Genomic DNA, 57,356 nt, shown 5'->3' with positions numbered 1-57,356 from the left:
AACATCTACCCGGCGCACAAGGTCGACGCCGCGCTGTCCAACTACTTCCGGCCCGGCAACCTGACCGCGCTGCGCGAGCTGGCCCTGCTGTGGGTGGCCGACCAGGTCGACGTCGCCCTGCAGCGCTACCGCGCCGACCACCAGATCACCGACACCTGGGAGGCCCGGGAGCGGGTCGTCGTCGCCATCACCGGCGGTTCGGAGAGCGAGACCCTCATCCGGCGGGCCCGCCGGATCGCGGCCCGCGCCGGGGCGGAGCTGCTCGTGCTGCACGTCCTGCGCGGCGACGGCCTGGCCGGCGCCTCCCCGCAGGCGCTGGCCCGCTTCCGCCGGCTCGCCGAGGACGTCGGCGCCACCTACCACACCGTCGTCGGCGACGACGTGCCTCGGGCGCTGCTCGACTTCGCGCGCGGGGTGAACGCCACCCAACTCGTCGTCGGCACCTCCCGCCGCTCCCGGTTCGCGCGCCTGTTCGACCAGGGCATCGGCGCCACGGTCCTGCAGGAGTCCGGGCCGATCGACGTGCACATGGTCACCCACGCCGAGGCCGGCCGCGGCACCCGGCTGCGGCTGGCCGCGAGCGCGTTGACCCCGGCCCGCAAGCTGCTGGGCTGGCTGCTGGCCGTGCTGCTGCCCGCGGTCGTGACCGCCATCGGCGCGCTGCGCAGCGAGGAGCTCAACTTCTCCACCAACGTCGTCTTCTACTTCCTGACCACCGTGCTGGTGGCGCTGGTGGGCGGGCTGGGGCCGGCCCTGCTCGCCGGTGTGCTCAGCGGGCTGCTGCTGAACTTCTTCTTCACCGACCCCCGCTACACCCTGACCGTCGACGCCCAGGAGAACGTGATCACCCTGGTGTCGATGGTCCTGGTCGCGGTGATGGTGGCGATCGTGGTGGACCGGGCCGCGCGCCGGGCCGAGCAGGCCGCCGGGGCCCGTACCGAGGCGGCGCTGCTGGCCTCCTACGCCCGCACTGTGCTCACCAACCCGCACCCACTGGCCCGGCTGCTGGAGAAGGTGCGGGAGAACTTCAACCTGACCTCGGTGGCCCTGTTGGAGAAGCGCGACTCGCGCTGGCAGCGGGTGGCCTGCGCCGGCCCGGACGGCTGCGACAGCCCGGAAGAGGCCGACGTGGACGTCCCGGTCACCAGCGACGTGCACCTGGCGCTGCGCGGCCGCGCGCTGCCCGCCACCGACCGGCGGGTGCTGGAGGCCGCGGCCGGGCAGGCGTTGCTCGCCCTGCGGCAGCAGCGCATGGCCGCCGAGACCGCCGAGGCGCAGCGCAAGGCCGCCACCACCGAGCTGCGCACCGCGCTGCTGTCCGCCGTCGGCCACGACCTGCGCACCCCGCTGACCTCGATCAAGGCCGCCATCGGCAGTCTGCGCGACCCCGACCTGCGGCTGCCGGAGTCCGACACCGCCGAGCTGCTGGCCACCGTCGAGGAGTCCGCCGACCGGCTGCGCGGACTGGTCGACAACCTCTTGGACTCCTCCCGGCTGGCCACCGGCGCGGTCCGGCCGCAGCTGAAGGCCGTGGGCTACTACGAGGTGGTCGCCCGCGCGCTGGCCGGCCTGGACGGCCGCCGCTGGGTGAAGGTCGAGGTGGACGAGCACCTGCCGCTGGTGTGGGCCGACGTCGGTCTGCTGGAGCGGGTGGTGGCGAACGTGATCGACAACGCGCTGCGTTACGGCCGCCGCCCCGACCAGCTCGGGCCCGAGGTGGCGGTGCGGGCCAGCGTGTACGGCAGGCACGCCGAGCTGCGTGTGGTCGACCGGGGGCCCGGCCTGCCCAAGGGCGCGGCCGAGTCGGTGTTCGCCCCGTTCCAGCGGCTCGGCGACCGGGACTCCACCAGCGGGGTGGGGCTCGGGCTGAACGTGGCGAAGGGTTTCGTGGAGGCGATGGACGGCACGATCCGTACCGAGGACACCCCGGGTGGCGGGCTCACCGTCGTCATCTCCCTGCCGCTCGCGGCCGAGCGGGCACGGGAGCCGGAGCGCGAGGAGGTTGGCCGGCGATGACCAAGGTGCTGGTGGTGGACGACGAGCCGCAGATCGTTCGCGCGATGCGGATCAACCTCACCGCCCGCGGCTACCAGGTGCTGACCGCGCACGACGGCACGGCGGCGCTGAAGGCGGCGGCCGAGGGCAGGCCGGACGTGGTCGTGCTCGACCTGGGGCTGCCGGACGTGGACGGAACCGAGGTGATCGCCGGCCTGCGTGGCTGGACCTCGGTGCCGATCATCGTGCTCTCGGCGCGCACCGACTCCGTGGACAAGGTGGAGGCGCTCGACGCCGGTGCCGACGACTACGTGACCAAGCCGTTCGGCATGGACGAGCTGCTGGCGCGGCTGCGCGCGGCGGTGCGGCGGGCGGCGAGCGTGCCCGGCGACGGGGAGCCGGTGGTGAGGACCGACGACTTCACCGTGGACCTCGCGGCCAAGAAGGTGCTGCGCCAGGACGGCCAGGAGGTGCACCTGACGCCGACCGAGTGGGGGATCCTGGAGGTGCTGGTCCGCAACAGCGGGCGGCTCGTCGCGCAGCGGCAGCTCCTGCAGGAGGTGTGGGGCCCGGCGTACGCGACCGAGACCCACTACCTGCGGGTGTATCTGGCGCAGTTGCGGCGGAAGCTGGAGCCGCAGCCGTCCCGGCCGCGTCACCTGATCACCGAGCCGGGCATGGGGTACCGCTTCGAGCCCTGACGGGCTCGTTGGTGCGCTGTCCTGGAACCTGCTGGCAAGGCCGCAATGATCCGGCGCGGCTCAGCGTGACCTGGCTTACGGGCGGTCGCTGCACGCAGGTGACGCTCGCCATGTCCGGTGCGGACGGGCCCACCTCCCGGCGGCGTTCGCCAGCGGCGTCTTTCCGGTCGAGGCACTTTCTGCAGAAGCAACAAGAGGTTCGCCGGCGATCGGTCCAGGAGGTCCGGTCGCGGCCGAGGCCGTTACCCCCGGATTGCTGGCGTAATGACGCTCCGGAGCGGGTTCGGCACGCGGAGATCAATCTTGTGGACGTGATGGTTCGGGACATACTTTATGTCGCAATGACAAGCTTCTTGGTTTGGTGAGCGTGACCGGCGGGTCTCGTCCCGGGTGGTCCGGGACGAGGCAGACCGTTGTCACTCATGGCTGGGGGAATGGTGCTCCGTGACGATCAGGCTGTGCTTCACCTGCGTAGCTGGTTGACAATCGGTAGGTTTTATTGCCTCTGCTTATCAGCAAGACGTTGCTGATCCGCCCGGCTTAGTATCCACTAGTTGCACGAAAAGTTTCCGGCATCGATCAACCCCTGCAACCTTTCCCGGAAGGACAACGATGCGCTGGATGAGGTCCGTGGCCGTTCTCGTCGCCACAGCGGCCACAACGATCTCGCTGGTGGGCCCGGCTTCGGCGGAGCCGGCACCGGTTCGGATTCCCGACGGTGTGACCGCCGGTTACCTGGTCCTGGACCGGACGACCGGCCAGGCCAGGGCCAAGCTCAACGAGCAGTTCCAGTTTCGCTCGGCATCGCTGGTGAAACTGCTGATCGCCATCGACTACCTGGAGCGGCTGGGGCCCGACGCCCAGGTGCCGGAGGAGGATCTCGGCCGGCTGCAGCGGATGTTGCGCAGCAGCGACGACTACGCGGCCAGCGAGCTGTGGGTGCTCAACGGCTGGAACAAGATTATCGAGAGGTCGGTGCCCAGGATCGGCCTACGGGACACCGAGCCTCCGGTGGACCGCCGTTTCTGGGGCTACACCGCCATCAGCGCGCGTGACGTGGCCAGGACCTACCAGTTCATCCTGGACAAGGCACAGCCGCGGACCCGCGACGTCATCATGACCAACCTGCGACAGGCCACCAAGTGCGCCGCCGACGGGTTCGACCAGCACTTCGGTATTCCGCGCGTCCTCGGTGGCCGGTGGGCCATCAAGCAGGGCTGGTCCGGTTTCGGTGAGGCCCCGGAGGTACGGTGCGTTGACCAGAAGCGGGCCGTGTCGCGGAGCAGGGCGCTCAGCGGCGAAGCGCAGGACGCCGAGAAGGACGCGCCGAGTAGGCTCCAGGCCCCGTTCGTCGAGGAAGGGCTCGACACCAAGCGGCGTGCGATGCACACCTCGGGCACACACGGCAAGGGCGACCAGGACATCATTGTCATCCTGAGTCTGCAGCCGGAGGGCACGTCCTACGACGAGTCGGCGAACCGGTTGACCGCGCTCACCAAGGCGGTACACCTGGCGAGCCAGCCGGCCTGACGATTCGCCGATGGCCCCGTAGGGTCACGAGTCCTCTGTGGATCTTCGCCCGTGGCGGGTGCAGGCCCTCGGGTGTACGCCCGAGATCGGCACGGCGAGACGCCCGGAGCCCCCCGACGCCCGGGCGTCTCGCCATTTCCCCGGCCCACCTCCGCCGGGTCGGCTCAGGCCGCCAGATAGCCGATCCCGTGCGCGCCCTGGTTCGTCACGGGACCCGACCCGGTCTCGATCTCCAGGGTGCGCAGGTGGCGGCCACTCTCCAGGTCGATCACGTCGAGCGTGCCGGACCGCATGTTGGTCACGAAGGCGCGGCGGGCGTCCGGCGTGCTTCGGATCGTCAACGGGAACATGCCGACCTCGATCGTGCCGCGGATCGTCAGATCCTCCGGCGCGAGCAACGACAGCGTGCCGTTGACCGTGGCTCGCGTGTTGGGCGACCCGTTGCCGGCCGCGAACCGCACCCCGCCGACGAGAACCCGGCCGTCCGTCGCGACATGCACCGGGCTGGCCGGATCGTCGAGTGGACGTTGTTCGGCGACCTCGTCGGTCTCGGTGTCGATGACGACGAGCGTGGCGGGTGCCTGGCCCTCCCATAGCCGGTTGATCATCACGCCCGCCGCGTAGACCCGGCTCCCGTCGGGCGCAACGGCGAGTTCCTCGGTGCCGTCCGGCATCGGCACCTTCGTCACCAGCTTTCCCGTGCGCAGGTCGATCACCGACACGAACGGCGCCTCTTTGTTGGCGACATAGGCCTTTCGGCCGTCGGGCGTCACCACGCACCAGTGCGAACCCGCGGCACCGGTCGGGATGAAGTCGACCAACCGGTGGGTGTCCAGGTCGATGACGGCAAGCGCGCCAACGGGATGCTCGACCGTTGCGTAGAGCGCGCTCGCGTCGGGCGCGACGGCGAGGCCGTGCGGGGCGCGCACCGGCGAGATGTCGATGACGTCGACGACGGTGCGTTGGAATGGATCGACCACGCTGATCTCGTGGCCATGCTCAGAAAACGCCTGGTATGCGCCGGAGCGGTAGGTGTGGCTGACGTGGAGCAGTGAGCGCGTCGTGTCCACCGCGATCTCGTGCGGCTCGGCGAGCATGGGCAGGTCGCCTAGCGGCTCGAGGCTCTCGCCATCGAAGAAGCGCAGTTTGCGTCCGGTGGAGCTAGCCACCGCCAGCACGGACTGCTTCATGATTTGCCCCCGATTACAATGCAGCGTCAGGTCATTGCGCGAAGTCATCGCGCTGGATGAACTCGAGGACCTCACCGTCGAGGCCACGGACGAAGGCGATCCGGATGGTGCCGTCGCCGAAGTCACCCCGACCGAACTGGCGGAGGTCGCCGGGCGGCTGCATCGGTCGTGCGCCGTGCTCGACCGCGCGGGCGTATGCGGCGTCGACGTCGTCGGTGCGCAGGGCGATGTGCAGCACGGCGTTGTGCTCGGCCCGCTCCTCGTCGGTCGGGATCGGCAGTTCTGTGGCCGGACGCGCGGGTCCGCCCGGTACCGCCGTGGCGGCGTCGAACAGCTCGAGATAGCTGCCGTCCCCGGCGTCCAGGAACGCGCTGCGACTCACCACGCCCGGTGAGTCCCACTCGTAGGCGAGGTGGAACCCCAGGCCCTCGACGTAGAAGCGGACGGTCGCGTCGAAGTCGTGGGCACGAATCGCGAAGTGGTCGAAGCCGCGGTTGAGCGAGTGGGCATTGGCCATGTCCTGATTACCTCCTGGATTCGACCGTAGGGACGACCCAGGTATGAGTCAAAGACATGGTTCTCATTGATTCGATAGAATCACGTTATGGCGACGCTGCGCCAGCTCGAGTACCTGATCGCGGTCGTCGAGCACGGCTCCTTCACCGAGGCCGCGGCAGCCCTGCACGTCAGCCAGCCGGCGCTGTCCCACCAGGTCAAGGCCCTGGAACGCGCCACGGGCACGCCCCTGCTCGAGCGACTGCCCCGCGGGGTGGTGCTGACCCCGGCCGGGCGGGCCTACCTGGGCCACGCGCGGGCGGCGGTGGCCGCGGCCGCGCTGGCGCGCAGGTCGGCGCGGGCGGTCGCCGGGGCGGAGGACGGGGAGCTGTACCTGGCGTCGGTGTTGTCGGTGGCGTTGGGGGTCGTGCCCTCGGTGCTCCGCGCGTGGTACCAGCGGTATCCGGGCGTGGACGTCGTGCTCCAGGAGTTCGGCCAGCTGGCCCCGTTCCATGAGGCCATCGCGTCCGGGGCGGCTGATGTGGCGATCGGGCCGCTGGCGCCGGGCTGGCAGGGGCCCGTCCATGAGCTCGGCCGCGAGCACTTCGTGGTCATCACGGGGGCTGATGACTCACTGGTTGGGCGCGAGACGGTCGGGCTGGCCGAGCTCGCTGACCGGCGCTGGGTGCACTACGCCTCCTCGCACGGCTTCGCGCCGCTCGTGGAGGATGCCTGCGCGGCGGCCGGTTTCACCCCGCACGCGGCGATCCGGACAACCCAGACCGGGGCCGTGCCGCGGCTGGTCAGTACGGGGCTGGGTGTCGGGCTGGTGCCCGCGAACATCGTCGACCCCGAGTTTCCCGGCGGGGTGCTCCGCCCCGACCCGCCGATCCGGAGGATGCTGGCGGCCTACAGCAGGCCGGGCCCCGACCCGCTCATGACCGAGTTCCTGCAAGTGGCCCGGGAGTCCGCCGAAGTGACACCGGAGCATTTGAAACCCCTGCTCCCGGACTCGTGACGCGTCAGGGCGACCAGGTTGGGGGCGAGAACCCGGTGCTTCTGAGACGTCCCGTGGCAGGGATCAGTCGCGGCCACTGGTTCCCGCGCCTGGCGAGCCATTTCCGCGTTGCCACCAGCGCGATCCGGGGCTTCCCGACCCGCGCCGTCACGGCGCAGACGTACCGGGTGGTGAATTCGAAGCCAAGAACCGGTTTGTCCTCGACCATCAGGTCCACGGTGCTCAGCGAGTCGGGATAGAAGACGACCGGGTGTGGCTCACTCGGCAGATAGTTCTCGGCATGGCGGACGAGTAGCGATACGAAAGGTCGGTGCACGAACGGATCTCGTTGCATGGTGACGACCAGGGGATCGTCCCGATTTCCGGCTGTTATTTCCAGGTACTCCAGACGCCCGTTGACGTGATGGTGTCCCCAGGCGATGACGGGGAGCTCGACGGGGAAGAGGAAAGGACCACCAAGTTGTTCGGCGATGTCCGATAAATTGATCTCGTCAAGAGCCAGTGCCGCCGCTACCTCGGGTGGTACCTTCTTTGGTTCCACAAACTGAACCTTCCGCTCATTCTGAATAAATGTTCCAACAAGTCTAGCTGTGGTCCTGTCCAACCCGTGCGGTTGGACAGGACCACAACTCGAATGGCGTATCAGGAGATCCAGGTGTCGGTCCACGGGCCTGCGGAGCTGCAGATCACTCCGCTGCCGAGCAACGCGTAGCTCCGGTCCTTCAGTACGTGCGCTTGGGCGGGTCCACGAGTCAGGTGGAGGGTCTCCTCCCTGGAGCTCCACCGTCGCTCAAGGCCCAGTAGATGGCGGAAGGAGCGGTAGGACGTACCACCGTTGTCACTTATCTCGACGAGCCACTTGAAGCTGATTGCCGGGCTGAAGTTGTTCGAGATGACGAAGCCTGTGCGATGCCATGCTTCGGCGTTGTAGCCCTTACCGTTGAACTCGATCCAGGACATCCCGCACGTACCGTATGCCTCGTCCCGCCCCAGCGGTGGAATCCTGCCGGTGCGCACGGCATCGGCCTGGTCCCGTGGCACCGATGCCTCGCGGCCGTCCGGCAGCGTCACCACCTCGTAGCCGTTGGCCCTGGCCACATCCCGGTCGAACCCGACGACCACCATCCCACTCTCGACGCGTCTTGTGCCGTCTGTGGCTTCCTCGGTCTGGGCCGTGGCGGAGCCGCTGAACGTGAGTGTGGTGACGACTGCCAACAACGCGGCGGCAAGCGCCTTGAAACCCAATCTGGGCATGCGAAAATGACTCCCTTGATTCTCGCTGACTGTGAAGAGGGGAATTCGTGGTTCTCCCCGCCGCTTGAACCTACTGCCTCGGAGCTTCGGGCCAACCGCCGTGGGAGTGAAGTTGAGCGCGTCGGAATGAACAGATGTTTAGCTCGGTAGCGAATGTTCAGGAACCTGGACGTCCGAGCAGTTGTCGTTGGTAGCATCCGGTCCGTGGGGGGAGAGATGGACAAGAAAGTTGAGAGGTGCCTGGCGCGAGCGGTCATCGAGCTCATGCAGGACGTGGGGATCGATGCCACCGAAAGCGTTCTGTTGAACCTGTGGGCGGTCGGTCAGATACAGCAGGCCGCGGATCGGATGGCTGCCCGTCTGATGGCCGAGGCCCGTCAGCCCGTTCAGCGTCTTTGGGGTGCGGTCCACCCCGCGCACACCTGGGAAGAGATTAGGAACAGCGCTCGGACTGTCCGCGCAGGGGGCGCGGCAAAGAATGCTCCGCCGAGTCAAGGGGGTGAAGGGCGGCCACGGCTGACTCGTTCCGGCTTCCCGATCTGGCAGGAAGTGGGCGGTCGGCGGTGGTAAGAACCGGGCCCGTCGCGACATGTCTTCGGGTGAGAGCGTCGTCATCCGGAGGCCGGCGCGGCAGGAAGGGACCCGATGGAGTGGACCAGGCCCGTTTCACCCGCCTCTACCAGGACACGTACGGAACGGTGTTCGCGTACGCCTACCGCAGGATGCCACCCAGCGACGTCCCCGACCTCGTCGCCGAGACGTTCCTGACCGCATGGCGCCGCCGCACCGACTTACCCGATCCGCCACTGCCGTGGCTGCTGACCGTCACTCGCAACCTCATTCGCAACCGGCGCAGACGCGTCAGCATCCAGGACGCAGTCACCGTGGAACTGCGCAGATACCGCATCGAAAGTCAGGGATCGGTCGAGGGTGAGGTGGTCGAACGCATCACGGTGCTCAGCGCGTTGGCAGCCCTGGACGAAGGTGACCGCGAGGTCCTCCTACTGACCTGCTGGGACGGTCTGTCCGCCCGGGAGGCCGCGACCGTGCTGCGGTGCTCGACCCCGGCCTTCGCCGTGCGGCTGCACCGCGCCCGGCGTCGGGTCACCGCCCTACTCGACCAGCTCGACACCAACCGTCACCGCCCAAGGGGGAGGACCCATGAGTCAGCGCGGACATGACGCCTTGCGCCGCGTCAGCGGCCAACGCCTCGACCCGCCCCCGGTCGTTCCTCCCGACCTGAACCTCGCCGACACCGACGAGGACACCGACCCAGCCACGGTCCGTCCCGGAAACCTGTGGTGGAAACGCCCCCGGACGGCACTGGTCACCGCAGCGGCGGCCACAGTCCTGGTCGCGGGTGGCGCGGTGTTCGTGGCGGGCGACAACACCAGACCAGCCGGACCGGTGGCGACCCCGCCGCCCATGACCTTCCAGCCTGCCTCCGAACGCAATCCCGCGAAGTTGTTGCACGGTCTGGCAGACCGCGCGGTACAGCAGCCCGCACCGCGGGGCGAGGGCAATTACTACTACGTCAACAAGCGGCAGTGGCGGTTCTCCACCTCGATGGGAACCGACGGGGAGATCCTGTCGTCCGGCCTGGTGGAAGAAACGGAGGAACTGTGGCGTCACCCAGATGGCACGGGTCGGATGCTGCGGAGGTGGACCGGGCAGGTCGACGGCGAGGACACCACGATGGACGTGCCGCTGTCAGCGATCAGACGCACACCGGACGAGACCTACCACCCACAGCCGGGGCCGAAGCCCCCGGTCGGGCGGGACGACGCCGAGACCCTGCGGGAGCGCTGGTTGCGTGAGGGGGCCGGTCGGACCACGTCCCAGTGGTTCACCTCGGCCACGGAGTTGTGGGACGCCAGGGTGAAAGATCCCGCGACCGCCGCCGCCCTGCTCCGCATCCTCGCCGACCAGCCCGACATCACCGTCGACGGCACTACGACCGATCGTGCCGGACGTCGCGGCATCTCCGTCAGCACCCTGGTCCACAACAACGGTCCCCGCGACGGCTACGCGAAGACCGAGCGCCTCCACCTGGTCCTCGACATGGATACCGGGTTTCCGCTCGCCACCGAGCAGGTCGTCCTGGAGGAGCCGCATCTGCCCGTCACGCCGCCGGCCACGGTCTCCTACACCCTGTGGCTCGCCGGCGCCCACGTCCCCGACACCCAGCAGCGTCCGCAGTAAGGGGATTCGCCGCTGGCCGGTCGAATTGACTGGCGCAGACCAGCCGTAGGTACGTCTGGCCGGACCCCACTCGTTGGTTTCCTTGCGCTAGCTGGGGTAACAGACATCGAGGTTCCTTGAGTTCCGGGTGAAGCCTCCGGGAGGTGTGCCAGGCTCGTGTGGTAGGGCGGTTCGGCTGCGGGAGCACCGGCAGCGCTCACGGATGCGAAGGTTGCAAGGCCGGCGCCGAGACGGAGACGCGTCGGACCCCTTGGCGGAGGGGCCGCTCGCGAGTGAACTGCTGCGGGGCGGTGATTCGCTGGTGGCGACCGCTGGCGGTGCGGACGCACCCGGCTCGGTGGTGGGCAACGCTGTCGTGGTCCGCTCGGTTTTGGCGGCCGGCGGTCGTATCGGCTGGTGTCGTGGTGCGGCCCGCTCACCGGAGCGTCGAAGTCACCTCCAGGAATCTCGGTCCCAATACTCCGGTCAGGGGTTTTCTCCCGGCAGCTCGACCGATACCGAGGTTTGGTACCGGTCGGAGGGTGTGTGGGGGCGACATGCCGAGTGACACGCACGACGCGGAAGCCGTGGGAAGGGAGGCCAGTGCCTGACACGTTGACGTTCCACCGACGCTTCCAGGAGCTGACTGGCAATATCGAGCAGTTCATCCGGGGAAAACCAGAGGTGGTGCGACTGGCGCTGGTGTGCCTGCTCGCGCAGGGCCACCTGTTGATCGAGGACGTTCCGGGGGTGGCGAAGACGTCGCTGGCCAAGGCGATCGCCCAGTCCATCGCCGGTGCCACGGTGCGGCGGATCCAGTTCACCCCCGACCTGCTGCCCTCGGACGTGACCGGGGTCCAGGTCTACGACCAGGTCAGTGCGACGTTCGTGTTCCGGAAGGGCCCGGTCTTCACCAACATCCTGCTCGGCGACGAGATCAACCGAGCCTCGCCGAAGACCCAGTCGGCGCTGTTGGAGGTGATGGCGGAACGCCAGGTCACGGTGGACGGGGTGCGCAACGCGGTACCCGATCCGTTCCTGTGCATCGCGACGCAGAACCCCGTGGAGCACCAGGGTACCTATGCTCTGCCGGAGGCCCAGCTTGATCGTTTCCTGATGCGGATCGCCATTGGTTATCCGGAGGACATGACCGACGAGAAGACGATCATCGCGGATGGTCTTTCCCGGCGCACGCCTGAGGAACTGCAGCCGGTCGTCGAACTGGACGACCTCCGTCTCATGATCGAGACGGCGCGCAAGCTCCACGTTTCGGTAGAACTGCGGGAATACGTTGCGACGATCACCAGGGCGACCCGCTCGCACCCCGATGTCAGACTGGGTATCAGCCCCCGGGGCAGTATCGCGCTCGCCGTTGCTGCCCAGGCATATGCGGTGTCGATGGGCCGGGAGTTCGTCACGGCCGATGACGTGAAGGCCGTCGCGGTACCGGTGTTGAACCACCGGTTGCTGCTCACCCCGGATGCCCGGATCCAGCGAAGGTCCTCCGAGGCGGTCGTGTCGGACATCCTGGCCGACGCTCCGGTTCCCCGACCGATGCGGTCCCGGTGAGCTTGTCGTGATCACCAGGAATGGAATCGTGGTCGTGATGTCGGCGGTGGTGCTGCTGTTGGCCGGAACCTGGGCCGACTACCCCGAGCTGATCGCACTCGGCTTGGCGGGTGTGGCGACCCTGCTGGTGGCTGCCGGGTGGATGTTGGTGCGCCCACGGTTACGAGCGGTGCGGGAGACGAGCCCACAGCGCGTGGCGGAGGGAGCCCGTGCCTACGGGGTGGTGACCGTGACGAACACGGCAGGTCGTCGTAGCCCACCGGTGGTGGCAACCGAAACAGTGGGGAATGACCGGATCAACGTGCCGTTGCCGAGCCTGGAGGCAGGGGGCAGTGTGCGGATGATGTATGCCCTGCCGACTGGTCGACGAGGCCGGTACGTGATTCCTCCTTTTGAGGTCGATCACACTGATCCGTTGCGGCTGTTACGCAGCGGCGGAAGCTGCGGCGGTCATTCGATCCTGTATGTGCACCCCCGAGTTCACACCGTTGTCCCCATGTCGTTCGGAGGCCCACGGGAGATGGAAGGCCCCACGTCGAGCAGCTCGCCGCAAGGCGGAGTGACCTTCCACAGCCTGCGTGACTACCACCCCGGGGACAACTGGCGGCGCATCCACTGGAAGTCCAGCGCACGGGTCGGAAAGCTGCTGGTTCGGCACAATGTCGTTCCCGACGAACCACGACACCTGATCATCCTCGACACCAGCGACGGGCCGTACGACGACGCGTCCTTCGAGCATGCGGTGCGGGTGGCCGCGTCCTTGTGCGTGGCGGCGGACCGCGCGGGCTACCCGGTCACCCTCCGCAGGACCAGCGACTGGGCAGTGGCACCGGAGCCGCCGGACAGCCAGTGGGACAACGGGGCGACAGCGACACTGGATCTCTTGTCCAGCCTGGAGCGGTCCTCGCAGGATCGCGGTTTACTCACCCTGACCGACCTTGTTCGCGACGTGGCTTCTCCGGACTCCGGAGTCGCGCTCAGCGTCGTGACGGGAGAAGTCGAGCCCGAGCATCTGGAACTCCTCACGACGATGAGGAGCTGTTTCCTCACCGTCAGCCTGATCCGCATCGGGGAAAAGATTTCCAGGTCCGTAACCACCCCGGCCGGTGTGCTCGCCGTAAATGCGCGTACCAGCAGTGATTTCGCAGCTCAGTGGAATCTGGTGGTGCCGCCGTGACACGAGACCGCGGAAGTCGGGTACTCGCCCTTATCGAGGTCACCCTGTGCGGGGTGGCAACGACCGCCTCAGGTCTGGTGTACGGCAGATTCTTCGCTACCGGAGAATACCTGGTACCAGTGTCCGCTGCGGCACTGGGCAGCGTCGTGGCCGCTGCGGTGGTCGGGTTACGGGGTTGGCGGAGCGTTCGAACCCTGGTTGTGGCGGTGGCGGGCTTTTGCGTACTGGTGACCTACTTCGTGTTCGGTGACACCCTCGTCCAAGGGATTCCCACTCGACAGACCGGCGTGGAACTTGGTCAGGGCGTACTCGGGGGCTGGGCCCGGATGCTTACCGTGGCCCTACCCGCCGACGTGCGGGGCAGCCTCGTCATCACACCGGTGTTGATCACCTGGGTCACGGGTTTCGCCACAACCTTGCTCGCCCTGCGCACCCGGTCGGTGTTCGCGCCTGTGGCACCGGCGCTACTCGCGTTTGTTGTCGCTTTGCTGTTCGTAGGCAAGCAACCTGGCATCCAGGTATCCGCAACTGCTGTGTTCCTCGGCGCCGCACTGTCCCTCGCGTTGCTGCGCGCCAACTGGATCGCTACGGCGAACCCCCCTGGTCACCCCGCTACACCCGTCCCTGACACCGCTGGTCGCCGCGGACGGGGGACAGCGGGCCGCATTGCTCTCGGACTACCGGTGATCATGACCGCCACGGTGGTGGGCATTGCTGGCGGGCACGTCGTGCCGCTGGCGTCCGGCGCGCCCCGCTTCGATCCACGGGTCCTGCGCCCCCCACCCCTGCGGGTCGCCGAGTCGCTCTCGCCGTTGGTCGAACTCAAGGCTCAGTTGCGGGAGGAGCCACCCCGACAGTTGTTCACCGTCAGGATCCACGGCGGAAGCAAGCCGATCGATCGAATCAGAACCGCCGCCCTGGACGAGTTCGACGGCGTGCTGTGGACATCGTCGGACCGATTCCTGGTGGCCGGACAGCACCTTGCCACGGACCCCGCCGTGATCAACTCCGGGTCGGTGGCCGCCAATATCGAGCTGAACGACCTCAGCGGTCCCTTCCTGCCGGTGCTCGGCTGGCCCTCCCGCCTTGATGTTGTCACCGGTGACATCAGCCAGATCGGGTTCAGCGACACCTCAGGAATACTCGTCACCGCCCAGCAAGACCTGCGTGGGATCGAGTACGATCTCGTCGCCACGGTCAGCGACCGTGACGACGACCTGACACAAGCGGCGCCCAGCAACACGACGGAATACGCACGCTATACCACCCTGCGGGATCTGCCCTCCCAGCTGCGCGGAGTGGCGCAGCAGCTCGTCGCGAGCGAGCCGACACCGTACGGGAAGCTGGTCGCGATCGAACGCCACCTGCGCGGCCTGCCGTACCAGCTCGACGCCCAACCCGGCCATTCCTACGCGGCATTGACCAGGTTACTGGTCACCGCCAGCCCGGATGAAGCCAAAGGTTATGCAGAGCAGCACGCCTCGGCGTTCGCGGTGCTCGCCCGTGCCGCGGGATTCCCGGCACGAGTCGCCGTCGGCTACCGACTGCGTGACAGCTCCGCCGGCACATACACCGTGACCACACGTGATGCACATGCCTGGGCGGAGGTGCACTTCACCGGCTACGGATGGGTGGCGTTCGAACCCACCGATCTCGGCCGGACCACGGCCTCGTCACGCTCGGACCCCGAGGATTCGGTCCTGGGCCGATCGCAACCCAACCCACCTTTGGTAGCGCCACCGAGGCCGGAACTGCAGCCGGACACAACGGGCAGCTCCGAGACCGGTTGGGCGAGAATGCAGCTCGGCCCGCTACTGGTCGCGATACTCGTGCTGTCCGTCGCCGTGCTCACTGCGGCCATGGTCGTAGCAGAGAAGGCACGCCGACGATGGCGACGCCGTCACGCACGTGACAACGCGGCACGGGCGCTCGGAGCCTGGCACGAAGCAATCGAGCGACTGGTCGAACGTGGCATCACCATCCCCGTGACAATGACAGCTCGGGAGATCGCCGAGCGCGCCACCAGCGTGTTGGGCAGTGAAGCCGACGCCGTGGTGGCCATGGCGCCGTTGGCTACCGCGGCGGAGTTCGCAGCGGACGCACCGGACGAACATGACGTCCAACGAGCCTGGCAGCTGGAGAACCAACTGCGCCGACAGATGTCCGCTCGACGTTCTTGGCTGAGTTGGCTGCGGGCCCAGCTGAACCCGCGACCCCTGTTCACCGATTGGCAACAGGACCGACAGCGACGGAAGTCGTTGCAGCGGCTGGGAGTCAGGTGATCGGATGAAACTGCGCATGCTGCGCCGTCTCGCCCCGAGATGGACCCGGATCACGGCCGGAACCAGCGCCGTGACCACGCTGCTGGCCGCGATCATTGTCATCGGAGCCGACCACGGCTATCGAGCGCCCCAGATCCGACTGCACGCCGGGATCGCATGGCTGGCCTCGAACAAGGTAGGGCAGCTGACGCTACTCGACGGTGCCTCAGCCGAGGTCATGGCCCGCGTGCCGGTGGCGGCGCCCAACAGTTCCCTGCACGCCATGCAGCAGGGGACGACCGGATACGCGCTCAATCGGTCGGACGGATCTGTGGTCCGCGTCGACGGCGCAACGCTGGAGCCCACCAAGTCGGCGGCCTTGGTGATCGGCTCCCCCGATCAACTCGCCGTGTTCCCGACTCCCGACGCGCTCTACGCGGTGGACACGCAGCGCGGTTTGCTCGCCAAGACCGACCCCCGTGATCTGGTGCCCCAGGGCACCCCGTACCCGCTCAACGCCCAGATCGCTGCCGAGGGAACGGTGACGGATCCGGACGGCCGGCTGTGGCTGCTGGATAGACGCACCGGTGACCTTGTCTGGCTATCCGGTGGCACCCGGCATGCGCGCGCCGGGGCGGCCACACCCGGCGGGAGTCGGCTCACCCTGACCAAGGGCCAACCGGCGCTGCTGGATCCCACGCGCCGTACGGTGGAACTGCTCGATGTGGTCACCGGTGCGGTGCAAGAGTCGCTGACACTGGATATACGGCCGGATGACAGCGTTGCGGTGAGCGGCTCACCGGGGCAGCGCAGGCTACTTGTGGCCGTCGGTTCACGGGGGTTGCTCATAGTCTGTGCCTTCACTGCTGCTTCCTGCGCTGACCCGATTGCGCTTGGTACCGGCGGCGGGGACTTCGGTGCGGCCGTCGAGGCGAAGAACCACGCTGTGGTTCCGGACCATGCGACCGGTCGGGTGTGGATCGTCGACCTGGGGCAGATGCGGGTGGTGGCCGACCGACAACTGTTCAGCCCCAACGTACGTTTCGAGCTGGTGTCCCGCGACGGGGTGATCTTCTACAACGACCCCAACGGCGAGCGGGCCGGCGTACTGGAGCTCGACGGCCGGATCAGGCCCGTCACCAAGTACGACCCGGGACGCTCCGACAACGGGACCATTCAGGTTCCCGGCGGCAACACACCGGAACCGGGTCCGGCCGGGCCACCCAATCCCGTTCCCACCGGCCCGCCCGACAAGGTTCCTCCCGTGGTCGGAAGCGGTGCCACCGAAACACAACCGGAGCCGCCGGAGAGTACCCCGGTGTCCATTGTCGTCCGGCCACGAGATCACGGCGTTGTCGGTGAGGAGTTCGAGTTCACTGTTGTCCCCGAGGGTGCCGCAGGTGTCACCAGCGCTCGGTGGAACTTCGGGGATGGGACGGAGACCGTGGGCACCACGGTGCGCCATCGATGGGAGCACGCGGGCAACTACCTGGTCAGTGTCGCTGCCCAGTTGACGACGGGACGACTCGCGTATGCCGCGGCTCGGGTCGGCATCGACTCACCGGCCGCGCCGCCACGTATCGCCCGGCTCCACGTGCAGCCCGCGACACCCCAGGTCGGCCAGAAGGTGCGTTTCAGTGCTGAACTGGTGGGAGGGCGACCGCAAACCTGGGACTGGACCGTGGTGGGCGAGCGAGGCACGGAAACCACATCGAACGAGTCCGTGTTCCAACACGTCTTCACCGGCCCGGGCAGCTACACGGTCACGCTCACCGTCACTGCCGGCACCAGCTCCCACCAGAAGTCGAAAGACTTCACCGTGGCACTGGAACAGCCGGACGTACGTTGTGGTGACGCCGTTACACACAGCGTCACCCTGAGCGAGGACCTGAGGTGTACCGGAGAGGCCGCCGCACTGAGAATCGTCGCCAGCGATGTCGATCTGGACCTCAATGGTCACACGATTGCTACGGACATGCCGTCGAGCACGGGTGTCGGGATACTCGTCGAGGGCGATGCGCTGAAGGATATCAACATCCGCAACGGTGCGATCGCCCGGTACCCCACTGGTGTAAAAGTGGTGGGTGCTTCGGGTGTCGATATTGCCGATGTGGAAATATCGGCGCTGTCGCGCGAAACCAGCGGGTTTCCTCTCGTTGGCGAGCGGGCGCGCGACGTCAGGGTTCGCGCGAGTACCGTAAATGCGTTCCATCTGTTCCATTTCGATCACGGCTCATCGGTCGTGATCACGGGATCGACTCTTCGGGGGAACGAGTGGCGTGGGGTGGGAAAATGCGCGGGTGAAAGCTCGTGTACCGTCCAGGGTGGCATCCTGCAGGCGGGTAGTATCACCTGCTTTGGCGGTGATATGGAGGTTGTCAGTTCATCCGTGAACGTGGTGTCAACCGAGAACCTGCATTTGCGTTCCCTCGGACCGTACTGTCGAACCGGCACGCTGAAGAACAGTAAGATCACGCGCCTGGATGACATGAGTGCGAAACACTCGGTCATGACCGGAAATGACCTCGACCTGACCCGGGAGTTTTCCACCAGTTTCTGGAAGTCGTTCGTTGTTTCCGACAACATTTTCCGGGGTTCGAAGGGTTCGGGAGTGATTGTGTTTGGTGGGAGCGGAGTACTCACCAGGAACAAGTTCGTCCAGAACGGCTGGCACGGACTGTATGTAGCGCCGATGTCCGCCGGGGTGGTCGGCCCGCTGGAGATTTCCCACAACCAGTTCGTGTCCAATGGCCATGCCGGGAACGAAATCCGGCGGGAGGATGGTCTCCATGTTTCGGACGTCGGCGCCGGTAGTGTCATCGTAGTTTCACACAACCATACTGAGAACAATGCCGCGTACGGCATTAACGCGAATCCCGGCGTCGTCGTCGACGGGGGTGGGAACACGTCGGTCGGTAACCCCCAGGGGTGTCGTGGCGTCAGGTGTGGCTGAAGAAGGAGCCGGTTTGGTCGGACACCTGGCACGGTGCGGAGGTGTCGGCTCCGGTGGGGAGCGCCGCACGTTCGTGGGGAGCATGGTCCCGGTCGTTGATCCGGCACAGGTGTTCGATCCAGTGCTCGGGAACCATGTCGATCGACAGGAGTCCGTTTCTGCTCGGGGCCAGCAGTCGCTCGTCGTGCACGGACCAGCTCCCCGGAGCGCCGGACACCCGCAGGCTCGTGATCTCCCCACCGGTATCAAGGTCCCAGATACGCAGGCTGGCGGTCCCGGAGCCAGCAACCAGCTTGTTGTCCGGTACGAAGGCGACCGGCGACAGGCCGCTGGGCACGGGGATGGGCCGGGGCCTGCCGTCCTCGTGCTCCAGCCGCCAGAGATCGAGTTTCCCGGCGACCTTGTCGTGCACGGCGACACGTGGCGCGGTGGGATCGACCAGGACGGTGGGTGCCATGTTTCCGGGCCGAGCCTGGAAGGCATGTACCAGTCGCGCGAGTTTCATGTCCCACAGCTCCACGCCGTTGGTCGACGTCAGCAGTACCTCGTGCGGGTGGTCGGGCCAGGGGATCGCGGTGGCGCGATACTCGGAATCGTGTCTTTCCTGGGGGCTGCGGAACAGGTTCACCGGCGGTAGCTCTTCCCCGGTGCTGATCCTGCGTCTGGTGAACCCTCCGGAACGGAGAATGGCGACCTCGTCGGCGGTGACGGGGATGATCGACAGATTTCTTTCGAACGTACGTCGTGGATGTCCGTCGCTCGTTCTGGGAGGGGGTTGCGGTTCCAGCGGGATCTCGACGTCCAGCGGGATCATGCGCTTCGCGGTGAGGTCGGTCGCTGGAATTACCACGAGACCTCCGAAGTCTCCGACCGCGAGCAGCCGGCGTCCGTCCTTGCTGAAGGCCAGGTGAGGAGCCTCTCCCATCCCCGCCGTGTCGGCCACCGTAACTGGTTCGCCGTGGATCAGTCGGTGCGTGCGCAGGTCGAACGCGAGGAGTTGTAGGCGGTCACTCGAAGTGTGCGGTGACGTTACCAGAAGCTGCCCGTCCGGGCTCACCGCCGTGGCCTCGGAATCCGCCGAGAAGTCGAACTGATCGAGGTCGTCTGTGGGGGTGGGTGAGCGAAAACGAAGTAGCGCGTCGGGGTGGATCATATACGCCGTCGGCGGGCCGGACCCGGCACGTAGGACGATAAGTTTTGTCGTGCTGCCCTGATTCTTGCGGCTGGGTGGTGTCCGGAGTGAATAGGTTTGCCCGGAGCGCATGTCGATCAAGGAAAGCTGTTGGAGGGAGAGATCCGTTGCGTCCTCCCGAAGTATCGCGAAACCTCCGCTCACGTCCATGCCGGCGGACGGGCCGGGTGGGCAACGTCGCGTTGGCTTGGTGAAGAGCGTGACTCCCGCAGGGTCACGGACCAGCATGCGGTCAGCTTTTTGGTTGTCCTGGCACTCGACAAAAAATCCGGCCGCGGTGACGAGGTCCGCGGAAACCTCGCGGAGGATTGCTCCGGTGGTGAGGTCGCGAAGAACGGTCCTCCGGTTCTCGTCGCGACTCTGCTCGTCGAACCAGGCGTTTTTTCCGTCTGGTTCGACCCGCAGCACGGAGGCGCTCTCCGTGGCTGCCGCAGCGCCGCTGTAGGGGATCTGCCTCCGCTGCAGGGTGTCCCATACCTCAACTAACTGTGGTCGAACTCCGGATGTTCCGGAAGCGTCTTGTCGGAGCGTCACGACGAAAACCTTTCCGTCTGGTGAGAACCGTGCGCTCCGCACGTCCGGGGACCGCAGCGTCGTCGACCTTGCGGTGCGCAGTGGGAGCGGACCGTTTCGGGTGTCGACATCCCACAAAGTGATTCCTCCCCGGTCGGTGATGACCGCGAGCCAGCGACCGTCCGGGCTGAGGCGAAGTAGGGACAGGTTGGGGACGGTGGCGACGAACCAACGTTGCGGGGTTGGGCCGAACAGGTCCGTCCACAACGTGATCGTGCCGTCCTCCTCGGCAACGGCGGTCACCCGGCCGTCCTCGGTGCTCGCGACCTCGGCAACGGGACCGGACCACAGGCCGGTGCGTATCTCCTCGACGTCGGCGTACCTGAGGTACTGCTGGAGCAGCGCGGCGTACGCCTCCGGCCGCGACGTGTCGTGACGCCACGCCGCTTGGGCGAACTGCAGGGCCATCAGTGGATCCGTCTCGGAGCGCCGTTGGGCCTCCTGCGCCAGGGCTACGGCGGCTGCTCGGCGCAGTTGGTCGGCGAGTTCCTCGTTCCGGCTCACCGCGATCGCGGCGGAGGCGGCTGCGACCAGTGCGAGTACCCCGATCAGCGCGGTGATGAGCCGCCAGCGCCGCACCCCTCGACGTTGGTGGGCGCGGCTCGCGGCGATGTAGTCCCGTTCCTCATCGGTGAGAGCCGTGCTCTTCTTGTCCAGCCAGTCTTCGGCGGTGGCCAGTGGGGCACCGCGGAGCAGGGTGGTGGGATCGCGGTTGGACTGCCGCCACTGGGCGAGCGCGACGCGGAGTTGTTCCTGCCAGGACCGGAAGTCCTGCGCCGCGGCAAGCCATGCGCGCAGCCGCGGCCACTGGTGGATGAGGGCTTCGTGGGCCAGGGCAACGACTTCCGGGTAGCCCGGGTCCTGACGGATCACCACCAGTCGGTGGGTGGCCAGTGTGCCGGCCAGGGCACGCAGTGCCGGATTGAGCTGATCGAGCTGAGCCGGAGTGAGTGCGAAGCCCCCGTCCTCGCTCGGCCGGGCCAGCTGCACCAGCAACGGCTCGACCAGCTTCCTCTCGTCGGGGAGGAGCCGCCGGTCACAAACCTCCTGGGCATAGGTGGCCAGTGCCCCGGCCACCCCACCCTGCTCGTCGTATGCCTGGTGGGTCAGGGTCGCGCCCTGTCGCGCCTCCCACAGCCGGGTCAACGCGAATTCCACCAGGGGCAGTTGACCGGGTGCGTCCGCGGCGTCGGTGACGATCCGGTCGACCAGGCCGGGTTCGAAGGACACCAGGGGAAGGTCCTCGGGCCCGATGATGGCGGAACGCAGCTCGGTCGGGCCCATCCTGGGCACGGCGACGGTCTGCAGCAGGGCCGCAAGGTCGGAGGTGAGGATCTCGTCCAGGTCCGCCCACCGTCCGGTACACACCGCCCGCAGCGCGGGGGCCTCGGCCGGTCGTGGTGGTGCGGCCCGCACGAGCGTGGCCACCAGGCCGAGCAGCTCCCGAGCCGCGGCCGGATCGGTGGCGACGAGTTCCTCGAACTGATCGATGAACAGCACCAGGCGCCCCACCGCGTCGACGATCGGATCGGCGAGCAGTGCGACGTCCTTGGCGGCCAGCCGGCTGGTCCGCTCGGCTCCGACCGTGGGCCGCAGGGCATGCGTGAGGAGCTCGAACGGTTCGATACCGGGGGTCGGTCGGAACACCGCCACCGTCACGTTCTGTTGGCGCAGAGCGGGCAGGAGACCGGCCCGGATCAAGGAGGACTTCCCACTGCCCGACGCGCCGATGACCATCACCATGCTGTGGTGCTCGATGAGGGACTTCAGCTGCTTGACCTGCGGGTCGCGGCCACGGAAGAACCTGGCGTCCTGTTCCTGGAAGGGTTGTAGCCCGCGGTACGGGCACTCTGGCTGGGCCGCGCGGTGCAGCTCCGGATCCGGTGGTGGCACGGACGCGCCGTGTTGATCGGGACCGCCGCTGTTCTTGTGCAGGAGTGCGGTGAGTGCGGCGGCGTGGATGACCCGGACACCGGCGTAACGCGGCTGAACAAGATCCTGCGGTGCCGTAAGGCCGGCGGTGGACAGGTGGAGGTACTCGGCGAAGGCGTCCAACGCGCGGTGGAACTCGATGTGGCGATCGGCCGCCGAGGGGGCCAGCGGGGCGAGCGGATGGACGACGAGGGTGCGGAACAGGCTGGCAACGCGGTCATCGGAGGCGGTACGTAGCCTGCGTAGCCATTCCCCGGTCCCCTGGTTGAGCAGCAACAGCCGTGCCGGTGACGCGGTCGCCGGACGTTCCATCAGTGCCCCGGCCAAGGTGTGGACCTGCTCGTAGCGCGCCTCGGCATCGTCGATGACGAAGAGCAGCGGGCCGTGGATCCTGCTCGCCGTGGCCAGGTCGGCCGACGCGGCCTGGTCATGGACGAACCCGGCGACCCAGCCTCGTTCGGCGAGTTCCTGGCACACCTGCTGGGCGAGGCGCGTCTTGCCCTGTCCGGTCGGCCCGCTGATCAGCCCGGCCGACACCGGCTTCGACGAGTTGGCCCAGGCGGTGAGATCGGCGCGTTCCGTGCGTCGCCCCGTGAAGGGCACGATCTCGTACTCGGCCCGCAACCATGCACTCGGCACCAGGTCCCTGCTGGGACGGGGAGGGGTGCGGAGAACACGGACCAGGACGAGGTCGGGTACCAGGTCGGCGAGCTCGTCGAGCATCCTGGCAAGATCCCGCGTATCGTTGCGGTGGCTCAGCCGGAGGAACTGGCAGCGCGCCAGAGCCGCGATCTCTGGGGGGAGTTCGGTCTCGGACAACTTGGCGGTGTGGTCGAGGAACACCGGGATCACGCGCAGGCCGTAGTGGAACGCGGCGGCGATCTCCCGGTATACCCAGTCGCGCGGGTCGTTGATCCTGCGTCGACCCCGTTGGTCGGTCACCGCGTGCCAGCGAGGGCCGACGATGGCCAGCATCACGTCACAGCGTGTCAACCGTTCGAGGATCGTCTCCGCGAAGTCCTCGCCGGGCCGGATCGACTTGCTGGCCAGGAACACGTGCTCCGCACCGAACCGTTCCATCAGTACGCGTGCGATCAGCGTCGCTGCGAAATCGCCGTCTCCGGTGCGGTAGTTGATGAACACACCGCCCACGTAGGCATCACCTCTGCGCACCCGGAGTGGCTGAACCAGCGGTTGGGGTGCCGAGGTTGGCAGCGGGGTTTCTCGGCCGACAAGGGGGCGATCAGGCGATTGACATGCGTAGCGCTGCAGTGAGGCGGGGGAACAGCTCGCGTACCGGTCGGTGGTTGTGCCAACGGGACAGGGTGCGGGCGAGGCGGCGGAGATCGACCCGGATGGTGGCCGAGTCGACGAGTTCGGCGCTGTCGAGGACCCGGTGGGTCAGGGCGCAGGCGTGGTCGACCTCGGCGGCGGTGGCATAGGCGAGGGCCCGGCGGGCACCGAACCGGGCGTGGACGCGCCGGGCGGTGTCGGGGACGTGGGCCAGTTGCTGGTCGAGGATGTCCCCGGCCCGGTGGGGGCGGCCCAGATCGTGCAGGCACCATCCGGCCACCACGGCGCTCAGACCCGACCCGGTCACCGAGGCCGAGCCCACCACCAAATCTCCGTGGGCATGTTCCCCGGCGTCGTCCAGCAGGACCGTAGCCCGGTCCAGCGCGCGCCAGCACTCGTCATAGTCGCACGCCAGGGCATGTCCCTGCGCTTCGCGCAGTGCGGCCAGGCCACGGGTGCGTGCCGAGGCGTGATGGTCGGCCTGGGCTTGCTGGGCAAGGTCGATCGTGCCGGCGGCGTCTTCCCGGTACAGGGTCAGCAACGCCTGCCGAACCAGGGCGTAGGTCGAGAGTTCGGTGTCTCCGGCGGCAGCGGACATCTCCACCGCGACACGAGTCCACCACAGTGCCCCGCGATCGTCACCGGCTTCCTGGGTCATCCAGCCGGCGTACTCGGCGTAGCGGGCGGCCAACCGCAGCAGGTCCTGCCGCGTCCGGGAGGAGGCGCCCGTGGCCAGGCCGCGCAGGGTATGGGTCTGGGCGACCACGGTGGGCAGCACCACACCCGGGCTCGTCGTCTGGCCCAGCTGCCGGATCTGTTCGAACAACGATCGGAAAGCCGCGATCGTCGCATCCTGCTGGGCCGTCGCCGATATGCCCTGGGGGGTCAGGTTCAGCCCCAGCAGCGAAGCCGCACCCGCGGTGAGTACCTGGCGGCGGCGCATCGGCACCATCCGGCTCGATCCGTCCGGCTCCATAGCCATCACCCAGACCTCGTCGTCGTGCGCCGTCTCGGTCGCCGGCGGCGGGCTGTCCGACGAGGGCCTGGCGACCAACGCGGCCAGCTGCCCATCGGCCTCGAGGGCCGCGTCGCAGCGCCGGGCGAGATCGATACCGACCGCCTTGCCCCCGGTCTCGACCTTGCCGAGATGTCCCTTGCTGTAGTGCACTCTTCTGGCGAGCTCGCTCAGCGACCACCCCGCCGCGGTTCGCCGTCTCCGCAGTTCGGCACCGAACGTGACTGGCCATGGTTGTTCAGTCATGCGTACCCCGTACCCTCGACCGGCTCTCGTGCGCAGGATGCCGAGCTTCGCGTCCTTCGGCTAGCGAGGAATACGCACACTGCGCCCAGTGGACGACAGGGTTGACCGAACTGCCCTTGGTAACGGCGACCTAGCCTCGAGTTTCGACCGCCGTGTGATCGTGATGTGTCGTAGCTCGGTAGGTATGTCTCGGAATGATCCGATCACCGCTGTGGCCGGATGGTCGTTGTGGCTCCATGCGAACAGTTTGGGGTGCTGCTGTCCCCGCGTCCCAGGTGTCGTCCGTCGCCGCTTGGCGAAGGCGACGGGCAACGCCTACCGCACGACAGCGCATCGAAGGCAGGCTGGCATCGCAACATCACCCGGCGCCTCACATGATGGCACCGACGACGGTCAGGGGAGTGCTGCGGCAGCGGGGCGAACCCATCTGGGGGTCTGCCGCAGCCTCCCCTCGTCCTACAGGCCACTGGATCTACGGTTGGGCGGACCGCGTGCAGCACCCTGGGCCACCACAACAATCTCCGCGACGGCTACGCGAAGACCGGGCGCCTACACCTTGTCCTCAACATGACACGGGGTTCCCGCAAGTGTCCCCCCTACTGGCCGCCTGCCGATGTCAATGACAGACATGGTCGTTGTGAGCCCCCACGACGGCGAGGAAGATCGGCCCCATGGCACACCAGAGAGGTTGTGAGCCCGGAGAAGTCACCGACTTGCCCTCATTCATGGAGTTGCTGCGCCAGCTGAAGAAGAATTCCAGGTTGTCGTACCGACAGCTCGAAAGGCGGGCGGCGGCTGCGGGAGACATACTGCCGCGCAGTACCGTCTCCAGCATGCTCGGCCGCGACCTGCTGCCTCGGCCCGACCTGCTGGTCGCCTTCGTGCGTGCCTGCGGTGAAGAGGAGCGGGTGGCGCAGTGGTGCGAGGCCAGAGAAAGAATCGCCCGCGATCACGCGCCGCGTGCGGCGGCGCAGGTAGAGGTGCCGCAACAGCTGCCCCGGGCCAAGGCCCGGGGCGGTTTCGTAATGCGGCCACTGAGCCTGACGATCGCCGTCATCGCCCTCGTCGTGACCGCCGTGGTGGCCGCCATAGGGGCGGTTGTCGGGGCTGTCGCCGTACTCGACGTGGGCCCCTGGGGGCGTACGCTCCCGGGCCGGGCGGCCGCGTCGGTCTCCGCGGGAGCCACGCCGCCCACCGGCTGGGTGACGATCAGGGTCGCGGACGCCCCCGGCCTGTGCCTGACCGACGGCCGGGTCCGGGACTGGCGGTACACCCCGCTTGTCGCGGTGCAGCGGCCCTGCGACGAGACGGCACCGCAGAACACGCTGCTGGAGTTCGTCGGCGACGGGCGGTACCGAATACAGTGGCACCACCCGGACTACGGCACGGGCTGCCTGAAAGCGCTGACCAGCGGACAGGGTGCGGGACTGCTCGAACCCAAGGACAACTGCGACGATGGCAGCCTGTTCAGCGTCGAGCCTTCGGGTGAGCTGGACAAGGGCCGGTACGTGCTCCGGGTCGAGGGCCAGGGGTGTGTGGGCATCAGGGGGTCGAGTGCCGCCCCCGGCGCGGAAGCCGTCATGCAGCGTTGCGTGGGCAAGGGCCGTCAGGTGTTCCTCATCCGTGCCGTGGACTGACCCGACCCCGCGACCGTGCCGAGGACACGCGCCGCCGGGAAGTACCCGACGTACCGCGAGTCGTAGCTCTCGTCCTTGTTGTCGCCCAAGAGGACGAGCATCCCCTCGGGCACCGACTGACCCGGTACGTCCGCGAGCGCGGGCACCTCGGACCGGGGAACGGGATCGCCCGGAACCGCCGCCACGCGCTTGATGTACCACTGCCGTGCGTAGATCACGTGGGCGGGAGCGGTACGGGAGACGGGCGGTTCCGGCCACGGCGCCCGGAACGGCGGCCGTTCCACGACGACCACCGTACCGCGCGCGGGCCTCATCCGGCGGCGGACCAGTACCTGGTCACCGTCGCGGTACGCGGGTTCCATGCTGCGGCCGGACACGCTCACCGCGACCATCCGACGCTCGGCAGCCCGGGTGAGCGCGGCCCCCGCGCTGACGAGCAGGGCGGGCACACCGCACAGCATCGCCCACACGGGGCTCCTCGCGGTGAGCAGCGCCGCCGTGCCGCTCCACAGGGCCACAGCGACCGCGTACAGGGCGACCCGGGACGCGCGTGCGTGCCGCGACCGGGCAAGTGCACGGTCGACGGCCGTCTCCGCCCTGGTGTCGTGGTCGGGGACGGCCCGGCTACTGGGGCTACTGCCAGAACTCATCACGCCTTCTCCTGTACGGGGTGCGGGGTGAGCGGGAGTGTGCGCCGCACGGACCGCGTGCGGACGTGTCACGGCCCGTGCGCGGAGGCGTTACTGGACACGACAGGCCCAGGCGGACCCGGGGCAGTCCGGTAGGCAGCCGCCTGGAGTGCGTACAGCCGCGCGTACCGCTCCTGGCGGGCGACGAGTTCGTCATGGGTGCCGCGCTCGACGATCCGACCCCGCTCGAGGACGACGATCGCGTCGGCGTCACGCACGGCGCCCAGGCGGTGCGAGATGAGCAGGCTGGTGCGCCCTTCTCGATGAGCGCGGAGCGAGGTGTGGATCTCGTGTTCGGCCGCCGCGTCGAGGCCGGCCGACGGTTCGTCCAGGATCATCAGGTCGCGCCGCTCGCGGACGAACGCCCGTGCCAGAGCCAACCGCTGGCTCTGCCCGCCCGACAGCATGACCCCGGTCCCCGGGTCCTCGTTGTCCGCCTTGGTGAAGAACATCCGGGACAGCAGCGTGTCGTAGCCCTGCGGCAGCGCCGCAACCACGTCGTGGACACCGGCCCGTCGGGCGGCCGTCCGTATCCGCTCGGGCTCGTCGAGTGCGCCGAGGTCACCCTGCGCGATGCTCTCGGCGGCCGTCAGGTCGTAGTCCATGTAGTCCTGGAACACCGCGCTGATGCGGTGGCGCAGGTCGGTGATGTCGGCGTCGCGCAGGTCGACGCCGTCCCACAGGATCGTGCCCCGGGTCGGGTCGTAGAACCGGCACAACAGCTTGACCAGCGTGGACTTGCCCGAACCGTTGAGGCCGACGAGGGCGACCGAGCGCCCTGCGGGGATCCACAGGTTCACGCCGCGCAGGACCCAGTTATGGCGTGGCGAGTAGCGGAACCACACGTCGCGCAGCTCGATCCCGTGCCGCAGCGGCGGAAGCGGGCGTGGCTCGGCGGCCATGGGCAGCTCGGGCCCGGCGCGCACCACGGCCTCGTAGTGCCCGAACAGCAGCAGGGCGTGCTGGACGCCCGCGAGATCACCCGCCAAGGTTGTCAGCGCCCCCTGGACCCCGGCCACGGCGGCAAGGAAGACGGAGACGTCACCGGGGGTGAGCCCGCCTCCCCGAGCCGCACCGACCGTCCACAGCAGACCCGCGCCGGCGACCAGCGCGGCGAGCAGGCCGAGCCCGACACGCAGCCGGGCCTCCTGCCGATCGACGACCCGGCGGGCGGCGTCCGCCCTGCGCCTGCTGGCGAGCATCCGGCCGCGCAGGAAACCGCCGGTGCCGAACAGTCGTATCTCCTTGGCGGCCTCGACGTTGACCAGCAAGCCCATGTAGAAGAACTGGCGCCGCTCCTCGGGACCGATTTCCCACGTCGTGTTGGCGCTCCTGCGTGACAGCAGCAGCTCCGCCACCAGGGTGGGCACCGCGGCCAGCAGCACCAGCGCCATCGTCGGAGGGCTGATCACCAGCAGGGAGCCGAGAAAGCCCACGACGGTGAAGCTTGCCCGGACGACTCCCAGCATGCCCTCCACGGCCTGCCTGGCGACCGGCGAGGCGACCACCGTCTGCTGGGCGAGGCGCAGCCGGTCCAGGAAGTCGGGATCCTCGAACCGTGCGAGCCCGGCGAACCGGTCCACGGCCAGGAACAGCCGGTCCTGGGCGTGAAGTCCGACCCTGCGGTCCAGCTCGGTGCGCAGGTACTGGGTCAGGTGCGGGACGGCACCGGTGACCACGCCGGTGGCCACCAGGACGAGGGCGGGCAGGAGCAGCTCACGCGCCGTCGTCGCCCCGGCGGCGAGGCTGTCGATGATGAGCTTGACGGACCAGGCGGTGACGACCGGGGAGAACCCGGTGGCCAGCGCGGGTACCGCGTACAGCGCCAGGGTGCCCGGTGCCGCCCGCGCCACCAGTCGTACGGCGTTCGCCGGGTTGACGCGCTCGCTCATCGCGACTCAGCGGGACGCGACAGCGGGACGGTCGAGGTCGACCTGGTTGGCCATCACCAGGAGCCGGCCGCGCGTGCTCCGGTTGATCCTGAGAAGCGCGGGGAAGGCCCGCACCTTGCAGGCGCCCGCGACCGCGTCGGCATCCCTGCCGGTCAGCACGCGGGCGACCGGAGCCAGTGTCGACAGCATCGGAGCGACCGCCTCCGCATCCTGCTGACCGTCCGCCGCCACCACGGCGAGGACCTGTTCGCGGCCGGCGGGCGCACCCCTGGCGTACTCCACGAACTTCGGGAGCATCTCCTTGCAGGGACCGCAGGTGGGGGAGAAGAACCCGACGACCGTCTCACTGTTGATCATGTCGTCGTGGACCGGCTCTCCCTCGACGGTGGTCACGGAGAACTTTCCGACCTCGTCACCCGGCCCGAGGGACACCTGGCCGCCGCCCCTCCCGGAGAGCAGTTCGGTATGTTCCCGCAGGCGTTTGATGACACCGACGGTGAGCAGCAGGTCGAGGGCGCACAGCAGCCCGACCAGGACAACGGCGGCGATAACGAAGGACACAGGTGTCTCCCATTCTCCCGATCTGACGGAACGACGACGTGCGGTCGGTACGGGTGGGTGCGCGGGTCACGTCCCCCGGCGAGCCGGGTGGGCGGTGTGGACCGGTCGACCGGGGTCGATGGGGCGGAACAGGGCCACGATCTCGTCGAGCGCGGCCACGCATCCACCGACGAGCAGCCCGGCCAGGGCCGCCACGACCAGACCCGCCGGCTCCACGGGGCCGGTTTCCTGGAGCAGGGTTGCCCTCGCCGCGAGCAGGGCGAGGCCGGCGAGCAGCACGTTCCGCACGATGTGCCGCACGCCGAGCGGTGCCGTGGAGCCGCCGCCGAAACATCGGCACACCGCTTGGGTGCCCCGGGCGACGACACCGACGATGGCCGCCGTGAAGACGATGAGCAGCACCGCCGCACCGACGAGCCCGATCCCCGCGACGCGTGGCTGCGGCACCATGAGCAGCAGGCACACGACGCACTCGCACGTGACCACGGCGACCGCGGCGAGCCGGGCCACCGCGACGGGCACCAGATCCAGCTGACGCAGCGACGTGGTGAACGCGGCGAACGACCGCTCACTCGCCACCTTGCCGACGGCAGCGACCACGAACACCGTGCCGATCAGAAAACGTATGCCGATTTCCGCGTACTGCACTGGCATCCTCCTCGGCGGCGGGAAACCGGGAACACCGGTGGGCGAGTGCCCATGGCGCGGGCGGTACGCACCGGAGTCCCCGGCCTGTTTCCCCTTACGTCACCGGATCAGCAACCCGGGCACTTGTAGTAGCAGTTGATCGAGCCGCACTTGGTGTTGACGCAGCACCGGCTGCCAGCGCACTGCCAGCACCGCGGGAAGCACTCACACTCCGGCAGCGCTGCCGCCGCCTCCACCTTCGGAACGAACAGGCTGAGGAGCCTGCCGCTGACGGATTCCAGTACCTTGGACACGAAGTCCTCCTTCTGGACGGTGCTTTCGGAATGCGTCGCGCGCCACGGCGGACCGCTTTGCGCGCCTACGGGCTCACGGACGGCCCACGGATCACTCGATGGATTCCAAGGGGAGAGGGATTCCGCACAGCGGGCATCTGTTTCCGCCGTGTGCTTTGCGACGCCTCCGACACTAGGAGCCGTCGGACGCGTAGCTCCAGCGTCCGACAGTCCTGGACGGGTCCTGGACGCGTCCAGGACGTGCATGGGTGCACGCCCGGGGCCAACGCCCGCGGGCTACTGCCCAAGAGCTGTCAGCACATTGGGTCGATCTTGCTCAGGTGCTGCTGTGAGTGGCCGTTGTGGAAACACCAGTGATCTGCGATGCCGGGGCACCCTGTCCGTTGGCAGCCACGGTGACCGGTGTGAGCAGCAAAGACATCGCAGCGGGTGCCGTTGGTGGATGCCGTGCCATCGGGGCAAGGACATCGGGGACGACCGCGACGGCGGCCTGGCTCTGTTCCACCGGTTCCGCCGGCTGGCCTTGCACTGGGCACGGCGTCTCCACATCTGTCAGGAGTTTTTCACCCTGGCCCGCACCCTCATCAGTTGGCGTCGACTCCCACAGCAGCAAACGTGACAGGAGCTCCAATGCTGCGGGGGAGCGTCCGGACTCCACGGGATCGACGTGCTAGGGATCGAAACCTCCTGGACCGCCACGGCCATCGACGGCGACCCCGGCATCGGGTCCGGATCGCTGTCGGTCAGCCGCGCTGTTGGTGGTGAGTTCCTGCTCAATCTGTCCGTCGGGCCGCCCGGCGGCGCGCCTGAGAACTTCATTTACCCGGAGTTCCCGTGTCGTCTGGTCACGCTCTGGTTCAGGGCCGGCCGCACGCGAATCGCCATGCCAACCGTTGATTCCCGGCTTAAGCGGGTGTCCCGGTTTCGGCGAGTCCGGTCAGGACCTGCGGTAACGGGCCCTGGTGCAGGATGCCGAGGCGTTGGGTGGCGCGGGTGAGGGCGACGTAGAGCTCGGCCGCGCCGCGGGGGCCGTCGGCGAGGATCCGTTCTGGTTCCACGACCAGGACGGCGTCGAACTCCAGACCCTTCGTCTCCGACGCCACCACTGCGCCCGGCACGCCCGGTGGCCCGATCACGACGCTGGTGCCTTCGCGACCGGCTTCGTCCCGCACGAACTCCTCGATGGCGGCGGGCAGTTCGTCTTCGGTGACCCGCCTGGACCATGGCTGGACCCCACACGCGCGGACCGACTCCGGCGGCTGGACTCCGGGTGCGAACTCGGCGAGCAGCGCGGCGGCGACGGTCATGATCTCCGCCGGGGTGCGGTAGTTCACCGACAGCGACCGGTAGACCCAGCGGCCGGGCACGTATGGCTCCAGCATGGTGTCCCACGATGTCGCTCCGGCGGCCGAGCGGCGTTGGGCGAGATCGCCGACCACCGTGAAGGATCGGCCGGGGCAGCGCCGCATCAGCACCCGCCAGTCCATTTCGGACAGTTCTTGGGCCTCGTCGACCACGACGTGCCGGTAGGTCCAGTCCCGATCCGCGGCGGCGCGTTCGACGAGGTCACGGGTGTCGCGTTCGACGAAGCGGTCCGCCAGGTCCTCGGCGTGGAGCAGGTCCTGGGCGAGCAGATGGTCCTCGTCGTCCATCAGGTCCTGGCGCTCCATCTTGAGGATGTCCAGCACGCCGGCGGCGTACTCGGCCTCGGCCTTGCGTTCCCGCTCGGCGGCCTGGTCGGCCGGCTTGTCGCGGCCCAGCAGGTCGACCAGTTCGTCGAGCAGCGGCACGTCCGACACCGTCCAGGCGTCGCCGTCGGCGCGCAGCAGCGCCTGGTCAGCGCCTGCAGCTCGCAGCCGCTCGGGGGACGTGTACAGCTGCGCCAGCAGGTTTTCCGGAGTCAGGATCGGCCAAAGCTCGTCGAGCGCGGCGGTGAACGTGTCGTCGTCCGCGAGTTCCTCGAGCAGGTCCGCCCGCAGCTGTTCCCACGCCTCGCGGTCCTCCCGGGTCAGCCAGCCCCGGCCGATCCGGGCTATCGCCCGTTCGGTGAGTACGTACGTGACGATCTCGGTGAACACCGCGCGGGCCTCGTTGTGCGGCAGCCCGCTCGCGCGCGCCTCATCCCTCGCCCACTCGGCGGTTTCGGCGTCGATCCGCATCGTGACGTCCCGCAGAGCGATCGGCAGCGGGTGCTTCGGCAGCCGCTGCCGGTCGGCGATCGCCGCCGCGAGCACGTCGAGGATCTTCAGCGAGCCCTTGAGCCGCGCAACTTCCGGGGTGTCCTCGGCGGTGACGCGCAGACCGGGCACGAGGTCACCGGTGGTCATGAACACGACGTCGGACTCGCCCAGCGAGGGCAGCACGCGGCCGATGTGGTTCAGGAACGCCGGGTTCGGCCCGACCACGAGCACACCATGGCGTTCCATCCGCTCCCGCTGGGTGTAGAGCAGGTACGCGACGCGGTGCAGCGCCACCACGGTCTTGCCGGTGCCCGGGCCACCCTCGATCACCAGCACCCCCGGGTGGTCGAGCCGGATGATCGCGTCCTGCTCGGCCTGGATCGTCGCCACGATGTCGCGCATCCCCTCACCGCGCGGCGCGTTGACCGCCGCGAGCAGGGCGGCGTCCCCTCGTTCGCCGCCATCGGGGCGACCGAACACCTCGTCGGTGAAATCGACCAATTGACGCCCGCGAGTGTGGAACTGGCGGCGCCGGCGCATGTTCTCCGGGTTCGCGCCGGTGGCGGTGTAGAACGCGCGCGACGCCGGTGCCCGCCAATCGAGCAAGACCGGTTCGTAGTCGTTCTCCTTGTCGAAAAGGCCGATCCGGCCGATGTACGAGTGTTCGCCTGAAAGGGTGTCCAACCGACCGAAACACAACCCGTTGTCCGCCACGTCCAGCCGCTTCATCTCTTTGGCCAGCGCCCGCACCTCGACATCCCGTTCCATGGGTGTCCCGCCGTTTCCCCGCAACGCAGCGGTGTACTTGCCCTTCGCCCGCGCGCGCTCGGCGTCGAGCCGCGTGTAGAGCCCGGCCACGTAGCTCCGCTCGGACCGCAATTCGTCTTCGTACCCCTGAGTTGACACATACCCCTCACAGTGGCTGAACAGATGTTAGATTCGGCGGGTTCTTCATTGGGTTATGGAGGGCACGCCATTTTTTGCCTTCCCCCTCTTGTCAAGCCCCTCGCAGAACACGAAGAAGCGGGGCCTCAACGCGACGCCGCTAGCGCCGTTTCAAGGAACGTTGGCGTTGTAATCGTGTCGTGTGGATGGGCTGCTCGTGATGGTCCAGGCTTGGCTGTTGGAGGTGGCCGAGGTGGGGCGCCGGCCCGAGGTGTTCGGGCGACCGTTGGAGCCTGACGAGGCCCAGCGTTCGGTCGAGGTCGCCCGGACCACGAGGGACCGTGTCCAATTCCGGCACTTCCCGTGGCTCGACGATCCCGCGTGGTTCACGCGGACATCGGCGGCTTCTCACGGCTGAGCGCGTCGAGCAGCAGCGTCGCGGCCACCGCTGCCCCGTCGGTGCGGATCGTGCCGGCCACGGCGGTCGCTCGTGCGCGGGTCTCGTGGGTCAGGGCCGTGGTGAGCGCGGCGGACAGGGACTCGGTGGTCGGGGTCGGACCGTCGTGTGCCGCGCCGATGCCCAGGTCGGCCACCCGGCCGGCCCAGTACGGCTGGTCCGTCGCCTGGGGTACCACCACCTGGGGCGCGCCGGCCCGGGCGGCCGTCGTCGTGGTACCCGCGCCGCCGTGGTGCACGACGGCGGCCACCCGGCCGAACAGTGCCTGGTGGTTGACCTCGCCGACGACGAAGCAGTCGTCCCGGTCGTCGATCAGGGCCAGGTCCGCCCAGCCGCGCCCAACAAGTGCGCGGCGGCCCTGCGCGCGGATCGCCTCGATGGTCACCTGGGCGACGTCCTTCGAGGCGCGCATGGGCATGCTGCCGAAGCCTGCGTACACCGGTGGTGTGCCGGCGTCCAGGAACGCCTCCAGGTCGTCCGGGAGTGGGCGAACGTCGGGCAGGATCCACGCGCCGGTCTGTACGACGTCGAGGTCCGGTGTCTCCTGCCACGGGTCCAGGGTCGGGTCCGTCGCCAGCCACGGCTGGTCGCCGATGACGTAGTCGCGGACGTTGTCCACCGGGGGCAGGCCGATCGACGCCCGGTTGGTGTTGAGCGCCTCACCGAACAGCGCGTTGATGCTCTGGGCGTCCAGGTCCCACAGCATCCGGTTGTCGGTCACCTCCGGCGGGAACGGCCGGCCCGGGTACGCCAGCGGCGGGTGGTGCGGCGACGGCAGGGTGAGCTGCTGGAAGGTCGCGTGCACGTAGCGGATGCCCAGTTTCTCGGCCACCGACCGCGCGCCGGCCGCGGCAGGCATCATGCCGGTCGCCACCAGCGCGTCACATCCCTCGGCCGCCGCGGTGACCGCGTCGAACTGGCTGGCGATCAACTCGGCCGCGTGCCGGGGCAGGGATGACGGCGGCGGCGCCGCAGTCGTCAGCGCGCGCGCCGACCGGCCGACCGGCACCATCGGCACGCCGACACTGGCCAGCCGCTGCGCGAAGTCCTCGTCCGGCGGCGCGCACACCCGCACCTCCGCGCCGAGGTCCCGCAACCGCACCGCGAGTCCCACCAACGGTTCGACGTCCCCGCGCGATCCATACGTCGACAACAACACACGCACTTCGCGACCCCCCATGTCCACAGGTTCTGACTTTCGGCCGGTGATTCTGCGGCATGACCCGGGTCTTGCCGCAAGTCCCCCGGTGCGCTATAAGTTGAGAGTGGGAGAGGAATGGGTGTTCTCCTTTTCGGCGTCGCAGCCATCCCGAGATCCGCTGTGGCGACCATCGCGTTCCAGCTTCTCCTCCACCATCGCGGCCAACCCTGGTAGCCGCGAGAGCTTGGTCGGCTTCGGACACCATGCTCGTGACCACGCCGCCCGATAACCCGCGCGTCCGTCGCTACCCGTGAGCTCGCGGCTGACCGTCGGGGATGGGCGGCCCAACCCGGTCGCGATAGCCCGGAACGACAGATCCGCGGCCAAGCCACGCGAGACCTCCCCCCGCTGCGCCAACGACGACGCGTCGGCCCGGTTCAGCGGATTTGGGGCGCTGTTCGTCCCGCACATACCTGGGAAGAGATCGGTGCCGTGTGCTTGGAATGTCGGCGCAGAGGGCACGCCAAAGGATGCTCCGGCGAGCTAAGGAATCATCGACGAACACGGCTGACTCGTGCCCGGCTAGCGAAGGTCGCGGGAAACCGGTGATTCAGGCTCGTTGGTCCGTTGAGCCGCGGGCTAATGCCAGGAGCGGTCGCGCCAGTCGTCGAGTTCGGCGACAAGTTCCGAGACCTGCTGCACCAGGCGGCGCGCGTCGCCGGGCACCAGGGTGCACCAAGCCCGACCGTTCCCGGGCCGGCGGCTGAACAGGTACCGCCCCCGAGGGTCGTCGTAGAAGGTGACCACGTGGCTGGCCCGCTGCCGGGTCCCATGCCGAGGCGTCCGGGCAGCGCCGAACTGCCCGAACCGAATGGTGTTCCCCAGCACCTCGGCAATCTTGCGCGCCGACTTGGAGTCCAAACCCTCGGCGGCCAACTCGTGTTCGAGGATCCGAGCGTTCTCACCGGCCCGCTGCGCGGCCACGTCCAGGGTCTCGGCGGGCAGCGTGATCGAACGACCGGTGCCGGGCGGATGCGGCGGCAACAACGACACCACGGCCCGAGCCAAGCCGCTGGCCGGCACCCGCGACAGGCTCAGGTGCCGGGTGTCCAGGCGGGCCAACACCCCGTGCTCACCGACCGACGCGGCCAGGCCCGAGACCCGCGGCCCCTCGGGGTCGATGTGCAGCCGGGCGTCAACCTCCCACTCCGGCCGAGCCAGGATCGCCAACCGGTCCGCCAGATCCGGGTCGAGGTCGCCGGGCCGGCCGAAACCCCTCTCCCACAAGGACTGCCATGCCTGCTGGCGCAGCTCCTCGCGCTCCTCGACCGTGCGGCCGTGCCCGTCGATCGTCAACACGACGGGATAGGGACCCAGCCGGAGGTACTCCCACAGGAAGTCGTACTCCGGCCAGGTCAGCACCATCTCACGAGTCATACCGCGGCGGCCGTTCCCCGATCACCGGTGGTGCGACCTTGTTGATGCCACCGGTCCAGATGTCCTCGTCCTCCTCCAGGTAGGAGGGTGCGCGGTGTTCCTTGTCCTCCTCGCCCTTGCCCCGGGCACCGGCGGCACCCATCGGGCCACCCATGCCGGCACCGCCCGGACCGGCCGGGCCACGCGCACCGGCAGCACCCCGGGCCGCGGCCTCCTCGGCGCCGAACGCACCCGCACCGAAACCGGAACCGGGCCCCATCCCGGGCCGTCCACCACCCTGGCCGGGCCCGCCGTACCCGGACCCACCGGGACCGAAGCCGCCGGAACCACCGGAACCACCCGGGCCGAAGCCACCAGCCGGACCACCGAAACGGCCGCCCATGCCGCCGGGCCCACGCCCGGACACCCCGGGATTCCCACCGGACGCACCGGGACCACCGGTCCCCGGCCGGCCGTACGGCCCGACGTACGGGCCACCGTAGGGGCCGCCCGGCCCGTAGCCAGGGCCGCCACCCGGCGGCTGGCCGGTCGGCGGAACGCCCGTACCCGGCGGCATGGCACCCGGACCACCGGAGGAACCCGGCGGGAAAGCCGCGGGATTCGTGGTCGGCGGCGGGGTCACCGATGCGGGGTCAGTGCCCGCGGCAGGCGGTGTCGCCACCCCACCGGTCCAGTTCGAGCCACCACTGGGCGGGGGAGCGACCGAGTGCTGGCCACCGCCGGAAGTGCCCGGACCACCCCAGGTGTGGCCGCCACCGCCACCCGGGCTGACCGTGCCCGGACCACCGTCGATCGTCGAGCCCGTGGGCTGCGGAGACGGAACGTCGACCACGACCTCGGGCGGCGGGGTGAACTGCCCCAGCCGGGAAGTCGCCGATGACGAGTTGGACTCGTATCCGCCCATGACGCGGACGGCCTCGGCCTTGGCGTTCTGCGCCGCCTGCTCCTGCTTGTCCTGGTCGGTCTGCCCACCGACGAGGTGCGTGATCCCGGCGGGGATACCACCCCAGTCCGAGTTGGCGGTGGAGGTGACCGGCACCGGCTCAGGCATCTTGTTCTTGGCCGAGCTGTAGGAGTCGACCTGCTCGGTCACCCCGGCCTGGCTCGCCTGCCCGGCGGTCCCGGCATCGTTGGCCCACTGGGCGAGCGGCGTGATCCCCATCCGGGCGGCATCAGCCGCCTGGCCTTCCCACTCCGCACCGGCCTTGGAGAGCGCCTGGTTGGTGCGCTCCTCGGCGTTCTGCATGAGGGTGACGAACTCTTTCCACGCCCCGCTCGGCGCGGGACCGCCGCCCCCGGGCGAGGCCGCCGGCACGATGCTCCCGTCAGGCGTGCACAGCGACCCGCCGTGAATCATGTCGTAGAGCTGCCGGTGGCTGTAGCCATCCCAGTGGTATCTGCCGGACATGTCTCCCCTCACCCCCGCCAGGACATCGCCAATCAGGACGACGCCGTGAGCGTCGTCATCGCCGCCTCAGCGAACTGCCGGGCGGCCTCGCACATCGCCGGCAGTTCCGACTCCTTGCCCTTGTCGACCTGAGCGGTGGAGTAGAGGTACTGGCCATCAGCCACATCCACCGCAACGCTGCAACTCCGGTCATCGTTGGGCAATGTGACCGCAATCGCTGGAAAACCCGCGATGGGTTGCTGCTCCTCGGCTTTCCCGGTCCGGTTACCGGAACGCCATGCCTCAACGCCTTCAGTCGTTACTGCGGTGATGCGGTATACGCCTACCTTGGTGCTAAACGAACAGTTGGATGCCTTGAATGCATCGCTCGTACCCGGGCGTGGTTCGCGCTCGATGCTGAACTTGGCTCGCTGCTGCGCCGAAATGAGACCACATGGGTCCTTGCCGTCGAGCTTGATCTCTCGAGGGCGAGTCGAGGCCGCCATGGACGGGCTCGCAGTGGGCTGAGACGCTGTGTCAGATGGCGGGGTGGTATCCGGCGCAGCCGTTCCACCCGACGAACTGCCGCACCCCCCGATAAGAGCAAGTGCGAGGGTGCTTGCCGCAAGCCAGATTGTTCGACGCATGTAAGTGTTCAGCTCCGTTGCTGGAGGTTGGCCGTGTTCGTGTCCTCGACCAGCCCGTATGTCTTTGCTGCTTGGTCCAACGCGTCAATCACCGAGGCAAGGCGCTGAATGTATGTCTCGGCAACGTCTACCGCAGTATCGGCGTTCTCCTTGACGGCCTTGGCTGCGTCGAGGCTGACCGGATCGGCCCCCTGCGGCCGTAGCGCGAGAGCTTCTCGGTTGTTGAGCAGGAAGTCACGAACCTCGTCGCGGACGTCCTCAAGCTCGCGCTTGAGCTGGAGAACGTTCTCCGGGCGGACGCTGAGCTTGGCGGTGCCACCGCCTCCCGACATCGCCCCTGCTGCGCCTGCACCGGCCGCCATGAACGGCATGAGTCGACCCCCTACACACCACGCGATCCGGTGGATCACGGTAGCAAGGACGTCCCCTACGGGGGGATGGTTCCCCAACGATGGTTGGTGACGGGGATCACCTCAGTCACCGGGACGGCGGACAGCGAGCTCGAACATGGTGGCCAGCTCGTCGGCGTAGGCGTCGATGTCGGTGTCTGGTCGGGCGATCAACTCGACCGGCGTGGCCTCCAGTGCGGCGAGCACCGAGACCGCCATGACCCTGGGAGAGAACTCGCGAAATTCACCCGCGCGTTGGCCCTCCCGGAACATCTCTTCCAACTCGGTCAACGCCTCTTCCCGCCCCCGGTCCACCCAGTCGCGCGCCTTCGCGGCGTCGTTGGCACCGGATGCGGCGATCCGCGCTACCGCGAGCATCTCGACCGCATGGTCCGCGCAGTAGCGCACGAAATTCTCGATCAACGCGCGCAGCGCCTCGGTGCAGCTAGCCGCGTCCTCGGTCCGGTCGGACAAGGCGCGGTCCATCGAGCCGTAGACGCTGAACATCACCTCCATGATCAGCTCCTCGCGCTTGGCGAAGTGGTAGCTGATCAGGCCCGGGCTGATGCCCGCACGCCGCGCGATCTGCGCGAACGACGCCTTGGCGTAACCGATCTCGGCGATGGTCTCGATGGCCGCCCGGACGATCTGCGCGCGTCGCGCCTCCTCGATGAACGACCGCCGGACCTGGTCGCCCGACCGATTTTCTGGTTGCATGACCAGCAGACTAGTTGAGTGACTAGCGAGGGGGGACCAATGATCGATCTGGGGATGAACCGCGTCACCTTCCTGCGGGCAGCGATCGGTGGGTTTGCGCTGGCCGCCGCGAGCAACGGCTCCGCTGCCGCCGCGGCCGCGTCGGGGCCGCGGATGCGTGGCGGCGTCACCTACGACACCGGCGTTCTGCACTTTCCGGGGGAGCCGCTCAGCAGGGTGCGTTGGGACCGGACGCTGATGGAGCAGGAGATCCGAGCGATCCGCAAGGACATGCGGTGTGACTCCATCGTCGTGTTCGGCAGCGAAATCGGCCGGCTGACGGAGACGACCGCTGTGGCGTTACAGCGGAACCTGCGCGTCTTCGTCCAGCCACGCCTCTACGACCATCCGCAGCGGGAGATTCTCGACCACCTGGCCGAGACGGCGCGCGAGGCGGAGCAGTTACGCCGGCACTGCGGGATACGGCTCACGCTCGTCGTCGGCTGCGAGTTCCTACTGTTCACCCCGGGGATCGTCCCCGGGGTGAACTTCTTGGAGCGGATCCAGAACCTGCAGAAGATGCCACCGGAGGAGTACCCGGCGCTCCGGAAGCGCTTAGAGGACTACATGCGCCGGGCCGTGTCGGTCGCCCGCGCGAACTTCCACGGGCGGATCACCTACGGCGCCACGACCGGTGAGCCGGTCGACTGGTCGCTGTTCGACATCGTGGGCTTGGACTACTACGAGTACTTCCGGGAGCAGGAGGAGTACAGCAAGGACCTGGCGCGCTACCGGAAGTGGGGCAAGCCGATCACGATCCTGGAGTTCGGATCGTGCACCTACACCGGGGCTCCCGAGCGAGGCGGAATGGGATGGGACGGTGTCATCGACTGGGAGGTGGTCCCGCCGCAGGTCAAGGACGCATACGTCCGCGACGAGCGGGCTCAGGCCGACCACATCGCGCGCATGCTCAGGATCTTTGAGAGGGAGACCCTGATGGGCGCGCACGTGTACACGTTTATCTCGCCCGATTCGCCGCACTCGCCGATCCGCGAGCTGGACTTGGACATTGCCTCGTACAGCCTGGCCAAGGTGATCCGGGAGAACTATGAGGATCCGGAGTCGTCGTACCGCTGGGAGCCGAAGGAGGCGTTCCACGCCCTGAAGCGCCACAACTGCCGATAGGCCAAGGGATTCGGCACTCAAGAAGCCTCCGGGGGCCGGGGTTTCGTGCGGTTGAGTTCGGCCACGGCGTGGTCGAGGGCGGCGCGGGCTTCGGTGAGGACGGCGATCCAGTGCGGAAGGCACTGGCGGTTGATGGCGAGGTTGAGGTCGCCGTGGCTGCCGATGCTGAGATGGAGCTGGTCGCGGAAGGGATCGAGTTCGTAGCCGAGCCGAACGTCGCCGTTGACGATGACATCGGCGACCACGTCGACCCTGCGGTCACGGCGCATGGGGGACTCCAAGGTGTCGGGATCGTCCGGGGTGCCCGGGAGACGGGTGTAGCCGTCCTCGAGATGGGTGATGAGGTCGAGGAGATCGGGGCCGGCGAAGGCGACGTGGATTTCGTCGTCGGGGAGCCGCAGATAGAGCTCCATCGTGCGGGCCTTGATGGCCCTGTCGGACTCTCTTTCGGAATCGGGTGGCCGGGCGCCGAGTAGGCGGCGGCCGTGTTGGGTGTGTTCGCCGGGGACGGCGCAGACCTGGCCGGTGCGCAGGGTGGTGAGCAGTTGGAGGGTGGAGTCGCGGTCGAGGGCGAGGGTGAACTTCGCGGTGGACGCCAGGCGGATGAGGAGGAAGCGGGAATCTGAAGAAAGTTCGATTTGGGTGGTACACGCCCCGGTTCCGGGCTCCATGCCCTCGACTTGGCGGTAGAAGAGAAGTCGTTCTGCCATCATGAGAGGCCTCGCCTTCGAAGCTCGCAACGTTGCTTGAAGGCTCCCAGCAACATGGGGAGCCGACAATTACTACATAGAGTGAATGCGTCGTGTGTCAGCGACGGGCACTCTGGATTGCGGCAGCGTCCAGTCAAGTAAGCCGGAGGTTCCGGATGGCCGCCCCGAAGCGCCCCACGGTTCGAACCAGAGGTCTCGCCTACGAGCTGCGAGTCCTCCGAAATCAGAGGAATCTCACCTGTCGCAAGGCTGCGGAGGAGTTGGGCTGGCAGGCATCCAAGCTCTCCCGGATGGAGACGGGCCAGCAGAAGATCGACGTAGCCGATGTCGCGTCGCTGCTGGTGCTCTACAAGGTTCGAGGCCAGGAACGCGCCCGGCTTCTGGAGCTAGCCAAGCGAGCTGAGGAACGGGGGTGGTGGGAGACCGCCTCTCCCGGCTTGTCGAATCTGTCTCGCACGATGATCGGTTTCGAGGCTGATGCTGTCCGCATCACGACCTTCCAGCTTTCGCTAGTACCCGGCTTGCTCCAGACCGCGGACTACACGCGAGCCTTGATGAGGGGTGGCCACGTACCAGCAGGTGAGGTAGAACCACGGGTCGTGATCCGGATGGGCCGACAAGCGATCCTCAGCCGGGAGAGTCCGCCCGAGTATCTGGCGATCATCGATGAGGCAGCGTTGCGCCGGAGGCTGGGAGGCACTCGTCTGATGGCCAGACAGCTCCGGCACATCGTCGAGACCGCCGAGCGGCCGAACGTTGCGGTCCAAGTGCTGCCGCTCTCGGCTGAGGGGCATCCGGGACTCGATGGTCCGTTTACGATCTTGAACTACACGCGCGGCCGCTCGGTGGTACACCTGGAGCACAAGATCTCCAGTCTCTTCCTGGACAAACCCGAGGAGGTCTCGGTTTTCTCGGCGGCTGCCGATACTCTCCGTAGGACGGCCATGGATCCCGAGCAGTCGGTCAAGTTCATCGAGGCTGTCGCGTGGGAGTTGGAACGAGAGTAAGGACCCCAGATGACGCGGCCTGCGCGAGGTGACGCCGGGTGGCGGAAGAGCAGTTATAGCGGCACCGACACCGACTGTGTCGAGGTTGCCTGGAGGAAGAGCACTCGCAGCGGCACAGACCAAGACTGCGTCGAGGTAGCTTGGCGGAAGCCCAGCCTCAGCAAGAACCAGGGCGCCTGTGTTGGGGTCTCCTCCCTCTCCGGCGCCGTCGGGGTCCGCGACTCGAAGAACATGGGCGGTCCGGTCCTCTCCTTCTCCTCCTCCGCCTGGTGTTCCTTCCGCTCCGCCCTGCGGCGCGGGGAGCTGGACCTCCTCCGCTGACCTCCTCCCTACCTCCGCTCATCTCATCAGGTGGGAGGCGTTGTCCCTGGTTCGCGGGGATTCCTAGCGTGGTGCCATCCGGGTGGGAGTGGGAGGAGCCGATGACGTCCATCGACCTGGAGAACGCCGCCGGCCGGCTGGCCGAACTGTCCCGCGGTCTCTACCACCGTGGCTGGATGGAGGGCACCGCCGGCAACCTCTCGGTCCGTCTCGGCGACGACTCCGCCCTGATCACCGCCAGCGGCCGTAGCAAGGGCGAGCTTTCCGCCGGGGACGTCGTCGAAGTGGACATTTCCGACTCCCGTCCCGTGCACGAGGGCGCCCCCCGCCCCTCCGCCGAGACCACGATCCACACCGCCCTCTACCGGCTCTTCCCGGACTGCGGGGCCGTCGTCCACGCGCATCCGCCCTACTCCACCGCGGTCGCCGCGCGCGAGGCCAGCGCCGGCCGGTCCAGCATCACCTTCAGCGAGTTCGAGATCATCAAGGGCATCGGCTCCGCCGACCCCTTTCGGGTGCAGGTTCCGATCTTCCCCAACTGGCCCGAGGTGCCGCGCATCGCCGACGACGTGACCGCCGGCCTCGCACCGGACGCCCCACCCGTCTTCCTCATCGCGCATCACGGCGCCACCGCCTGGGGCCCGACCCCCGAGGTCGCCCGCAACCGCCTGGAATGCCTCGAATCGCTCTGCCAGCTCCATCTGCTGCTGAACCGGGGCTGAGCCGAACCGGAACTGAGAGGATTCACGTGATGACTCTGCTGCAGATCATGCCGGAGCACGACGGGCAGAAGGTTCTCCTGCGCACGACCGACATCGAGCGCATCAGGGAAGAGCTGGAGCCGCACGGGATCGTGCTCGAACGCTGGGACACCGTCCCGCTGTCGCCGGAAGCCGGCTCCGACGATGTCTTGGCCGCCTACGAATCCGACGTCGAGCGGGTCAAGAAGCAGGGTGACTACCGCCTTGTCGACGTTGTCCGGCTCGTCCCGAATGACCAGGATCCGGAGTGGCCGGCCAAGGCCAAGGCAGCCCGGGAGAAGTTCCTCGACGAGCACACCCACGACGAGGACGAGGTCCGCTTCTTCGTCGAGGGCCGTGGCTGCTTCTACCTGCACCTGGGGGACCGGGTCTACGCCGTGGTCTGCGAGGCCGGTGACCTGATGTCCGTTCCGGCGGGCACCCGGCACTGGTTCGACATGGGGACCTCCCCCCGGTTCTGCGCCATCCGCTTCTTCCAGGAGGAGGACGGCTGGGTCGCGGGCTTCACCGGGGATACGGTCGCGTCCCACATCCCCTACCTGGACGAGCTGCTGGTGAGTCGATGATCCGTCACGTTGTCCTCGACATCGAGGGCACGACGAGCCCGATCTCCGCGGTGCACGAGGTGCTGTTCCCCTACGCCCGGGCCCGGCTGGAGGAGTGGGTCCACCGTTCCGACCCCGCGGTAGCCCATGTCGTCACGGAGGTTCGCGGCGACATCAACCGACCGGGCGCCTCGCTGGACGAGATCGTGGCGGTGTTGCGCCGGTGGATCGACGAGGACCGGAAGGTCGCCCCGCTCAAGACGTTGCAGGGCCTCATCTGGGAGCACGGCTTCGCCGATGGTGAGCTGGTCGCCGAGGTCTACGACGACGTGCCCCCGGCGCTACGGGACTGGACGGCTGCCGGGCTCCGTTGCTGGATCTACTCGTCGGGATCGCGGAAAGCCCAACAGCAGTGGTTCGGGCATACCGGGCACGGCGACCTGACCGGCTACCTCAGCGGTTACTTCGACATTCCCAGCGCCGGACCGAAGAAGGAGGCCGCTTCCTACCGGCGGATCCAGGAAGCGGTGGGCGGTTCGCCCGACGAGTTCGTCTTCCTCTCCGACGTCGCGGCCGAACTCGATGCGGCCGCGATGGCCGGATGGCACACGATTGGCGTGCGCAGGGAAGGCGCCCCGGAGGTTGGGGACCACCGTTCCGTTCCCAGCTTCTCCGACATGCGCCTCGAGGAGTTCGTGCGTTAGGTCGCCGCTGTCCCTCTGCGCTGTCCCTCTCCCCGGGCCGTGTCTGCGCGTTGTCTACTTGCCGTCCGCTGTCTTGCGCGCCACGAGGAAGGCCCGTGGCGTCGTCTCCACGCCGTCGTCATCCCGCTCGCGCAGCACCCGGGCCTGTACGACGAGATCGCCTCGCCCACGCGCCGGCGGGGCCACGCACGCCCCGTTAGCTAATGTTCATGTAGAAGCCGTCGTTGATCGGGGCGGTGAAGCAGGAATCACACGATCGGATGGCGAGTGTGTTGCGAGGGGCCAAGGAAGAGGGGAACCTCGATGGGTTGTTGCTCGCGAGTGGGAGGCGTACGGTGCGACCAACAGGAATTGTGGCCAATATTGCGACCGCCACGGTGATGACCTCTGCGCTGTTTGCTGGTGCGGTGGGTCCGGCTTTCGGTCGACCCGCGGCCGAGCCGCATTACGAAAACATCGCGCTCGCAACCAAGACACCATTCGTTGGTGACCACGCGCTGGTCAGATTCGAGACGGATACCGACAACCTCACCGCGGCCCCCACCGATGGTGCGGTGGAGGAGGACGGCAGTATCAAGCTCCAGGTCGACAAGGGTCACCTGGAGCATAGCGAGCGCAAGATCACCGGTGGCGAGAGCCTGTTCAGTGGCGGTATCAACTTCAGCTCCGAAGAGAAGCAGGTGAGGCAAGCGAAGCTCACCTCGATGTCCCTCAACATCGGTAACGGTAAGGTGCACAGTAAGATTAACGGTGTCGATGTCGTCCTGGGCGTCATCGACACAAGCACGCTCCTCCTCCAAAAGAAAAAGGATTCCCGGCAGCTCGATGTCGTGATCCTGGACAGGGACGTCGAGCTAAGCGATGAGGCCGCGAAGAAACTTGATTCGTCGCTCGGGACCACGGCTTTTACTGAGGGCGACGCCAGGTTGACCATGTCGGCCGTGTGTCGGGTCAATCTCAACAAGGCCCTTGCTGCAGATCTGGGGCTGGACCTGGACGCCGCCATCAAGGCTGAGCTCGATAAGGAGATCCAACTCAACGAGCCTATTGACCTTGCGCCGGGCCAGAAGTTCCGGCACCTGCGGGAGGCTCGCTGAGCCCTGCGCCGAGGTATCGACGGAAATGGTCCCGGCTTACCGGCGGGCGACTTCGGCGCGGACCGCGTCGGGGATGTGGCCGGTGTGGTCGATCGGCGTCCATGGCTCGGTCCGTACCCACTGCGTCCCGCAGCCACGACAGGCCAGCACGGGCATGCCGTCCCGCTCCACCCGCGTGGGATGCCACGAGCAGAGCGAGCGGCACGGATGTGCGGCCAGTTCCGTCATTTCCGGTCCGTGCGGTCTCCGGGTCCGTGTCCCCGCGTCCGTGTCGTCCCGGCCGATTCCGGATCGGTCTCGGGTCGCCATCTCCGGTCGATGGTCCCGGTCCCGTCAGGTGTTGGTCGGTTCGGGCTCCGAGGTCGTGGGGGACGGTGCCGGTGTGGTCGTCGTGGGCGGGGGTGTCGTTGTCGTCTTCGGCGGGTTCGTGGAAACGGTCCCACCACCCGGCGAGGGTTTCACGCCCCCAGTGTCCCCGTCCTCCCCACCGGGGTCCGGTGTTTTCTCGGTCACGGGCGGATGCCCGCCATCGGCGGGCGCCTGGTGACGCTGCCTGTTCCGAGGCGCCGTCTCGGTGCTCGACTCGGCGGCGCTGCTCGACGGAGCAGGCGACGTGGTGGCGCCGGCGCTGCTACTCCCGGCGGGCGGTGGGATCGCTGCCGGCATAGGGCCCGGCGTGGACGGCGTGAAACTAACCCCGGCCGCCGGGTCGGCGGGCGCCGGCTCCGCACCACCGCCGACCAGCGCGGCGACCGTCGCGAGCACGGTCGCGGTCAGTGCGGCCGCACCACCCAGCGACACGGCCGGCGGCAGGTTGAACGGCTCGCGGGGGAGCGGGGGCGTGGAGTCGCTCACCGGCCGAACACCTGCGTCCAGTACCAGCCGCGGGTGTCCAGGCCGATACCGATCGTTCTCAGGCCACAGTTGAGGATGTTGGCGCGGTGGCCGGGTGACTTCATCCAGGAGTCCATGACCTGCTCGGCGCTGCGCTGGCCGCGGGCGATGTTCTCCGCGCCCGGGCTCGGGTAGCCGGCGGCCTTGGCCCGCTGCACGAACGTGCCGCCCTCCGGGCTGGTGTGCGAGAAGTAGTTGCGCTCGGCCATGTCGGAGCTGTGGCCCTGCGCGGCGTCGGCGAGTCGTGCGTCGGTCGTCACCGGCCCGCAGCCGGCCTGCCGGCGCTCGCTGTTGACCAGGTCGATGACCTTGCCCGTCGTCCCCTGGTCCGCGGCGGGTGCGGGCGGCTTCGGCGGTGCGGGGCGCTTCGGGGTCTCGCGGGTGGGGGAACCGGTGGTCTCCTCCGGCGTGGTGGTCGTCGGTTCGGGCTCGCTGGTCGTCTCCGAGGTGGTCGCCGGGGCGGAGCTTGCGTCCGGCGAGGCCGGCGGCTCCTCTGGGGTGACCGCGGGGCCGACCGCGACCGGTCCGGGGCTGGACTCGGCGGACGGGGCGGGGGAGGGACCGTCGCCGAAGGCGGCGAGCGGGAGGACGTCGCGCACGGCGTCCGGGGCGACGAGGTGGATTCCGCCCATCCCGATGGCGCCCACGAGGAGCGCCACCAAGGCGGGAACGGCGGAGGAGCGGTGGCGGCTGGGCTCACTCACGGCGGGGGACCCTACACCACGGTGTGTAGCTCAAAAGAGTGAGAAGCGATCTTGTGGCGGCAATGCGGCAGGATTGGTGGCGATGGTTCCCCCCGACGAGACGACCCGGTTGACCGCGTGGGTACACGGCACCGTGCAGGGCGTGGGTTTCCGCTGGTGGACGCGGTCGCGGGCGTTGGAGCTCGGCCTGGTCGGCAGCGCGCGCAACCTGCCGGACGGGCGGGTGGAGGTGGTGGCCGAGGGGATGCGGGTGCACTGTGAGCGGCTGCTCGACCTCCTCCGCTCCGCCGGTACACCCGGTCGAGTGACGACGGTGGTGGAACGGTGGTCACCCGCCAGGGGCGACCGCGTCGGGTTCGTCGAGTGCTGAGCGGCGGATTGTCAGCCCGGCGGGCCGAACCAGCCAACTTATCATGAGTGATCTAGCCCCTACGGGTGAAGAAAGCCGGGGCGCGCCGGGGCTCGTCCGCCGGGGCCGTCCGGCCCACCAAGTACGCTCGGCCGGACCGGGTCCGATCCGACCAGGCAGGACGGCTGCGGACCGGCAGCAGTAGGTAAAGCGAGAGGCCGCGGCACCGTGCACCTGAAGAGCCTGACGCTAAAGGGCTTCAAGTCCTTCGCCTCCGCCACGACGTTGCGCTTCGAGCCCGGCATCACCTGCGTCGTCGGCCCCAACGGCGCCGGCAAGTCCAACGTGCTGGACGCGCTGGCCTGGGTGATGGGCGAGCAGGGCGCCAAGGCGCTGCGCGGCGGCAAGATGGAGGACGTCATCTTCGCCGGCACCGCCGGCCGTCCCCCGCTCGGCCGCGCCGAGGTCACCCTCACCGTCGACAACGGCGACGGCGCGCTGCCCATCGACTACACCGAGGTCTCGATCACCCGGCGCATGTTCCGCGACGGCGCCAGCGAGTACGAGATCAACGGCAACACCTGCCGCCTGCTCGACATCCAGGAGCTGCTGTCGGACTCCGGCATCGGCCGCGAGATGCACGTGATCGTCGGCCAGGGCCAGCTCGCCGAGATCCTGCAGTCCAAGCCCGAGGAGCGGCGTGCCTTCATCGAGGAGGCCGCCGGCGTGCTCAAGCACCGCAAGCGCAAGGAGAAGGCGCTGCGGAAACTCGACGCGATGCAGGCCAACCTCACCCGGCTCACCGACCTGACCGCCGAGCTGCGCCGCCAGCTCAAGCCACTGGGCAAGCAGGCCGAGATCGCCCGCAAGGCCCAGCAGGTGCAGGCCGAGCTGCGCGACGCCCGGCTCCGGCTGCTCGCCGACGACCTGGTCACCGCACGCGCCGAGCTGGCCCGCGACGAGGCCGACGAGGCCGCCGCCCGCGCCCGCCGCGGCGAGGTGGAACAGGCCCTCCAACTCGCCCAGGCCGAGCAGAACACCCTCGAGGAGAAGCTGGCCGCCGACGCGCCCCGGCTGAGCCGCGCCCAGGACACCTGGTACCGGCTGTCCGCCCTGGAGGAGCGGCTGCGCGGCACCGTCCGGCTCGCCGCCGAGCGCGCCCGGCACCTGTCCGCCGCGGTCGAGCAGCCCCGCGGCGGGCGCGACCCCGAGCAGCTGGAGGCCGAGGCCGAGCAGGTCGCGGCGCAGGAGGCCGAGCTGGCCGAGGGCGTCGAGGTGGCGCGCGAGGCGCTGGCCGCGGCCTCGGCCGCCCGCGCCGACCTGGAGGAGGCGCTGCGGGACGCCGAACGCGCGCACCTGGCCGCGGTGCGGGCCATCGCCGACCGCCGCGAGGGCCTGGCCCGGCTGTCCGGCCAGGTGGACGCGCTGCGCGGCAGGGCCAGCTCCGCCGAGGAGGAGATCGAGCGACTGTCCGCCGAGCTGGCCGAGGCGGTCGAGCGGGCCGAGCAGGCCCGGCTCGAGTACGAGGAGGCGCGCGCCGCCACCGACGTCGAGGACGAGGGCGACGACGACCTCGCCGAGCGCAGGCGGATCGCCGCCGAGGAGCACCAGCAGGCCCGGGCCCGGGTGGACGAGCTGGTCGCCGCCGAGCGCGCCGCGGAGAAGGAGATCGCCTCCTGGAAGGCCCGCGTCGAGGCGCTGTCCATGGGACTGGCCCGCAAGGACGGGGCCGGCGCCCTGCTCGCCGCCGGGGCGCGGCTGCCCGGCCTGCTCGGGTCGGTCGCCGCGCTGCTCACCGTCGAACCGGGCGCCGAGGTCGCCCTGGCCGCCGCGCTCGGCGCCGTCGCGGACGCGGTGGCGGTCGCGGGGCCGGACGACGCCGTGGCCGCCCTGGAGCTGCTCAAGAGCGAGGACGCCGGCCGCGCCGGGCTGCTGGTCGGCGGCGCGAACCCGACCGTGGACCGGGCGAACTGGCCGCCGCTGCCCGACGGCGCCCGCTGGGCGGTCGACCTGGTTCGCGCTCCCCAGCAACTGCAACCGGCCCTGCACCGCTCCCTGGACCGCCTCGCCGTCGTCGACGACCTGCCGGCCGCCCGGGCGCTGGTCGCCGCACACCCCGGTGTCCGCGCGGCCACCACCGGAGGTGACCTGCTGGGCGCCGACTGGGCGGTGGGCGGCTCCGGTCGCGACCAGAGCGTCATCGAGGTGCGCGCGGCGGTCGACGAGGCCGAGAACCAGCTGGCCGCGACCGAGCGCCGCCTGGAGCGGGCCAGCGCCGCCCTGGCCGGAGCACGCGACGAGGAGGCCGCACGGCGTGCCGCCGTGGGCGAGACGCAGGAGGCCGTCAACGACGCCCGGGTGCGCCGCGCCCGCACCGGCGAGCGGCTGACCCGGCTGCAGCAGGTGGTGCGCTCGGCCGAGACCGAGGTGGAGCGCCTGGAGCGGCAGAGCGCCAAGGCCGAGCAGGCCCGTACCGAGGCCCTGGGGCGGCTGGCCGAGCTGGAGGAGCGGTGGACGGCCGCGCAGACCGACCAGACCGGCGCGGACGAGCCGGACACCACCGAACGCGACGAGATCGCCGCCCGGCTGGCCGCCGCCCGCCAGGAAGAGGTGGAGAGCCGGCTGGCGCTGCGCACCGCCGAGGAACGGCACCGCGCCCTGCAGGGCAGGGCGGACGGGCTGCGACGCGCGGCCCGCGCCGAGCGGGAGGCCCGCGAGCGGGCCGAGCGGGCCCGCCGGGCCAGGGCCCGGGGCGCCGAGGTGGCCCGCACCGTCGTGGCCGCCGGTGAGCACGCCCTTGGCCGGATCGCGGTGTCGCTGACCCGCGCCGCCGAGGAACGCGACGCCGTGCAGCGGCTGCGGGCCGAGCACGAGGAAGCGCTCGGCAAGGTGCGCAGCCGGGTCCGCGAGCTGTCCACCGAGCTGGAGAAGCTGACCGACGCCGTGCACCGGGACGAGGTGTTGCGCGCCGAGCAGCGACTGCGCATCGAGCAGCTGGAGACCAAGATCGGCGAGGATTTCGGCATCGGCCTGGACGACCTGGTCGCCGAGTACGGGCCGACCGTCCCGGTGCCGCCCAGCCCCGCCGAGATGGCCGAGTTCGAGGCGGCCAGGGAGCGCGGCGAGGAGGTCACCGCGCCGCAGCCGGTGCCCTACGACCGGCCCACCCAGGAGCGGCGGGCCAAGCGGGCCGAGAAGGACCTGGCCCTGCTGGGCAAGGTCAACCCCCTCGCCCTGGAGGAGTTCGCCGCGCTGGAGGAGCGCTACCGGTTCCTGTCCACGCAGCTGGAGGACCTCAAGCAGACCCGGCGCGACCTGCTGACCGTGGTCAAGGAGGTCGACGACAAGATCCTGGAGCTGTTCGGGTCCGCCTTCTCCGACGTGGCCCGGGAGTTCGAGGTGGTGTTCTCGGCACTGTTCCCCGGCGGTGAGGGGCGGCTGCTGCTCACCGACCCCGAGGACCTGCTCACCACCGGCGTGGAGGTGGAGGCCCGCCCGCCGGGCAAGAAGGTCAAGCGGTTGTCGCTGCTGTCCGGCGGTGAGAAGTCGCTGACCGCGGTGGCCATGCTGGTGGCCATCTTCCGGGCCCGGCCCTCGCCGTTCTACGTGCTCGACGAGGTCGAGGCGGCACTGGACGACACCAACCTGCGCCGGCTGCTGGGCCTGCTGGAGAAGCTGCGCGAGAGCTCGCAGCTCATCGTGATCACGCACCAGAAGCCGACGATGGAGATCGCCGACGCGCTCTACGGCGTCAGCATGCGCGGCGACGGCATCTCGGCGGTCATCTCGCAGCGCCTGCGCGGCCACGACGCCGAGCCCGTGCCGGATCCCGCCCCCGCCGAGCCGGAACCCCGGTCGGCGTAAGGTGGTCTCACCGTCCATAGTGGACTGGGTTGGGCGAGTAACGGTGTCCGGGCCCCGGAAATGACGGATCAGGTGAGTTCTGCCCGGTGCGGCTGGGTCGGGCTCAGGACTTCGCCTCCGCGGTGACCCGCTCGACGTCGACCGGGTCGACCAGCTCCAGGTACTCCGGGTGCCGCCGGATCCAGCCCGCGATGAACGGGCACAGCGGCCGGACCACCCGATCGTTCCGGCGCGCGATGTCCAACGCCTGCCGGGCCAGGGCGCTGCCCACCCCGCTTCCCTCGTAGGCGTCGTCGACCTCGGTGTGCGTCATGAGCAGCTTCTTGCCGAGCCGTACGTACTGGACGTAGCCCGCCAGCCTGCCGTCGACGTGGGCTTCGAACCGGGACCGTTCCGGTGCGTCCGTCACGATGACGTCCACGCCTGGCCTCCTGTCTCCCGCGGGACACCCGCCCGGTGACCGGGAATGCCGGGAACGCCGAGCGTCCCGGCCACCTCCACCCCCTCGCGGGCCGGTGGTCGCGGACCACCACTCACGGCTCACGGTGCAACGATTGCGGCGGGACCGCCATTCCAGCGCGGCGTCATGCCGCCTCGGCTTCCGACGCCAACGGCGGTTCGGGCCGCTGGGCGGGCCGTCGGTGCCGCGTCGCCAGCAAACCACCCACCAGCAGGGTGACCGCCACCCCCAGCGGGGTGTACCAGGGGAAGGCGAGCGCGACCTCCTTGCCGTTGGCGGGAAACCGCGGCACCAGGATGACGAAGGCCATCACCGCAACGGTCACCACGAAGGCGATGACGGCGTCGACCTGCGTTGCGCGCCGCACCAGCAGCCCGAGCAGGAACGCCCCGAGCAATGCCCCGTAGGTGTAACCGGTGATGCCCAGCCCCAGCTCGACAACCGGCGTCGTGGTGCCGCTGAACAGCGAGGCGAACCCGACGAAGACGGCCGCCCAAACCAATGTCCACAGTCGACCCTGCCGCAGGATTGTCGCGTCCTCGGGCTCGCGACGGGTGAAGCGCTGGTACAGGTCGCTGACCGTGGAGGTGGACAGCGAGTTCAGCGAGGAGGACAGCGTGCTCATCGCCGCCGCCAGGATCCCGGCGATGAGCAGCCCGGCCAGGCCCACCGGCAGTTGCTCGACGATGAACGTGGGGAACAGCTCGTCGGGGCCCGACATCCCCAGCGACGCCGGGGAAGCGCCCCGGTGGAACGCCCACAGCATCGACCCGACCAACAGGAACAACGCGAACTGCAGGAACACCACGACACCGCTGCCGATGAGCGCCCGCTGGCCGTCCCGCAGGTTCCGGCAGGCCAGCAGCCGCTGCACGATGAGCTGGTCGGCGCCGTGCGAGGCCATCGACAACACCGCGCCGCCGACGATGGCCGTGACGAAGGCGTACTGGCCGGTGAGCGGGTTCGCCGCAAAATCGAACAGCTGGAACTTGCCGGCGTCCGCCACGCTGCCCAGCCAGCCTTCGGGGAGCTTGGAAGCGAGCACGCCGATGGCGAGTAGCGCGCCGCCGACGTAGATCATCATCTGGATCGCGTCCACCCACACCACGGCACGGATTCCGCCGAGATAGGTGTAGATGACGGTGAACAGCGACAGCGCGATGATGATCAGCCGGAAGTCGATGGTGACGCCCATACTGGCCAGCACCACCTTGATCGTCAGTGCGGTGAGGAACAGCCGGACGCCGTCGGCCAGCAGCCGGGTGATGAGGAAGGTCACCGAGGCCACGCCCTGGAGCCCGCCGCCGAAGCGCTGGCCGAGGTAGGCGTAGGCGCTGACCAGGTTGCCGGAGAAGTAGCGGGGAAGCAGCACCAGGGCGACCACGATGCGACCCACCAGGTAACCGAGGGCCAACTGGAGGAATCCGAAGGTGCCCAGGTATGCCACCCCCGGCACGCTCACCACGGTCAACGTCGACGTTTCGGTGGCCACCACCGAGAAACACACCGCCCACCAGGGAAGTGAGCGGTTGCCGAGGAAGTAGTCGGTGGAGGAGCGCTGTCTGCCGGACAGCAGCAGGCCCAGCGCCGGCATGGCCAGCAGGTAGAGCACGATGATGACGGCGTCGAGTGAGCGCAAGTCCCCTCCAGCTCAGCTCACGGTCACGCGCAACGCGCGCGGCATCTTGTCGACCGGTGGCGGCAGGCGCAGTGGCCCGTCGCCCGGCGTGATGTCGCCGAGCACGCGCCTTCCCGTTGCCCCGGTGGCGCTCGGCAGGTTTCCCGGTAGGCCGTGCAGGGTGAGAAACGCCAGCAGCGCGCCGAGGTAGGCCTCCTTGGCGTCGGTTGGCAGGCCGAGTTCGTCGCTGGTGCGAAGCACGCAGTCGTCGAGCTGGCGCCGAAGCCGGTCCATGAGGGCAGCGTTGTGCACGCCACCGCCGGAGGCGACGACCAACCGGGCGTCATGCCGGTGGCACTCGCGCGCGACCGTCACGGCGGTCAGCTCGGTGAGCGTGGCCAGCAGGTCCCGGTCGTCCACCGGGGGCAGCCCAACCTGCGCGGCACGCACGTGGTCGAGATGGAAGTGCTCCTTGCCGGTCGACTTCGGTGGGGGCGCGGCGTAGTAGTCGTCCGCCAGCAGGCGGTCGAGCAGATCGAGCCGGACGCTGCCGTGGGCCGCGATCCGGCCGTCCGCGTCGTGGCCGAGCTCGCCTTGCGAGATGTGGCGGCATGCGGCGTCCAGGAGGGCGTTTCCGGGGCCGGTGTCGTAAGCCAGGGGCTCGTTGCTGCCGTCGACGACGGTGATGTTCGCGATGCCGCCCAGATTCAACGCGACCGTGCTTCCATTGCCTCCGGCCAGGTCCGCGAGCCAGAGGGCGTCGAGGATCGACGTCAGCGGCGCGCCTTGGCCGCCCGCGGCGACGTCACGGGGGCGGAAGCCCGACACCACGGGCAGGCCGGTCGCCTCGGCGATCCACGCCGGCTGGCCCAGCTGGAGTGTGCCCAGGCAGCGGACACCACCGCGCGGCTCGGGCTCGACCCAGTGATAGAGCGTCTGGCCCAGGGAACCGACGAGGTCGGCGTTGCCGTCCGCCAGCTCGGCGATCCCCTGCGCCGCCGCCTCGGCGAAGGCCAGCCCGACCTCGGTGTCCAGCTCGCACAGGCGACGCGCGGAGCAGTCCGCCGGCGGGAGCGCGGCGAGCAGCCCGGCGCGCACCGGTTCCGGGTAGGGCACGGCCAGCGCGCCGAGCGGGGTCAGCTCGAGCACGTCCACGGTCAGGCGGAGGTCGGCCACGGCGACGTCCACTGCGTCCAGGGAGGTACCGGAGATCAGGCCGACCACGCGAGACATGAGTGTGGTCTACGCCACTTCCGGGGTCGCTGACAACCCGCGCTGTGAATGATTATCGAAGTGTTGCTCATTGTTGCCACCCATTGACATGGGCTGCTCGCGCCCGGGGTGACCCGGTCGCCCACGGCGCGGATGCGAGGATGACAACGTGTCCACTTCGACGCTGATCTGGATTGTCGCAGCCGTCGCCGCGGTGTTGGTCGTCGCCCTCGTGGTCGGGGTGACCTTCACCCGTCGCCGGCGCATCCGCCTGACCAAGGCCCGCGACGCCGAACGCAAGCCCGCCGAGTACCGCGCGGGTGGGGGGATCAGCCTGGCGCCGGGTGGACCGTCGGCCGGACCGGCACAGGCGGACACCCCGCACCCGGTGCGGGAGCGGACCGAGGTCGACGGCCAGCCCGGCGTCGGCGACGACGCCGCCGTGCCACGGGACACCCCGCGCCGCGGCATCGTCGACGTGACCCTCCCGCCCACCGAGGAGAAGCCGGCGACGACGCCGGTGGCCGAGCCCGCGGAGGAACTGCCCGCGCCGCGCCGCGAGGCGGGGCCCGTGGCCGAGCCGGAGCTGGCGGCCCCGGTCGAGGAGAAGCCCGCCGAGGCGCCGGAGGCCCCTGCTGAGCCGGCTCCCCCGGAGGCTCCGGCCGAGGCTCCGGCTCCCCGGACCCCCGTGGCCGAGACTCCGACTCCCGAAGCACCCCCCGTTGAGGTCCCGCCGGCCCCCGCTGAGCCCGTGGCGCCGGCCGTGCCCGTCGAGGAGATCGCGCCCCCGGCCGGCCGGCTGGAGCGGCTGCGCGGCCGGCTGGCCCGCTCGCGCGGCACCCTCGGCCAGGGCCTGCTCGGCCTGCTCGGTGCCGGCGACCTCGATGAGGACTCCTGGACCGAGGTCGAGGACACGCTGCTGATGGCCGACCTCGGCGCGGCCACCACCATGGAGATCACCGAGAAGCTGCGCACCGAGATCGCCACACGGGGCGTGCGCACCGCCGACCAGGTGCGGCAGCTGCTCCGCGAGGTGTTGACCGACGCGCTGCACCCGGAGATGGACCGGTCGGTGCGGGCGCTGCCGCACAACGGCAAGCCGGCCGTGGTGCTGGTCGTGGGCGTGAACGGCACCGGCAAGACGACCACCACGGGCAAGCTGGGTCGGGTGCTGGTCGCCGATGGGCGGCAGGTGCTCCTCGGCGCGGCCGACACCTTCCGTGCCGCCGCCGTTGACCAGCTCGCCACCTGGGCCGAGCGGGTGGGCGCCGAGGTGGTGCGCGGCAAGGAGGGCGCCGACCCGGCCGCCGTCGCGTTCGACGCGGTGAAGCGGGGCGTGCAGACCCACGTGGACGCGGTCCTGGTGGACACCGCCGGCCGCCTGCACACCAAGACCGGCCTGATGGACGAGCTGGGCAAGGTCAAGCGGGTGGTGGAGAAACAGGCCGAGGTGGACGAGGTGCTGCTGGTGCTGGACGCCACCACCGGCCAGAACGGCCTCACCCAGGCCCGGGTGTTCTCCGACGTCGTCGACGTCACCGGGATCGCGCTCACCAAGCTGGACGGGACCGCCAAGGGCGGCATCGTCTTCCAGGTCCAGCGCGAGCTGGGCGTGCCGGTGAAGCTGGTCGGCCTCGGCGAGGGCCCGGACGACCTGGCTCCCTTCGAGCCCGCCGCCTTCGTCGACGCCCTGCTGGCCTGACGTTGTGATGTCGGTCGGCCCGGGGCGCTATGGTGTTCGCATGGCCTTGCCCGCCGCTCACCCGCCGGATGACAAGCCGGTCCCGCCACCGGCGGACCCGCATGCCATCCGCGCCTCCCTCAGCCCAAACCTGGCCGCCGAGTTCGACCGGGAGTGGACGCTGGTGCTGGAACGCGTGAAGCAGTCCATGGACCTCAGTGCGATACATGATCTACTGAACAAGTGGCAACACACCGCGTACATGGAGATGCGTGACCCCGGGTCGTACTACCGGCTGCTGGCCAAGGCCGAGGAGATCCTGCGTACCGGCAAGGCCCCGGAGGGCAGCATCTCGGGTGAGCAAATGAAGGCCCTGATCCGTGAACGGCTGGGCAAGTAGGTGTATCAGCTCGTCGTCTATCCCGATGCACAAGAACAGGTTGCGGCACTGCCGAATGAAGCGCTGGACGCATACGCTGAGCTGCTGAGCGTGCTGGAACTCGCGCCGTGGTCGGGCCGGCCGCAATACGATGGCAACCCAGAAGGGGCTGTACGGCGGTGGGCGTTCGGCCCCAGGGCGGCTGGTCAGGTGGTCTACCTGATCTTGGAGGATCAGCGTGAGGTCCACATAGCCTTGGTGCAGTGGTGGGGTTGATCGCTCAATTGTCGGCGTGATGGCCGGACGACCTGGCTCCCTTCGAGCCCGCCGCCTTCGTCGACGCCCTGCTAA

General features: G+C 68.9%; 52 protein-coding genes (1 of these 52 cut by a window edge). 24 read left to right on the top strand and 28 right to left on the bottom strand.

Going from position 1 to position 57,356, the window contains the following annotated elements:
- The 3 genes from IEY55_RS04450 to IEY55_RS04440 all read left to right on the top strand — a co-directional run.
- Positions 1-2,016 carry the 3' portion of a DUF4118 domain-containing protein gene (locus tag IEY55_RS04450; protein ID WP_189054091.1) on the top strand. Its footprint begins 567 nt before the window's first position, so only the last 2,016 of its 2,583 coding nucleotides appear in the window; its start codon lies beyond the left edge, outside the window; its stop codon occupies positions 2,014-2,016.
- Positions 2,013-2,696: a response regulator gene (locus tag IEY55_RS04445; RefSeq protein WP_189054089.1), complete on the top strand. Its 684-nt coding sequence runs from the start codon at positions 2,013-2,015 to the stop codon at positions 2,694-2,696. Before IEY55_RS04450 ends, IEY55_RS04445 begins: the two co-directional genes overlap by 4 nt.
- 621 nt (positions 2,697-3,317) lie before the next feature.
- Positions 3,318-4,226, top strand: a complete 909-nt coding sequence (locus IEY55_RS04440; RefSeq protein ID WP_189054088.1) for a serine hydrolase family protein — start codon at positions 3,318-3,320, stop codon at positions 4,224-4,226.
- 164 nt (positions 4,227-4,390) lie between these two features.
- On the opposite strand, the gene IEY55_RS04435 is transcribed toward IEY55_RS04440, so the two are convergent.
- Entirely contained in the window at positions 4,391-5,416 is a 1,026-nt protein-coding gene (locus tag IEY55_RS04435; protein WP_189054086.1) for a YncE family protein, read from the bottom strand.
- A 31-nt stretch (positions 5,417-5,447) separates the two neighbouring features.
- The gene (locus tag IEY55_RS04430; protein ID WP_189054084.1) at positions 5,448-5,933 is read right to left on the bottom strand and encodes a VOC family protein; all 486 of its coding nucleotides are present in this window, start codon (positions 5,931-5,933) and stop codon (positions 5,448-5,450) included.
- 87 nt (positions 5,934-6,020) lie between these two features.
- Here IEY55_RS04430 and IEY55_RS04425 point away from each other — a divergent pair, with 87 nt between their 5' ends.
- The gene (locus IEY55_RS04425) at positions 6,021-6,929 is read left to right on the top strand and encodes a LysR family transcriptional regulator (RefSeq protein WP_189054082.1); all 909 of its coding nucleotides are present in this window, start codon (positions 6,021-6,023) and stop codon (positions 6,927-6,929) included.
- Positions 6,930-6,933: 4 nt separating this feature from the next.
- Here IEY55_RS04425 and IEY55_RS04420 read toward each other — a convergent pair whose 3' ends face one another.
- From IEY55_RS04420 to IEY55_RS04410, 3 genes are all read right to left on the bottom strand, one after another.
- Positions 6,934-7,470 (bottom strand): hypothetical protein, encoded by a 537-nt coding sequence (locus IEY55_RS04420; protein ID WP_189054080.1) that lies wholly within the window; start codon positions 7,468-7,470, stop codon positions 6,934-6,936.
- 101 nt (positions 7,471-7,571) lie between these two features.
- On the bottom strand, positions 7,572-8,183 hold the full coding sequence (locus tag IEY55_RS04415) for a hypothetical protein (RefSeq protein ID WP_189054078.1): 612 nt from the start codon (positions 8,181-8,183) through the stop codon (positions 7,572-7,574).
- 138 nt (positions 8,184-8,321) lie between these two features.
- Positions 8,322-8,594, bottom strand: a complete 273-nt coding sequence (locus tag IEY55_RS04410) for a hypothetical protein (protein WP_189054076.1) — start codon at positions 8,592-8,594, stop codon at positions 8,322-8,324.
- A gap of 239 nt (positions 8,595-8,833) precedes the next feature.
- Here IEY55_RS04410 and IEY55_RS04405 point away from each other — a divergent pair, with 239 nt between their 5' ends.
- The 6 genes from IEY55_RS04405 (at position 8,834) to IEY55_RS04380 (ending at position 18,324) form a co-directional block, all read left to right on the top strand.
- The gene (locus IEY55_RS04405) at positions 8,834-9,364 is read left to right on the top strand and encodes an RNA polymerase sigma factor (protein ID WP_189054074.1); all 531 of its coding nucleotides are present in this window, start codon (positions 8,834-8,836) and stop codon (positions 9,362-9,364) included.
- Positions 9,345-10,385: a CU044_5270 family protein gene (locus tag IEY55_RS04400; protein WP_189054072.1), complete on the top strand. Its 1,041-nt coding sequence runs from the start codon at positions 9,345-9,347 to the stop codon at positions 10,383-10,385. Before IEY55_RS04405 ends, IEY55_RS04400 begins: the two co-directional genes overlap by 20 nt.
- A gap of 582 nt (positions 10,386-10,967) precedes the next feature.
- Positions 10,968-11,933, top strand: coding sequence for an AAA family ATPase (locus tag IEY55_RS04395; RefSeq protein ID WP_229685998.1), 966 nt, complete (start codon positions 10,968-10,970; stop codon positions 11,931-11,933).
- 7 nt (positions 11,934-11,940) lie between these two features.
- Positions 11,941-13,110, top strand: coding sequence for a DUF58 domain-containing protein (locus IEY55_RS04390; RefSeq protein ID WP_229685997.1), 1,170 nt, complete (start codon positions 11,941-11,943; stop codon positions 13,108-13,110).
- On the top strand, positions 13,107-15,392 hold the full coding sequence (locus IEY55_RS04385; RefSeq protein ID WP_189054070.1) for a transglutaminase TgpA family protein: 2,286 nt from the start codon (positions 13,107-13,109) through the stop codon (positions 15,390-15,392). Before IEY55_RS04390 ends, IEY55_RS04385 begins: the two co-directional genes overlap by 4 nt.
- Before the next feature lie 4 nt (positions 15,393-15,396).
- The gene (locus IEY55_RS04380) at positions 15,397-18,324 is read left to right on the top strand and encodes a PKD domain-containing protein (RefSeq protein WP_189054068.1); all 2,928 of its coding nucleotides are present in this window, start codon (positions 15,397-15,399) and stop codon (positions 18,322-18,324) included.
- On the opposite strand, the gene IEY55_RS04375 is transcribed toward IEY55_RS04380, so the two are convergent.
- Complete coding sequence (locus tag IEY55_RS04375) at positions 18,311-23,173, bottom strand: nSTAND1 domain-containing NTPase (protein ID WP_189054066.1); 4,863 nt, start codon at positions 23,171-23,173, stop codon at positions 18,311-18,313. The two genes, IEY55_RS04380 and IEY55_RS04375, sit on opposite strands and share 14 nt — an antisense overlap.
- Positions 23,174-23,264: 91 nt before the next feature.
- A complete protein-coding gene (locus IEY55_RS04370; protein ID WP_189054065.1) occupies positions 23,265-24,575 on the bottom strand; it encodes a helix-turn-helix domain-containing protein in 1,311 nt (436 codons plus the stop codon).
- Positions 24,576-25,408: 833 nt separating this feature from the next.
- On the opposite strand from IEY55_RS04370, the gene IEY55_RS04365 reads away from it, so the two are divergent.
- A complete protein-coding gene (locus IEY55_RS04365) occupies positions 25,409-26,212 on the top strand; it encodes an RICIN domain-containing protein (RefSeq protein ID WP_229685995.1) in 804 nt (267 codons plus the stop codon).
- On the opposite strand, the gene IEY55_RS04360 is transcribed toward IEY55_RS04365, so the two are convergent.
- The 5 genes from IEY55_RS04360 to IEY55_RS04340 all read right to left on the bottom strand — a co-directional run bounded on the left by IEY55_RS04360 (position 26,182) and on the right by IEY55_RS04340 (position 30,295).
- Positions 26,182-26,862 carry a S26 family signal peptidase gene (locus IEY55_RS04360; RefSeq protein WP_229685994.1) on the bottom strand — a complete coding sequence of 227 codons (681 nt, stop codon included), beginning with the start codon at positions 26,860-26,862 and terminating at the stop codon, positions 26,182-26,184. The two genes, IEY55_RS04365 and IEY55_RS04360, sit on opposite strands and share 31 nt — an antisense overlap.
- Before the next feature lie 68 nt (positions 26,863-26,930).
- On the bottom strand, positions 26,931-28,793 hold the full coding sequence (locus IEY55_RS04355) for an ABC transporter ATP-binding protein (RefSeq protein WP_189054063.1): 1,863 nt from the start codon (positions 28,791-28,793) through the stop codon (positions 26,931-26,933).
- A gap of 6 nt (positions 28,794-28,799) precedes the next feature.
- A complete protein-coding gene (locus IEY55_RS04350; RefSeq protein WP_189054061.1) occupies positions 28,800-29,354 on the bottom strand; it encodes a thioredoxin domain-containing protein in 555 nt (184 codons plus the stop codon).
- A 66-nt stretch (positions 29,355-29,420) separates the two neighbouring features.
- On the bottom strand, positions 29,421-30,002 hold the full coding sequence (locus tag IEY55_RS04345; protein ID WP_229685993.1) for a MauE/DoxX family redox-associated membrane protein: 582 nt from the start codon (positions 30,000-30,002) through the stop codon (positions 29,421-29,423).
- Positions 30,003-30,109: 107 nt separating this feature from the next.
- Entirely contained in the window at positions 30,110-30,295 is a 186-nt protein-coding gene (locus tag IEY55_RS04340; RefSeq protein ID WP_189054057.1) for a hypothetical protein, read from the bottom strand.
- A gap of 442 nt (positions 30,296-30,737) precedes the next feature.
- On the opposite strand from IEY55_RS04340, the gene IEY55_RS04335 reads away from it, so the two are divergent.
- Complete coding sequence (locus IEY55_RS04335) at positions 30,738-30,914, top strand: hypothetical protein (RefSeq protein ID WP_189054055.1); 177 nt, start codon at positions 30,738-30,740, stop codon at positions 30,912-30,914.
- A gap of 286 nt (positions 30,915-31,200) precedes the next feature.
- On the opposite strand, the gene helR is transcribed toward IEY55_RS04335, so the two are convergent.
- The 8 genes from helR to IEY55_RS04295 all read right to left on the bottom strand — a co-directional run bounded on the left by helR (position 31,201) and on the right by IEY55_RS04295 (position 39,535).
- Positions 31,201-33,381, bottom strand: coding sequence for an RNA polymerase recycling motor ATPase HelR (gene helR, locus IEY55_RS04330; protein ID WP_189054053.1), 2,181 nt, complete (start codon positions 33,379-33,381; stop codon positions 31,201-31,203).
- A gap of 365 nt (positions 33,382-33,746) precedes the next feature.
- Positions 33,747-34,997 carry a glycosyltransferase gene (locus IEY55_RS04325; RefSeq protein ID WP_229685992.1) on the bottom strand — a complete coding sequence of 417 codons (1,251 nt, stop codon included), beginning with the start codon at positions 34,995-34,997 and terminating at the stop codon, positions 33,747-33,749.
- 72 nt (positions 34,998-35,069) lie between these two features.
- On the bottom strand, positions 35,070-35,429 hold the full coding sequence (locus IEY55_RS32910) for a helix-turn-helix domain-containing protein (protein WP_373289963.1): 360 nt from the start codon (positions 35,427-35,429) through the stop codon (positions 35,070-35,072).
- 168 nt (positions 35,430-35,597) lie between these two features.
- Entirely contained in the window at positions 35,598-36,395 is a 798-nt protein-coding gene (locus tag IEY55_RS04315; RefSeq protein ID WP_229685990.1) for an ESX secretion-associated protein EspG, read from the bottom strand.
- Complete coding sequence (locus tag IEY55_RS04310) at positions 36,385-37,803, bottom strand: PPE domain-containing protein (protein ID WP_189054049.1); 1,419 nt, start codon at positions 37,801-37,803, stop codon at positions 36,385-36,387. The genes IEY55_RS04315 and IEY55_RS04310 overlap by 11 nt, the downstream gene beginning before the upstream one ends.
- Positions 37,804-37,835: 32 nt before the next feature.
- Positions 37,836-38,429, bottom strand: coding sequence for a DUF3558 domain-containing protein (locus IEY55_RS04305; protein ID WP_189054047.1), 594 nt, complete (start codon positions 38,427-38,429; stop codon positions 37,836-37,838).
- 8 nt (positions 38,430-38,437) lie between these two features.
- Entirely contained in the window at positions 38,438-38,761 is a 324-nt protein-coding gene (locus IEY55_RS04300) for a PE domain-containing protein (protein WP_189054045.1), read from the bottom strand.
- A 141-nt stretch (positions 38,762-38,902) separates the two neighbouring features.
- On the bottom strand, positions 38,903-39,535 hold the full coding sequence (locus tag IEY55_RS04295; protein ID WP_189054043.1) for a TetR/AcrR family transcriptional regulator: 633 nt from the start codon (positions 39,533-39,535) through the stop codon (positions 38,903-38,905).
- A gap of 39 nt (positions 39,536-39,574) precedes the next feature.
- On the opposite strand from IEY55_RS04295, the gene IEY55_RS04290 reads away from it, so the two are divergent.
- Positions 39,575-40,699: a glycoside hydrolase family 113 protein gene (locus tag IEY55_RS04290; RefSeq protein ID WP_189054041.1), complete on the top strand. Its 1,125-nt coding sequence runs from the start codon at positions 39,575-39,577 to the stop codon at positions 40,697-40,699.
- Positions 40,700-40,716: 17 nt separating this feature from the next.
- On the opposite strand, the gene IEY55_RS04285 is transcribed toward IEY55_RS04290, so the two are convergent.
- On the bottom strand, positions 40,717-41,412 hold the full coding sequence (locus IEY55_RS04285; RefSeq protein ID WP_189054039.1) for a hypothetical protein: 696 nt from the start codon (positions 41,410-41,412) through the stop codon (positions 40,717-40,719).
- 152 nt (positions 41,413-41,564) lie between these two features.
- On the opposite strand from IEY55_RS04285, the gene IEY55_RS04280 reads away from it, so the two are divergent.
- From IEY55_RS04280 to mtnC, 5 genes are all read left to right on the top strand, one after another.
- Positions 41,565-42,416 carry a helix-turn-helix domain-containing protein gene (locus tag IEY55_RS04280; protein WP_189054038.1) on the top strand — a complete coding sequence of 284 codons (852 nt, stop codon included), beginning with the start codon at positions 41,565-41,567 and terminating at the stop codon, positions 42,414-42,416.
- Between the two features lie 9 nt (positions 42,417-42,425).
- Entirely contained in the window at positions 42,426-42,737 is a 312-nt protein-coding gene (locus IEY55_RS04275) for a DUF397 domain-containing protein (protein ID WP_189054036.1), read from the top strand.
- 101 nt (positions 42,738-42,838) lie between these two features.
- The gene (mtnB, locus tag IEY55_RS04270; RefSeq protein WP_189054034.1) at positions 42,839-43,459 is read left to right on the top strand and encodes a methylthioribulose 1-phosphate dehydratase; all 621 of its coding nucleotides are present in this window, start codon (positions 42,839-42,841) and stop codon (positions 43,457-43,459) included.
- A 29-nt stretch (positions 43,460-43,488) separates the two neighbouring features.
- Complete coding sequence (locus tag IEY55_RS04265) at positions 43,489-44,064, top strand: 1,2-dihydroxy-3-keto-5-methylthiopentene dioxygenase (protein WP_189054032.1); 576 nt, start codon at positions 43,489-43,491, stop codon at positions 44,062-44,064.
- On the top strand, positions 44,061-44,747 hold the full coding sequence (gene mtnC, locus IEY55_RS04260; RefSeq protein WP_189054031.1) for an acireductone synthase: 687 nt from the start codon (positions 44,061-44,063) through the stop codon (positions 44,745-44,747). The genes IEY55_RS04265 and mtnC overlap by 4 nt, the downstream gene beginning before the upstream one ends.
- 54 nt (positions 44,748-44,801) lie before the next feature.
- Here the strand turns inward: mtnC and IEY55_RS32480 are convergent, their stop codons facing one another.
- A complete protein-coding gene (locus tag IEY55_RS32480) occupies positions 44,802-44,933 on the bottom strand; it encodes a hypothetical protein (protein ID WP_268239273.1) in 132 nt (43 codons plus the stop codon).
- A 38-nt stretch (positions 44,934-44,971) separates the two neighbouring features.
- On the opposite strand from IEY55_RS32480, the gene IEY55_RS04255 reads away from it, so the two are divergent.
- Entirely contained in the window at positions 44,972-45,844 is an 873-nt protein-coding gene (locus IEY55_RS04255) for a hypothetical protein (protein ID WP_229685989.1), read from the top strand.
- A 36-nt stretch (positions 45,845-45,880) separates the two neighbouring features.
- Here the strand turns inward: IEY55_RS04255 and IEY55_RS04250 are convergent, their stop codons facing one another.
- The 3 genes from IEY55_RS04250 to IEY55_RS04240 all read right to left on the bottom strand — a co-directional run bounded on the left by IEY55_RS04250 (position 45,881) and on the right by IEY55_RS04240 (position 47,442).
- Complete coding sequence (locus tag IEY55_RS04250) at positions 45,881-46,072, bottom strand: hypothetical protein (RefSeq protein WP_189054028.1); 192 nt, start codon at positions 46,070-46,072, stop codon at positions 45,881-45,883.
- 105 nt (positions 46,073-46,177) lie between these two features.
- Complete coding sequence (locus tag IEY55_RS04245) at positions 46,178-46,699, bottom strand: hypothetical protein (RefSeq protein ID WP_189054027.1); 522 nt, start codon at positions 46,697-46,699, stop codon at positions 46,178-46,180.
- Positions 46,696-47,442, bottom strand: a complete 747-nt coding sequence (locus IEY55_RS04240; protein ID WP_229685988.1) for a CAP domain-containing protein — start codon at positions 47,440-47,442, stop codon at positions 46,696-46,698. Before IEY55_RS04240 ends, IEY55_RS04245 begins: the two co-directional genes overlap by 4 nt.
- 82 nt (positions 47,443-47,524) lie before the next feature.
- Here IEY55_RS04240 and IEY55_RS04235 point away from each other — a divergent pair, with 82 nt between their 5' ends.
- A complete protein-coding gene (locus IEY55_RS04235) occupies positions 47,525-47,812 on the top strand; it encodes an acylphosphatase (protein WP_189054026.1) in 288 nt (95 codons plus the stop codon).
- A gap of 207 nt (positions 47,813-48,019) precedes the next feature.
- Positions 48,020-51,655: a chromosome segregation protein SMC gene (smc, locus tag IEY55_RS04230; protein ID WP_189054025.1), complete on the top strand. Its 3,636-nt coding sequence runs from the start codon at positions 48,020-48,022 to the stop codon at positions 51,653-51,655.
- A gap of 103 nt (positions 51,656-51,758) precedes the next feature.
- On the opposite strand, the gene IEY55_RS04225 is transcribed toward smc, so the two are convergent.
- The 3 genes from IEY55_RS04225 to IEY55_RS04215 form a co-directional block, all read right to left on the bottom strand.
- Positions 51,759-52,076 (bottom strand): GNAT family N-acetyltransferase, encoded by a 318-nt coding sequence (locus IEY55_RS04225; RefSeq protein WP_189054024.1) that lies wholly within the window; start codon positions 52,074-52,076, stop codon positions 51,759-51,761.
- A gap of 163 nt (positions 52,077-52,239) precedes the next feature.
- The gene (locus IEY55_RS04220) at positions 52,240-53,754 is read right to left on the bottom strand and encodes a sodium:solute symporter (protein WP_189054022.1); all 1,515 of its coding nucleotides are present in this window, start codon (positions 53,752-53,754) and stop codon (positions 52,240-52,242) included.
- 12 nt (positions 53,755-53,766) lie between these two features.
- Positions 53,767-54,966, bottom strand: coding sequence for an anhydro-N-acetylmuramic acid kinase (locus IEY55_RS04215; RefSeq protein WP_189054020.1), 1,200 nt, complete (start codon positions 54,964-54,966; stop codon positions 53,767-53,769).
- A gap of 148 nt (positions 54,967-55,114) precedes the next feature.
- On the opposite strand from IEY55_RS04215, the gene ftsY reads away from it, so the two are divergent.
- From ftsY to IEY55_RS04200, 3 genes are read left to right on the top strand one after another with little or no spacing between them, the layout of a single operon-like run.
- Positions 55,115-56,647 (top strand): signal recognition particle-docking protein FtsY, encoded by a 1,533-nt coding sequence (gene ftsY, locus IEY55_RS04210; RefSeq protein ID WP_189054018.1) that lies wholly within the window; start codon positions 55,115-55,117, stop codon positions 56,645-56,647.
- Between the two features lie 40 nt (positions 56,648-56,687).
- Entirely contained in the window at positions 56,688-57,026 is a 339-nt protein-coding gene (locus tag IEY55_RS04205; protein ID WP_189054015.1) for a DUF6247 family protein, read from the top strand.
- Positions 57,027-57,281 (top strand): hypothetical protein, encoded by a 255-nt coding sequence (locus IEY55_RS04200; RefSeq protein ID WP_229685986.1) that lies wholly within the window; start codon positions 57,027-57,029, stop codon positions 57,279-57,281.
- Positions 57,282-57,356 lie beyond the last annotated feature (75 nt).

The organism is Longimycelium tulufanense (assembly GCF_014645795.1).
GTDB lineage: Bacteria > Actinomycetota > Actinomycetes > Mycobacteriales > Pseudonocardiaceae > Longimycelium > Longimycelium tulufanense.
The sequence above is the reverse complement of the archived record's forward strand: the minus strand, read 5'-3'. Positions and strand labels throughout refer to the sequence as shown.

Bases quoted from the DNA above. Each gene is read 5' to 3' on its own strand.
- IEY55_RS04335 (WP_189054055.1), top strand. From the start codon at position 30,738: ATGCCGTGCCATCGGGGCAAGGACATCGGGGACGACCGCGACGGCGGC.
- IEY55_RS04305 (WP_189054047.1), bottom strand. From the start codon at position 38,429: ATGCGTCGAACAATCTGGCTTGCGGCAAGCACCCTCGCACTTGCTCTT.
- IEY55_RS04215 (WP_189054020.1), bottom strand. From the start codon at position 54,966: ATGTCTCGCGTGGTCGGCCTGATCTCCGGTACCTCCCTGGACGCAGTG.
- IEY55_RS04285 (WP_189054039.1), bottom strand. From the start codon at position 41,412: ATGATGGCAGAACGACTTCTCTTCTACCGCCAAGTCGAGGGCATGGAG.
- IEY55_RS04295 (WP_189054043.1), bottom strand. From the start codon at position 39,535: ATGCAACCAGAAAATCGGTCGGGCGACCAGGTCCGGCGGTCGTTCATC.
- IEY55_RS04325 (WP_229685992.1), bottom strand. From the start codon at position 34,997: ATGGGGGGTCGCGAAGTGCGTGTGTTGTTGTCGACGTATGGATCGCGC.
- mtnB (WP_189054034.1), top strand. From the start codon at position 42,839: ATGACGTCCATCGACCTGGAGAACGCCGCCGGCCGGCTGGCCGAACTG.
- IEY55_RS04280 (WP_189054038.1), top strand. From the start codon at position 41,565: ATGGCCGCCCCGAAGCGCCCCACGGTTCGAACCAGAGGTCTCGCCTAC.
- IEY55_RS04380 (WP_189054068.1), top strand. From the start codon at position 15,397: ATGAAACTGCGCATGCTGCGCCGTCTCGCCCCGAGATGGACCCGGATC.
- IEY55_RS04235 (WP_189054026.1), top strand. From the start codon at position 47,525: ATGGTTCCCCCCGACGAGACGACCCGGTTGACCGCGTGGGTACACGGC.
- IEY55_RS04205 (WP_189054015.1), top strand. From the start codon at position 56,688: ATGGCCTTGCCCGCCGCTCACCCGCCGGATGACAAGCCGGTCCCGCCA.
- IEY55_RS04365 (WP_229685995.1), top strand. From the start codon at position 25,409: ATGCTCGGCCGCGACCTGCTGCCTCGGCCCGACCTGCTGGTCGCCTTC.
- IEY55_RS04445 (WP_189054089.1), top strand. From the start codon at position 2,013: ATGACCAAGGTGCTGGTGGTGGACGACGAGCCGCAGATCGTTCGCGCG.
- mtnC (WP_189054031.1), top strand. From the start codon at position 44,061: ATGATCCGTCACGTTGTCCTCGACATCGAGGGCACGACGAGCCCGATC.
- IEY55_RS04440 (WP_189054088.1), top strand. From the start codon at position 3,318: ATGAGGTCCGTGGCCGTTCTCGTCGCCACAGCGGCCACAACGATCTCG.
- IEY55_RS04370 (WP_189054065.1), bottom strand. From the start codon at position 24,575: ATGACTGAACAACCATGGCCAGTCACGTTCGGTGCCGAACTGCGGAGA.
- IEY55_RS04430 (WP_189054084.1), bottom strand. From the start codon at position 5,933: ATGGCCAATGCCCACTCGCTCAACCGCGGCTTCGACCACTTCGCGATT.
- IEY55_RS32910 (WP_373289963.1), bottom strand. From the start codon at position 35,429: ATGTGCGGGACGAACAGCGCCCCAAATCCGCTGAACCGGGCCGACGCG.
- IEY55_RS04400 (WP_189054072.1), top strand. From the start codon at position 9,345: ATGAGTCAGCGCGGACATGACGCCTTGCGCCGCGTCAGCGGCCAACGC.
- IEY55_RS04250 (WP_189054028.1), bottom strand. From the start codon at position 46,072: ATGACGGAACTGGCCGCACATCCGTGCCGCTCGCTCTGCTCGTGGCAT.
- IEY55_RS04315 (WP_229685990.1), bottom strand. From the start codon at position 36,395: ATGACTCGTGAGATGGTGCTGACCTGGCCGGAGTACGACTTCCTGTGG.
- IEY55_RS04435 (WP_189054086.1), bottom strand. From the start codon at position 5,416: ATGAAGCAGTCCGTGCTGGCGGTGGCTAGCTCCACCGGACGCAAACTG.
- IEY55_RS04300 (WP_189054045.1), bottom strand. From the start codon at position 38,761: ATGTCGGGAGGCGGTGGCACCGCCAAGCTCAGCGTCCGCCCGGAGAAC.
- IEY55_RS04415 (WP_189054078.1), bottom strand. From the start codon at position 8,183: ATGCCCAGATTGGGTTTCAAGGCGCTTGCCGCCGCGTTGTTGGCAGTC.
- IEY55_RS04265 (WP_189054032.1), top strand. From the start codon at position 43,489: ATGACTCTGCTGCAGATCATGCCGGAGCACGACGGGCAGAAGGTTCTC.
- IEY55_RS04275 (WP_189054036.1), top strand. From the start codon at position 42,426: ATGACGCGGCCTGCGCGAGGTGACGCCGGGTGGCGGAAGAGCAGTTAT.
- IEY55_RS04355 (WP_189054063.1), bottom strand. From the start codon at position 28,793: ATGAGCGAGCGCGTCAACCCGGCGAACGCCGTACGACTGGTGGCGCGG.
- IEY55_RS04425 (WP_189054082.1), top strand. From the start codon at position 6,021: ATGGCGACGCTGCGCCAGCTCGAGTACCTGATCGCGGTCGTCGAGCAC.
- IEY55_RS04290 (WP_189054041.1), top strand. From the start codon at position 39,575: ATGATCGATCTGGGGATGAACCGCGTCACCTTCCTGCGGGCAGCGATC.
- IEY55_RS04360 (WP_229685994.1), bottom strand. From the start codon at position 26,862: ATGAGTTCTGGCAGTAGCCCCAGTAGCCGGGCCGTCCCCGACCACGAC.
- IEY55_RS04310 (WP_189054049.1), bottom strand. From the start codon at position 37,803: ATGTCCGGCAGATACCACTGGGATGGCTACAGCCACCGGCAGCTCTAC.